Source organism: Streptomyces sp. NBC_00448, assembly GCF_036014115.1.
Lineage (GTDB): Bacteria > Actinomycetota > Actinomycetes > Streptomycetales > Streptomycetaceae > Actinacidiphila.
This window is the reverse complement of sequence record NZ_CP107913.1, coordinates 9,511,488-9,569,158: the sequence shown is the minus strand read 5'-3', so window position 1 is coordinate 9,569,158 and position 57,671 is coordinate 9,511,488. Positions and strand designations below refer to the sequence as shown.

The 57,671-nt window shown below is 73.6% G+C and carries 44 protein-coding genes (2 of these 44 cut by a window edge); 22 read left to right on the top strand and 22 right to left on the bottom strand.

Annotation, left to right across the window (positions count from 1 at the left end; translation table 11 throughout):
• Together OG370_RS41035 and OG370_RS41030 are read left to right on the top strand one after the other, a co-directional pair.
• Positions 1–1,741 carry the 3' portion of a thiamine pyrophosphate-dependent enzyme gene (locus OG370_RS41035; protein ID WP_328473604.1) on the top strand. Its footprint begins 17 nt before the window's first position, so 1,741 of the gene's 1,758 nt are visible here — the last part of the coding sequence; the start codon falls outside the window, past its left edge; its stop codon occupies positions 1,739–1,741.
• Positions 1,742–1,893: 152 nt separating this feature from the next.
• Positions 1,894–2,433 (top strand): type 1 glutamine amidotransferase domain-containing protein, encoded by a 540-nt coding sequence (locus OG370_RS41030; RefSeq protein WP_328473602.1) that lies wholly within the window; start codon positions 1,894–1,896, stop codon positions 2,431–2,433.
• Between the two features lie 119 nt (positions 2,434–2,552).
• On the opposite strand, the gene OG370_RS41025 is transcribed toward OG370_RS41030, so the two are convergent.
• Genes OG370_RS41025 through OG370_RS40995 form a run of 7 tightly spaced genes read right to left on the bottom strand, consistent with a single transcriptional unit; the run spans position 2,553 to position 6,948 of the window.
• Positions 2,553–4,370, bottom strand: a complete 1,818-nt coding sequence (locus tag OG370_RS41025) for a complex I subunit 5 family protein (protein ID WP_328473600.1) — start codon at positions 4,368–4,370, stop codon at positions 2,553–2,555.
• Between the two features lie 4 nt (positions 4,371–4,374).
• Positions 4,375–4,722 carry a sodium:proton antiporter gene (locus OG370_RS41020; protein ID WP_328473598.1) on the bottom strand — a complete coding sequence of 116 codons (348 nt, stop codon included), beginning with the start codon at positions 4,720–4,722 and terminating at the stop codon, positions 4,375–4,377.
• A complete protein-coding gene (locus OG370_RS41015; protein ID WP_443060832.1) occupies positions 4,722–5,471 on the bottom strand; it encodes an MnhB domain-containing protein in 750 nt (249 codons plus the stop codon). The genes OG370_RS41020 and OG370_RS41015 overlap by 1 nt, the downstream gene beginning before the upstream one ends.
• Positions 5,468–5,782, bottom strand: coding sequence for a Na(+)/H(+) antiporter subunit B (locus OG370_RS41010; RefSeq protein WP_328473596.1), 315 nt, complete (start codon positions 5,780–5,782; stop codon positions 5,468–5,470). The genes OG370_RS41015 and OG370_RS41010 overlap by 4 nt, the downstream gene beginning before the upstream one ends.
• Positions 5,779–6,075: a cation:proton antiporter gene (locus OG370_RS41005; RefSeq protein ID WP_328473593.1), complete on the bottom strand. Its 297-nt coding sequence runs from the start codon at positions 6,073–6,075 to the stop codon at positions 5,779–5,781. Before OG370_RS41005 ends, OG370_RS41010 begins: the two co-directional genes overlap by 4 nt.
• A gap of 55 nt (positions 6,076–6,130) precedes the next feature.
• Positions 6,131–6,424, bottom strand: a complete 294-nt coding sequence (locus OG370_RS41000; RefSeq protein WP_328473591.1) for a monovalent cation/H+ antiporter complex subunit F — start codon at positions 6,422–6,424, stop codon at positions 6,131–6,133.
• Entirely contained in the window at positions 6,421–6,948 is a 528-nt protein-coding gene (locus tag OG370_RS40995; RefSeq protein ID WP_328473589.1) for a hypothetical protein, read from the bottom strand. Before OG370_RS40995 ends, OG370_RS41000 begins: the two co-directional genes overlap by 4 nt.
• Positions 6,949–7,336: 388 nt before the next feature.
• Between OG370_RS40995 and OG370_RS40990 the strand changes: the two genes are divergently transcribed.
• The 3 genes from OG370_RS40990 to OG370_RS40980 are packed head-to-tail and all read left to right on the top strand — an operon-like array spanning position 7,337 to position 9,904.
• Positions 7,337–8,032 (top strand): TetR family transcriptional regulator, encoded by a 696-nt coding sequence (locus OG370_RS40990; RefSeq protein ID WP_328473587.1) that lies wholly within the window; start codon positions 7,337–7,339, stop codon positions 8,030–8,032.
• A complete protein-coding gene (locus OG370_RS40985) occupies positions 8,025–8,843 on the top strand; it encodes an SDR family NAD(P)-dependent oxidoreductase (RefSeq protein WP_443060831.1) in 819 nt (272 codons plus the stop codon). The genes OG370_RS40990 and OG370_RS40985 overlap by 8 nt, the downstream gene beginning before the upstream one ends.
• Before the next feature lie 20 nt (positions 8,844–8,863).
• Positions 8,864–9,904, top strand: coding sequence for an NAD(P)-dependent alcohol dehydrogenase (locus OG370_RS40980; RefSeq protein ID WP_328473585.1), 1,041 nt, complete (start codon positions 8,864–8,866; stop codon positions 9,902–9,904).
• A 338-nt stretch (positions 9,905–10,242) separates the two neighbouring features.
• Here OG370_RS40980 and OG370_RS40975 read toward each other — a convergent pair whose 3' ends face one another.
• Entirely contained in the window at positions 10,243–11,175 is a 933-nt protein-coding gene (locus OG370_RS40975; protein WP_328473583.1) for a hypothetical protein, read from the bottom strand.
• A gap of 73 nt (positions 11,176–11,248) precedes the next feature.
• Complete coding sequence (locus tag OG370_RS40970) at positions 11,249–11,428, bottom strand: hypothetical protein (RefSeq protein WP_328473581.1); 180 nt, start codon at positions 11,426–11,428, stop codon at positions 11,249–11,251.
• Positions 11,429–11,748: 320 nt separating this feature from the next.
• Here OG370_RS40970 and OG370_RS40965 point away from each other — a divergent pair, with 320 nt between their 5' ends.
• From OG370_RS40965 to OG370_RS40930, 8 genes are all read left to right on the top strand, one after another.
• Positions 11,749–13,041: an alpha/beta fold hydrolase gene (locus OG370_RS40965; protein ID WP_443060830.1), complete on the top strand. Its 1,293-nt coding sequence runs from the start codon at positions 11,749–11,751 to the stop codon at positions 13,039–13,041.
• Positions 13,038–13,943 (top strand): dihydrodipicolinate synthase family protein, encoded by a 906-nt coding sequence (locus OG370_RS40960; RefSeq protein ID WP_328473579.1) that lies wholly within the window; start codon positions 13,038–13,040, stop codon positions 13,941–13,943. The genes OG370_RS40965 and OG370_RS40960 overlap by 4 nt, the downstream gene beginning before the upstream one ends.
• Positions 13,940–14,941: a proline racemase family protein gene (locus OG370_RS40955; protein WP_328473577.1), complete on the top strand. Its 1,002-nt coding sequence runs from the start codon at positions 13,940–13,942 to the stop codon at positions 14,939–14,941. Before OG370_RS40960 ends, OG370_RS40955 begins: the two co-directional genes overlap by 4 nt.
• Positions 14,938–15,618, top strand: a complete 681-nt coding sequence (locus tag OG370_RS40950; RefSeq protein WP_328473575.1) for a GntR family transcriptional regulator — start codon at positions 14,938–14,940, stop codon at positions 15,616–15,618. Before OG370_RS40955 ends, OG370_RS40950 begins: the two co-directional genes overlap by 4 nt.
• An 86-nt stretch (positions 15,619–15,704) precedes the next feature.
• Entirely contained in the window at positions 15,705–16,859 is a 1,155-nt protein-coding gene (locus OG370_RS40945) for an NAD(P)/FAD-dependent oxidoreductase (RefSeq protein WP_328474874.1), read from the top strand.
• Positions 16,856–17,191 (top strand): (2Fe-2S)-binding protein, encoded by a 336-nt coding sequence (locus tag OG370_RS40940; protein WP_443060829.1) that lies wholly within the window; start codon positions 16,856–16,858, stop codon positions 17,189–17,191. Before OG370_RS40945 ends, OG370_RS40940 begins: the two co-directional genes overlap by 4 nt.
• Positions 17,175–18,734: an FAD/NAD(P)-dependent oxidoreductase gene (locus tag OG370_RS40935; protein WP_328473573.1), complete on the top strand. Its 1,560-nt coding sequence runs from the start codon at positions 17,175–17,177 to the stop codon at positions 18,732–18,734. The genes OG370_RS40940 and OG370_RS40935 overlap by 17 nt, the downstream gene beginning before the upstream one ends.
• A gap of 68 nt (positions 18,735–18,802) precedes the next feature.
• Complete coding sequence (locus tag OG370_RS40930; protein WP_328473571.1) at positions 18,803–19,210, top strand: DUF3224 domain-containing protein; 408 nt, start codon at positions 18,803–18,805, stop codon at positions 19,208–19,210.
• A gap of 268 nt (positions 19,211–19,478) precedes the next feature.
• On the opposite strand, the gene OG370_RS40925 is transcribed toward OG370_RS40930, so the two are convergent.
• Positions 19,479–20,378, bottom strand: a complete 900-nt coding sequence (locus OG370_RS40925; RefSeq protein ID WP_328473569.1) for a LysR family transcriptional regulator — start codon at positions 20,376–20,378, stop codon at positions 19,479–19,481.
• Between the two features lie 95 nt (positions 20,379–20,473).
• Here OG370_RS40925 and OG370_RS40920 point away from each other — a divergent pair, with 95 nt between their 5' ends.
• Together OG370_RS40920 and pip are read left to right on the top strand one after the other, a co-directional pair.
• Positions 20,474–21,211: an SDR family oxidoreductase gene (locus OG370_RS40920; RefSeq protein WP_328473567.1), complete on the top strand. Its 738-nt coding sequence runs from the start codon at positions 20,474–20,476 to the stop codon at positions 21,209–21,211.
• An 84-nt stretch (positions 21,212–21,295) separates the two neighbouring features.
• The gene (gene pip, locus OG370_RS40915) at positions 21,296–22,255 is read left to right on the top strand and encodes a prolyl aminopeptidase (RefSeq protein ID WP_328473565.1); all 960 of its coding nucleotides are present in this window, start codon (positions 21,296–21,298) and stop codon (positions 22,253–22,255) included.
• 110 nt (positions 22,256–22,365) lie between these two features.
• Here the strand turns inward: pip and OG370_RS40910 are convergent, their stop codons facing one another.
• From OG370_RS40910 to OG370_RS40885, 6 genes are all read right to left on the bottom strand, one after another.
• Positions 22,366–25,344, bottom strand: coding sequence for a polysaccharide lyase family 8 super-sandwich domain-containing protein (locus tag OG370_RS40910; RefSeq protein WP_328473563.1), 2,979 nt, complete (start codon positions 25,342–25,344; stop codon positions 22,366–22,368).
• Between the two features lie 185 nt (positions 25,345–25,529).
• The gene (locus OG370_RS40905; protein ID WP_328473561.1) at positions 25,530–26,546 is read right to left on the bottom strand and encodes a Gfo/Idh/MocA family protein; all 1,017 of its coding nucleotides are present in this window, start codon (positions 26,544–26,546) and stop codon (positions 25,530–25,532) included.
• Complete coding sequence (locus tag OG370_RS40900) at positions 26,543–27,664, bottom strand: LacI family DNA-binding transcriptional regulator (protein ID WP_328473559.1); 1,122 nt, start codon at positions 27,662–27,664, stop codon at positions 26,543–26,545. The genes OG370_RS40905 and OG370_RS40900 overlap by 4 nt, the downstream gene beginning before the upstream one ends.
• Before the next feature lie 29 nt (positions 27,665–27,693).
• Positions 27,694–28,575, bottom strand: a complete 882-nt coding sequence (locus OG370_RS40895) for a carbohydrate ABC transporter permease (protein ID WP_328473557.1) — start codon at positions 28,573–28,575, stop codon at positions 27,694–27,696.
• A gap of 146 nt (positions 28,576–28,721) precedes the next feature.
• Positions 28,722–29,720, bottom strand: a complete 999-nt coding sequence (locus tag OG370_RS40890) for a carbohydrate ABC transporter permease (protein ID WP_328473555.1) — start codon at positions 29,718–29,720, stop codon at positions 28,722–28,724.
• Positions 29,717–31,069: an ABC transporter substrate-binding protein gene (locus tag OG370_RS40885; RefSeq protein WP_328473553.1), complete on the bottom strand. Its 1,353-nt coding sequence runs from the start codon at positions 31,067–31,069 to the stop codon at positions 29,717–29,719. The genes OG370_RS40890 and OG370_RS40885 overlap by 4 nt, the downstream gene beginning before the upstream one ends.
• Before the next feature lie 321 nt (positions 31,070–31,390).
• Here OG370_RS40885 and OG370_RS40880 point away from each other — a divergent pair, with 321 nt between their 5' ends.
• A complete protein-coding gene (locus tag OG370_RS40880; protein WP_328473551.1) occupies positions 31,391–32,815 on the top strand; it encodes a sulfatase-like hydrolase/transferase in 1,425 nt (474 codons plus the stop codon).
• A 28-nt stretch (positions 32,816–32,843) separates the two neighbouring features.
• On the opposite strand, the gene OG370_RS40875 is transcribed toward OG370_RS40880, so the two are convergent.
• Entirely contained in the window at positions 32,844–34,151 is a 1,308-nt protein-coding gene (locus tag OG370_RS40875; RefSeq protein WP_328473549.1) for a CynX/NimT family MFS transporter, read from the bottom strand.
• Between the two features lie 140 nt (positions 34,152–34,291).
• Between OG370_RS40875 and OG370_RS40870 the strand changes: the two genes are divergently transcribed.
• The gene (locus tag OG370_RS40870; RefSeq protein WP_328473547.1) at positions 34,292–35,110 is read left to right on the top strand and encodes an AraC family transcriptional regulator; all 819 of its coding nucleotides are present in this window, start codon (positions 34,292–34,294) and stop codon (positions 35,108–35,110) included.
• Between the two features lie 156 nt (positions 35,111–35,266).
• Complete coding sequence (locus OG370_RS40865; protein WP_328473545.1) at positions 35,267–36,532, top strand: outer membrane protein assembly factor BamB family protein; 1,266 nt, start codon at positions 35,267–35,269, stop codon at positions 36,530–36,532.
• A 103-nt stretch (positions 36,533–36,635) separates the two neighbouring features.
• Here OG370_RS40865 and OG370_RS40860 read toward each other — a convergent pair whose 3' ends face one another.
• Together OG370_RS40860 and OG370_RS40855 are read right to left on the bottom strand one after the other, a co-directional pair.
• Positions 36,636–36,983, bottom strand: coding sequence for a hypothetical protein (locus tag OG370_RS40860; RefSeq protein WP_328473543.1), 348 nt, complete (start codon positions 36,981–36,983; stop codon positions 36,636–36,638).
• Between the two features lie 40 nt (positions 36,984–37,023).
• Entirely contained in the window at positions 37,024–38,601 is a 1,578-nt protein-coding gene (locus OG370_RS40855) for a DUF5010 domain-containing protein (RefSeq protein WP_328473541.1), read from the bottom strand.
• Positions 38,602–39,343: 742 nt separating this feature from the next.
• Here OG370_RS40855 and OG370_RS40850 point away from each other — a divergent pair.
• Positions 39,344–40,549, top strand: coding sequence for an ROK family transcriptional regulator (locus OG370_RS40850; protein ID WP_328473539.1), 1,206 nt, complete (start codon positions 39,344–39,346; stop codon positions 40,547–40,549).
• Positions 40,550–40,658: 109 nt separating this feature from the next.
• Here the strand turns inward: OG370_RS40850 and OG370_RS40845 are convergent, their stop codons facing one another.
• Complete coding sequence (locus OG370_RS40845) at positions 40,659–41,924, bottom strand: MFS transporter (RefSeq protein ID WP_328473537.1); 1,266 nt, start codon at positions 41,922–41,924, stop codon at positions 40,659–40,661.
• A 228-nt stretch (positions 41,925–42,152) separates the two neighbouring features.
• On the opposite strand from OG370_RS40845, the gene OG370_RS40840 reads away from it, so the two are divergent.
• Positions 42,153–42,791 carry an HAD family hydrolase gene (locus OG370_RS40840; RefSeq protein ID WP_328473535.1) on the top strand — a complete coding sequence of 213 codons (639 nt, stop codon included), beginning with the start codon at positions 42,153–42,155 and terminating at the stop codon, positions 42,789–42,791.
• A gap of 272 nt (positions 42,792–43,063) precedes the next feature.
• Positions 43,064–43,405: a hypothetical protein gene (locus tag OG370_RS40835; protein ID WP_328473533.1), complete on the top strand. Its 342-nt coding sequence runs from the start codon at positions 43,064–43,066 to the stop codon at positions 43,403–43,405.
• 138 nt (positions 43,406–43,543) lie between these two features.
• On the opposite strand, the gene OG370_RS40830 is transcribed toward OG370_RS40835, so the two are convergent.
• Complete coding sequence (locus tag OG370_RS40830) at positions 43,544–46,639, bottom strand: S53 family peptidase (protein WP_328473531.1); 3,096 nt, start codon at positions 46,637–46,639, stop codon at positions 43,544–43,546.
• A gap of 450 nt (positions 46,640–47,089) precedes the next feature.
• Between OG370_RS40830 and OG370_RS40825 the strand changes: the two genes are divergently transcribed.
• On the top strand, positions 47,090–47,542 hold the full coding sequence (locus tag OG370_RS40825) for a protein kilB (RefSeq protein WP_328473529.1): 453 nt from the start codon (positions 47,090–47,092) through the stop codon (positions 47,540–47,542).
• Positions 47,543–47,582: 40 nt separating this feature from the next.
• Here OG370_RS40825 and OG370_RS40820 read toward each other — a convergent pair whose 3' ends face one another.
• Positions 47,583–57,671: the 3' portion of a WXG100-like domain-containing protein gene (locus OG370_RS40820; RefSeq protein WP_328473527.1), read on the bottom strand. It continues 930 nt past the right edge of the window; the window shows 10,089 of its 11,019 coding nt (coding positions 931–11,019); its start codon lies beyond the right edge, outside the window; it ends in the stop codon at positions 47,583–47,585.

Here is a 57,671-nt window from a genome sequence, read left to right as displayed (position 1 = left end):
CCGCGTCATCGTGGACGCTCTCGCCGAACTCGACGTGCGCCAGGTCTTCGGCGTCGTAGGCGACGCCCTGAACCCGTTGACCGACGCCATCCGCACCACCGACGGCGTGGAGTGGGTGGGCTGCCGGCACGAGGAGGCCGCGGCCTTCGCCGCGAGCGCCCAGTCCCAGCTCACCGGGCGGCTCGGGGTGTGCATGGGCACGGTCGGCCCCGGCTCGGTGCACCTGCTCAACGGCCTCTACGACGCGGCCAAGAGCCACACCCCGGTGCTGGTCATCGCCGGGCAGGTGCCGCTTGCGGAGCTGGGCAGCGACTACTTCCAGGAGGTCGACAACGACGCGCTCTTCAGCGACGTGGCCGTCTTCCGCGCCACGATCACCTCCCCCGGGCAACTGCCGCTGCTGCTGGAGACCGCCGTGCGCAACGCCCTCGGGCGCAAGGGCGTCGCGGTGCTGACGGTGCCCGGGGACATCGGCGAGCAGGAACTCCCCGACGACCGGCCCTCCCGCTTCTCGGTCACCACGCCGACCACCCGCCCGGACGAGGACGCCGTGCGCGCGGCCGCCGGCCTGCTGGAGGAGGCCGAGCGGGTCACCCTGCTGGTCGGGCGCGGCGCGCGTGAGGCCCGCGACCAGGTCCTCGCGCTCGCCGACCGGCTGGCCGCGCCGATGGTGCTCACCTTGAAGGCCAAGGAGGGCTTCGAGGGCGACAACCCCTTCCAGGTCGGCCAGACCGGCCTGATCGGCAACCCCGCCGCGGCCGCCGCGCTCCAGGACGCCGACACGCTCCTGCTGCTGGGCACCGACTTCCCGTACCGCGACTGGTACCCCGAGGGCCGCACCGTCGTCCAGGTCGACACCGAGCCGACCCACATCGGGCGCCGGGTGCCGGTCGAGATCGGCCTGGTCGGCGATGTCGGCGCGACGGTGCGCGACCTGCTCGCCCACCTGTCCGCTCCAGCCCCCGCCGGCGGCCGTGACCGAGGGCACCTGGAGAAGTCCGTGCGGCACTTCGCGTCCTGGCGCGAGGGCCAGGACCGGCTGGCCGCGCCCGGCCACGACAAGGGCCTGATCGGACGGGTCCGTTCGGCGCTGGACAACCGCGCCCACGACATCCGCCCCGAGGCGCTGGCCGCCGCCGTCGACCGGTACGCCGACGACGACGCCGTCTTCACCTCCGACACCGGCATGGCGACGGTCTGGCTCTCCCGGTTCGTGGAGATGCGCGGCACGCGCCGCCTGCTGGGCTCCTACAACCTCGGCTCGATGGCCAACGCCATGCCGCACGCGCTCGGCGCGCAACTCCTGGACCGCGACCGGCAGGTCGTCGCGTTCTGCGGCGACGGCGGCCTGAGCATGCTGCTCGGCGACCTGATGACGCTCAGGACCTACGACCTTCCGGTGACCCTCGTCGTCTTCGACAACCGCCGCCTGGGCATGGTGAAACTCGAACAGGAGCAGTCCGGCCTGCCCGAGTTCGGCACCGTCCTGGACAACCCCGACTTCGCCGCGGTCGCGACCGCCCTGGGACTCACCGGCATCCGCGTCACCGACCCCGCCGAACTGGACGAGGCGGTGCGCACCGCGCTGGACGTGCGCGGACCCGTGCTGCTCGATGTCGTCACCAACCCCGACGAGATCGCCGTCCCCGCCAAGCCCACCGTCGAGCAGGGCTGGGGCTTCGCGGTCGCCAAGATGAAGGAGATCGTCCGCAGCCACGGCGACGACTCCCCGGAGGGCTGAGCCACGAGCGCCCCGGCGGGCGGAACCGAGTACGCCTCGCGGTGGGGAGGCGACGGGACTCCGCGGCGCGGATGCCGTTTTCGGTGCATGGCGACGGGTAGCCGCAGCGTGAACGCTTCGAACAGGCTCCGGCAACGAGAGGACGTGATGTCGTGCGAGCCGCATTCCTGACCGCGACCGAGGGCGTCGAGCAGGTGGAGCTGACCTCCCCCTGGCAGGCGCTGTCCGACGCGGGAGTGACGCCGTCGCTGATCACCCCCGAGGCGGGCGAGGTCCAGGGCTTCCACCACCTGGACAAGGCCGACACCTTCCCGGCCGACCTCGCCGTGGACGAGGCTTCCGCGGCGGACTTCGACGTGCTGGTCCTGCCCGGCGGCGTCGCCAACCCGGACGAGCTGCGCCAGGACGCCAAGGCGCTCGACCTCGTACGCGGCTTCTTCGCCGCCGGCAAGCCGGTCGCGGCGATCTGCCACGCCCCGTGGACCCTGGTCGAGGCGGACACGGTCCGTGGCCGGACGCTCACCTCGTGGCCGAGCCTGCGGACGGACCTGCGCAACGCGGGCGCGACCTGGGTGGACGAGGAGGTGAAGGTGTGCACGGCGGGCCCCAACGCCCTCATCACCAGTCGTAAGCCCGACGACCTGCCGGCCTTCAACCGCACCGTCCTGCAAGCGGTGACCCGCCCGGCCTGAGCCTGCCCGGCCTGGGGCCTGCTCGGTCGGGTCCGGCCCGCCGTGCACCGCGCGGTGATCCGCGAACGTGATGACGCGGTGACGCCGGTGCCACCGCCCCCTCAGGTCTGCGCGCCGGATCAGGTCTGCGCGCCGAACGCGGCGCACAGGGCGGCGACACCGAGGGCGAGCCAGGCGACGTAGTCGCCCAGGTGCCCGGAGTGCAGCCGCCGCAGCCCGGTCACCAAGGCGCGCACCCCCCGGTGCAAGGGAAGCCGGACGGGGCGCAGCACCGCGAGGACCGCGAACGCGGCCGCGGCGGCGGCCGACCCGCCGCCCAGCAGCAGCCCCTCGGCGGTCCACGCCGACGCGACGTGCGGCAGCACCGCCCGGTGCGCGACGGCGGGACCGAGGACGGCGGCACGGTAGACGGCGGGGTCGGTGAAGACGGCGGCTCCGCGGGCGAGCGAGCGCGCCACGGCAGGCAGGCAGCCGACCAACGCGCACAGGGCGAGCAGGAGGGCGGGCACCGCGACCATCATCGGCGGCAGCGCCCGCCCCGGCTCCCTGACTTCGGGTTCCTCGCCCTCTCCGCTGGTCTCGGCCTCGCCGGGCCGGCTGTGCGGAACCGGTCCGGCGCCCCAGAAGATCCGCAGGGCCGCCCGGAGCAGCGCTCCCCCGGTCAGCGCGGACGTGAGGACGTACACGGTCGGGAGCCACGCCTGACTGTGGCCGGCCGCGGCCTCGCCGAGGGCCTTGCCCAGCCCGGTGCCGAACGGCGGCAGCCCGGCCAGCGCGAGCGCGCCCAGGACGAACAGCACGCCCAGCAGCCGCAGATCCCGCGCCCGACCGTACAGGCCGTGCTCGTCGACGGAGCCGTAGCGGTCCAGGAGCACACCGGTCAGGCCGAACAGCGCCGCCTTCGCGCAGCCGTGCGCGGCCACGTAGACGGCGGCGCCGGCCACGCCGCCGGGGGTGAGCAACGCGATGCCCACCACGAACAGGCCGACATGGCCCACGGTCGAGTACGCGAGCATGCGCTTGAGGTGCCGCTGCTGCCAGCACATCACGGCGCCGACGAGCGCGGTGAGCACGCCCAGCGCGGTGAAGGTGTGGCGGAACGCGTCGTGCGGGATGCCGCCCGGACCGGAGAAGACCGTCCAGTACACGCGCCCGATCCCGTAGGCGCCCAGCTCGACCATCGCGCCGGACAGCAGCATGCACACCGGGGTCGGGGCGACGGCGTGCGCGTCGGGCAGCCAGAAGTGGAACGGCACCACCGCGGCCTTGACCAGCATGGCGGTGACCACGAGCACGAAGGAGACCACGACCAGCAGGTCGGTCCGGTGCTCCCCCATCGCCCGGCCCATCGCGGCGAGGTTCAGCTGCCCGGTGCGGGCGTAGAGCAGCCCGATGCCCAGCAGCGAGCAGTACGCGGCAAGGGAGTTGACGATCCCGAAGGTGAGGGCGCCCTGGAGCGGGCGCGGGTCCTCGATGCGGTAGCCGGTCAGGGCGTATCCGGCGGCGCCCATCAACTCGAAGAACACGAAGGCGTTGAACAGGTCGCCGGTCAGGGCGAAGCCGACCATGCCGGCCTGGAAGGTCAGCACCATCGCGGGGAACAGGCCCGCGCGTTCACCGCGCGGCTCGTCGAAGTACCGCCAGGAGTAGGCCAGGACCGCCAGCACCAGACACGACGCGAGGAGCGCGAGGCCCGCGCCGACCCGGTCCGCGGCGAGCACGATGCCGATCTGCGCCGGCCAGCCGCCGACCGGTGTGACGGCGACGCCCTGGATGTGCGACCACAGCAGCGCCAGGCACACCACGTCGGCCGCGGCGGCGCCGGTGGCCAGGACGTCGCAGCCGGTGCGCGGCAGTACCCGGCCCGCGACGGCCAGCAGGGGCGCGCCGAGCAGCGGGATCGCCACTGCCAGCGGCAGCAGGGTCGCGTCTGTCACACCGTCAGCCCCTCAGCGCGGTCAGCGACTCGGGATCGACGGTTCCGTGCCGTTTGCGCAGCTGGATCGTGAGAGCGAGCAGCAGGGCGGTGACCGTCGCGCCGACGACGATGTCGGTGAGGGCGAGGGCCTGGACGATCGGGTCCACCACCGGGCGCGAGCCTGGTCGGAGGTCGGAGAACACCGGGGCGGTGGAGTGGTCGCGGTAGCCGACGGCGAGCAGCAGCACGTACGTCGAGGACTGCGCGACGGCCAGGCAGCCGATCGCGTGGATCAGGTTCCGGCTGGTCACCAGTCCGTAGAGAGCCACGAGCAGAATCCAGCCCGCGGCCAGGTAGGGCCACACGCCCATCAGGCTTCCTCCTCCTGTGTACCGGTCCCGGTGACCTCGACGGCCTGGTCGAGGAAGTGCGCGAGCAGCACGATCACCCCGGAGGCCACCTCGACGCCGACCGCCGCGTTGAACAGCGGCACCATGCCTCCCGAGGTGATCTTGTTGAAGGTGCCCAGCGGCAGGACGTTCTTCAGGAACGCGCCGCCCGCGGCCAGCCCGGCCACGCCCATCGCGGTGAAGGACGCCGCCGCGAGCGAGTCGGCGATGTCCAGGACGACCAGCGGCCGCAGCCGCTCCAACACGCGGTAGTCGGCGGCGACATAGCCCAGGTGGAGCGCGGTGGCCAGCACCACCCCGCCCTGGAACCCGCCTCCGGGGCTGAGCTGGCCGTGGGCGACGATGTACACCCCGACCACCACGGTCACCGGCAGCAGCACGGCCCCCAGCAGCCGGGTGGTGGGCAGGACGGCCTCCGACGCGGCGGCGTGCTGGCGTTCGTCGCGGGCGAGGCGCAGGAGCAAGGTCGCCCCGAGCACCGTGCAGAAGAGGATCGACTCCTCGCCGAGGGTGTCGAAGGCGCGCAGGTCGAAGTTGACCGACGAGACGACGTTGGCGGTGCGGTGGGCGAGCGCCGCGGCCACCGCGCGCTCGCCGTAGGGGTGCGAGGCTCCGCCGAACGACGGGAGTTCCCGGCAGGACAGGGTGAAGTAGACGCCGATCACCGCGGCGGAGACCAGGAACAGCAGCAGACGTGCCCGGGGACTCACGACCCGGTCCCGCCCCGCGGTCCCGCGTCGGAGGGTCCGGACCCGCCGCCGGCGGGCTTCGCGGCGTCGGCCACCGAGCGGCGTCTGACCTTGCGGACCGTCAGCAGGATGAGCAGCGGTGTGAGCACGGTGCCGACCGCCAGTTGCGACAGCGCCACGTCGGGTGCCTGCAGCACGGCGAACAGCACGGCCAGGCCGAGTCCGAGGACGCCCAGCAGCACCGCCTGCCGCACGGGCTCGCGGCACAGCACCGCCAGCGTGGCGGCCACCACCACGAAGCCGAGCGCGACGCCGATGAGGGCGGTGTTCACCGCTGCTCCCCCTCGCCGCACTCCCACGCGGCCTTCCCGACGGCGATCGTGCCGGCCGTGCCGCCGGCCGCGAACAGCAGCCCGATCAGCAGGGTCTTGACCGCCGCGCGTCCCGGGCCCTGCTGGACGGCGACGGCGAGCGCGATCAGCGGAACGCCCAGGCAGGACGAGACGGCCAGCGCGTGCAGGCGCATCAAAGTCCCCTTCAGCCGTACCAGGGCCAGCGCCGACAGGAGCACACAGGCCACGCCCGCCCACAGCAGCGCCAGGGCCACCATGTGACCGGCGGTCATCCGCGGTTCACCGCGGTCGTGTCGTACCGAAGTCCCACCATGTCCTGTTGTCCTCTCAGTCGCTGGATCGGTGCCGCTCCTCCTCGGGGGCGTCGCTCCCCTCCCCCACCACGAAACGGGCGAAGACGAGCGTCCCGGCCGGTGACAGCACCGCCAGCACCAGCGCCAGGTCCTGGTACGACGACCGGTCGTAGCCCTGCGGCAGGACGAGGAACACCGCGCCCACCACAGTGGAGAGCGACGACAGCGCGACGAGCCGCCGCACCGGGGAGCCGGACGCGGCGACCCACAGGCACGCGGGGCCGGCGCCGGCGAGCAGCACGAGGGCCGCGGCCGCCCACGCGTTCACCGCGGACCATCCGGACCACCGAACGCGCGTTCCACCGCGCCGGGTTCGCGGCGCAGGGCGTGCACCCGCACGCCGGGGGCGGGGCCGTCGCCACCTCCGTCCCCACCTCCGTGCCCGCCGTTCTCTCCGCTCTCCTCGTCGCCGTCCTCGTCGGTCCCCAGGACGCACGTGTCCGCGGAAGCGGCCAGCAGCAGCCCCGCCCAACCGGCTCCGGTGCCCGGACGCAGCACGACCCGGCGCACCGCGCCCGACCGCCTCCCACCGGCACACGTGTCGCGGGCCAGCACGGCGGCACCGCGGACGAGCGACCAGGGCAGTACCGCCACCGCGCGGGGAACTCCGCGGCCGCGCGGCCGCCCGAGCCGTACCGCCCGCCTGATCCGCCGGGCCGCGAACGCGGCGCCGAGCCCGGCCACGGCGGCGACCGCCAGCTCGACAGGTCCGACCGAGCTGATCAGCACCACCGTGAGCGCGACCATGACGACCCACCACGCCGCGACCTCGGTCACCGCTGTGCGCACCATGCCCGCCGCCTCCCGCCGTTGACGCCCGTACCCGCCGTGCCGTCCATTCTCGAAGCCCGGCCGGACCGGTCTCCGGCGCGGACCGCCGCCGCGCCGCACACCACCCGAACAGCGGCACCCGGCGGACCTCGGCAGCCGCGCGACGACCCGTCTTCCCGGCAGCGCGGCGGACACACCTGGGCCGCGCCACCGGAGCGGGGACGCGCGCTCTGGTGTGCGGGCGGGGCGACGGACGGGCAGCGGAGGCCGTTCACGGCGCCTGCCGTCCAGGCGGTATCGGCTTCCCGGGCGCCCCGCGCGACCGCGACAGCTCTCCGATGTCCCGGTGGGACATATGTCTCATCGGGAAATATGTCCCACCGGGACATCCGGACGTACGGTCGAAGGCATGGACGCCGAGGAAGCAGTACCGAGTGGCACCGCCGTGGCGGACCGGCGGCTGCTGCGGGCGCGCCGCACCCGCAAGGCGCTCGCCACCGCCGCCGTCGAGCTGATCCTGGAACGGGGTCTGGCCGCCACCACGGTGGAGGCGATAGCCGAACGCGCGGACGTCACGCGGCGCACCTTCAGCCGGTACTTCACCGGCAAGGAGGACGCTGCCCTCGGCTTCGTCCGCGACGACGGCGAGCGGATCAACGCGGCGCTGCGCGCCCGGCCGGCCGGCGAACCGCCGCTGCTGGCCTACCGCCGGGCCGTCCGCGCCTGGCTGGCCGACCCGCACACGCCCGCGGCGCACCTGCGCCCGCAGATGCGCCGGATCATCGGGCTCCTCGACCGGGAACCCACCTTGTTCGCCGCGTACGAGCGCATCCGGGTCGACGCCCAGGACGAGTCGACCCGGATCATCGCACAACGCCTCGGCACCGGCGACCTCCGGGACCTGCGCCCGGCCGTCGTCGTGGAGGCCGCGGCGGGCGTGCTGACCGCCGGGCTGCGCGCCTGGGCGCGCGGTCCTGACCACCAGGACGGGGCCGGCACCGATCTCGCCGACCTCGTGGAACGGGCGTACGACGCCCTGTCCTGGGAAGTCGCCTCCGCGGCCTCCCACCACGCCACCGAAGAGCCACGCACTACCGATGAGTGAGACCACCATGAGCACCACCTCCCGCACCACCACCCCCTCCCCCGCTCCCGCCGCCGACGCGGCCGAGTTCGCGGGCCGCACCGCCCTGGTCACCGGGGCCGCGTCCGGCATCGGCCTGGCCACCGCCCGGCGGCTGTCCGCCGGCGGCGCACGGGTCGTCATCGCGGACTTCGACGTCCCGGGCGCGGAGAAGGCCGCCGCCGAACTGACCGCCGAGGGGCGGCAGGCCGCGGCGACCGCGCTGGACGTCACCCGGCCGGACTCGGCCGAGGCGGCCGTCCGCTTCGCCGTCGAGACCTTCGGCGGCCTCGACCTCGCCGTGAACAACGCCGGGATCGGCGGCCCGAGCGCACCCACCGGGGCGTACGACATCGCGGAGTACGACCGGGTCATCCGCACCAACCTCGACGGCGTCTTCTACTGCCTGCGCCACGAGCTGCCCGCCATCGAGGCCGCCGGCCGCGGCGGCGCCGTCGTCAACGTGGCCTCCATCCTCGGTTCCGTCGGCTTCGCCGGCTCGCCCGCGTACGTGGCCGCCAAGCACGGCGTGGTCGGGCTGACCAAGACCGCCGCCGCCGAGTACTCCGCCCGCGGCATCCGGGTCAACGCGGTCGGCCCCGGCTTCATCGAGACCCCGCTGCTGAACCGGATGGACGAGCAGGCCCGCGCCGCGCTGGTCGCGCTGCACCCGGCAGGGCGGCTGGGCCGGCCCGAGGAGGTCGCCGAGCTGATCGCGTTCCTGCTCTCGGACCGCGCCTCGTTCGTCACCGGCAGCTACCACCTGGTCGACGGCGCCTACACCGCCGTCTGACCCTCGGAGAGGAGATCACCGTGAAGGCACTGCAATACCGCACCATCGGCGCCGCCCCCGAGGTGGTGACCGTGCCGGACCCCGAGCCCGGTCCCGGCCAGGTGCTGCTGAAGGTCACCGCCGCCGGCGTGTGCCACAGCGACATCGCCGTCATGAGCTGGCCCGCCGACAGCTTCCCGTACGCGCTGCCGCTCACCCTCGGCCACGAGGGCGTCGGCACGGTCGCCGCGCTCGGCGCCGGCACGACCGGGGTCCGCGAGGGCGACGCCGTCGCCGTCTACGGCCCGTGGGGCTGCGGCCGGTGCGCCAAGTGCGCCGAGGGCAAGGAGAACTACTGCCTGCGCGCCGACGAGCTGGGCATCCGCCCGCCGGGCCTGGGCGCGCCCGGCGCGATCGCCGAGTACCTTCTCGTCGACGACCCGCGCCACCTCGTCCCGCTGGACGGGCTCGACCCGGTGGCCGCGGTGCCGCTGACCGACGCCGGCCTGACGCCGTATCACGCCATCAAGCGGGCGCTGCCGAAGCTGGTTCCGGGCTCCACCGCGGTCGTCATCGGCACCGGCGGCCTCGGGCACACCGCGATCCAGCTGCTGCGGGCGCTGAGCCCGGCCCGGATCGTCGCTCTGGACGTCAGCGAGGACAAGCTGCGGCTGGCCCGCCAGGTCGGCGCCCACGAGGCGGTGCTCTCCGACGACGACGCGCCCGCCACCGTCCGCGAGTTGACCGGCGGTCTGGGCGCGCAGGCGGTCTTCGACTTCGTCGGAGCCCCGCCCACCGTCCGCATCGCCGGGGCCGTGGCCGGGGTCGAGGCCGAGGTGTCCCTCGTGGGCATCGGCGGTGGCACGCTGCCGGTCGGGTTCGGCGCGATGCCGTTCGAGGTCTCGGTCAGCGCTCCGTACTGGGGCAGCCGCTCGGAGCTCCAGGAGGTGCTGGCCCTGGCCCGCGCCGGCGCGGTCTCCGTCCACACGGAGACCTTCTCCCTGGACGAGGCGCCGCGCGCGTACGAGCGGTTGCACGCGGGCACGGTCAACGGCCGCGCGGTCATCCTCCCCAACGGCTGACCGCCCCGCCCCGACGGCCCCCGGCCCACCCGGGTGCCGCCGGGGCCCGGCGGGTACGGCGCCAGGCCCACGTCACCGGCCGGCGGCGGGCAAGGCACCCGCTCAGGCGCCGAAGCGGTCGGGGTACGGGCAGATCTCCAACGCCTCGTCGGGGCGATCGCTCCAACCCCCACCAAAGGTGCCGGTCGCCGCACTGCCACACACCTCGGCAGGCGCGCGTGCCGTCCTGCTCCCGCCGCGCGAGGACCATCGCGGTGCGGGTCGTCGACCGGCCGCAGGTCGGGCAACGCGGTGCCGTGCTCTTCGGCTCCCCGTCATGGCGCCGGTGCGTCCGCTCCTCAGGCAACGGGCCACTCCCGCCCCGCGGTTGCCTCGCGTGCGAGGCGACGCCACCGCGTCTCCCCGCCGGGCAGGGGCCACGCCCAGGTCGGCTGGTGCGCGGTGTGCAGCTCGTGCAGGAGGCGGGCGAGCCGCGGGCCGGCGGTGGCGGCGCCGTCCGGGACCGCGGGGCCGTGGACGGCGCGCAGTTCGGCGAAGCGGGCCAGTTCGGACGCGTAGGAGTCCACGGCCTCGTCGGTGCGCGCGGCCAGGTCGTCGCGGGGCACCGTGCGGTGCACGTGCAGCAGCGCGGGCTCGACGGACTCGGCGACGGCCGCGGCCAGCCGCGCGTGACCGTCCAGGATCAGGTGGCAGTCCAGGCCGCTGACCCACCACAGCAGGACGGGTGGCAGCGTCCCTTCACGGGCCTGCTTGCGGTACGCCTTGACCCGGCTGTCCGCGGCGTCGGGCATCGGCCGCAGCGGGAGGACCTCCCACGAGCCGGAGTGGACGAACCAGTCGATGTACCCGTCGGGATGGCCGTCGACGAGCATCGAATCCCAGTACCGGGCGTGCGAGGCTCCCGGATGGCGCCACCGCAGCAGCGGACTCTCGCTCGACAGCAGCCATCTGCCCTCGTGCAGCGGGCTGTCCGCCGCGTCGGCGAGGTACTGCGCGAAGCGGTGGGCCCACCGTTCGGGACGGCCCGCCAGGGCGCGCCCCGTATCGGCGCGCAGCGGCGGGACGAAGGAGCGGTACGCGTCGGTGCGCCAGAAGTCCACGCCCTGGAACCGCTCCTGGACGACGGCGAGCAGCACGGGCCGCGAACGCCGGCAGACCAGCAGCCGCGTCCCGGCGGTGAACACCCGCAGCCCCGGCAGGTCGCGGTCCCGCACATCCAGGGACAGCCCCACCCAGGTGCCGTCGGCCCGCCTGACGTCGCTGCGCTGCATGGCGCGAGCGTAGACGGCCGCTGCGGGAAGGCCCGCGGCGGCCGGGTGCGCGGGGCGCCGCCGGTGGAGGACCTCAGCCGCCGTACGGACCCATCGGCGGCACCGACGTCCTCGTGTGGTTGACCGGCAACGACGCGTCCCGGCCCGGGGCGCCCCTCATGTGCGCTCCCGGGTCGGTGTACTTCGCCATCCTCCGCCGCTGCGAGAACACGTCCAGCAGCCGGCCGCCCTTCCGGGAAAGCCAGTCCTTCATCGCCCCACCCCATTTCGTTCGATGTACACCCGCGTTCGATGTACACCCGCGTTCGATGTACACCCGCGTTCGATGTACACCCGGGCCTTACCCGCCGCGTGGGCCCGGGAACCGCGCACCGGCAACCGCGCACCGTGGACCGAGGGGTACCGCCCGTCGTGGCATCCGCGTTCACCTCGCCGCCGCCCTGACCGTTGCCACGAGCCGGGTCGAGGCTCTATGGTCAGTGCAATACCACATACTACTTGTGCATCGTATGACGTATGCGCAGGTCAGAGCCGTCGTCCCGGACGGGAAGGCCGAAGGAGGGCTGCCACCGCATGAGCGGCGCCATCACGTACACCATTCCCGGCATGCGGGTGCGCGAGCAGTTCGTCGACGCGCCGCTGGACTGGTCCGACCCCGGGCGCGGAACGATCCAGCTGTTCGTCCGCGAGCTCGTCGATCCGGCTCGGGCCGGCGAGGACCTGCCCTGCCTCGTCTACCTCCAGGGCGGCCCGGGCGGGAAGGCACCGCGCCCGCTGGACCGGAGCGGCTGGCTCGGCGTGGCGCTGGGGACGCACCGGGTGGTGCTGGCCGACCAGCGCGGCACCGGCCGCAGCACCCGGATCGACGGCCGCCGGATGAGCGCGTTCGCGACCGCCCGCGAGGGCGCGGACTTCCTCGCCTGCTTCCGGGCCGACGCCATCGTGGCCGACCACGAACACCTGCGCCGGACCCTCTACGGCGGCCGCCGCTGGTCCACGCTCGGCCAGTCCTACGGCGGCTTCCTCACCATGACGTACCTGTCGCGGGCCCCCGAGGGGCTGAGCAGTTGCTACGTCACCGGCGGGCTGCCGGGACTCGACCCGTCGGCGGCCGAGGTCTACCGGCGCACCTATCCGCGGGTGGAGGCCAAGAACGCGATCCTCCACCGGCGTTACCCGCACGCGGCCGAGCGGGTCGCCCGGATCGCCGACCGGCTGGCCGAGGGCGGGGTGCGGCTGCCCGACGGCGACGTGCTGACCGTCCGGCGGCTGCAGTCGCTGGGCGTCGACCTCGGGATGAAGCCCGGCCACGAACGTCTGCACTGGCTGCTCGACGAGGCATGGAGCGGCGACGAGTTGTCGGCGACCTTCCTGCACCAGGTGCTGGCCAGGACCTCCTACAGCGACAACCCGCTCTACGCGGCCCTGCAGGAGAGCATCTACGCCCACGGGCCCGGCCCGACCGGATGGGCGGCGCAGGCCGAGCTGCCGCGGCACCCGCGGTTCGCCGAGGACGCCAGGCCGCTACTGTTCACCGGCGAGATGATCTACCCCTGGATGTTCGAGGAGATCAGCGAACTGCGCCCGTTCCGCGCGGCGGTGGAGCTGCTGGCCGAGCGGGAGAGCTGGCCGCCGCTGTACGACCCGGAGCGGCTGGCCGCCAACGAGGTCCCGGTCGCCGCCGCCGTCTACCACGACGACATGTACGTGGACGCCGGACTGCAACTGGAGACCGCGGCCCGGGTCGGCAACCTCCAGACCTGGATCACCAACGAGTACGAACACGACGGCGTCCGCGAAGACGAGCGGGTGTTCACCCGGCTCGGCCAGATGGTGCGCGACGCAGGAGGAGGAGTCACCGCATGACCGGTTCCACGAAGCCCTGGCACGGAGTCCACGTCGCCACGGCCCTGCCGTTCCACGCCGACCTGTCGGTGGACTACGACGCCTACGCCGAGCACGTCCGCTTCCTGGCGGCCGGCGGCTGCGACGGGGTGACGCCCAACGGTTCGCTGGGCGAGTACCAGACCCTGACCCCGGAGGAGCGGGCCCGCGTCGTCGAGACCGCGGTCGCGGCCTCGCCCGACGGGTTCGGGGTCATGCCGGGGGTGGCGGCCTACGGCGCGCTGGAGGCGCGCCGCTGGGCCGAGCAGGCCGCCGCCGCCGGGGCCACCTCCCTGCTGCTGTTGCCGCCCAACGCCTACCGGGCGGAGCGGGAGGCGGTGGTGCAGCACTACCGCGAGGTCGCCAAGGTCGGTCTGCCGGTGGTGGCGTACAACAACCCGATCGACACCAAGGTCGACCTCACCCCCGAACTGCTCGCCGAGTTGCACGCCGAGGGCACGATCGTCGGGGTCAAGGAGTTCACCGGTGACGTCCGCCGCGCCTACCGGATCAGCGAGCTGGCGCCGGGCCTGGACATCCTCGTCGGCGCCGACGACGTGCTGCTCGAACTGGGCATGGCCGGCGCGGTCGGCTGGATCGCCGGCTACCCCAACCTGATCCCGCAGGACACCGTCGAGCTCTACCGGCTCGCCACCTCCGGCGACCCCGCCGACCTCGCCCGGGCGCTGCCGGTCTACCGCGACCTGCATCCGCTGCTGCGCTGGGACTCCAAGATCGAGTTCGTGCAGTCGATCAAGCTGTCGATGGACATCGCCGGTCTCAAGGGCGGCGCCTGCCGGCCACCGCGGCTGCCGCTGGCGCCCGAGCTGATCGCCCGGATCACCGCCGACACCGAGGCCGTCCTCGCCAAGGGCTACAAGTGAGGTCCCGCCGCACCTTCCACGCCGTCGACTCGCACACCGAGGGCATGCCCACGCGGGTCGTCGTCGGCGGCGTCGGCACGATCCCCGGGGCCACCATGGCCGAACGGCGGCGCTGGTTCATGGCCAACAGCGACGACGTCCGCACGCTGCTGATGTACGAGCCGCGCGGGCACGGCGCGATGAGCGGGGCGATCCTGCAGCCGCCGACCCGCCCGGACGCGGACTACGGTGTGCTGTTCATCGAGGTCTCCGGCCTGCTGCCGATGTGCGGCCACGGCACCATCGGCGTGGCCACCGTCCTGGTCGAGACCGGGATGGTGCCGGTCACCGAGCCGGTGACCACGATCCGGCTGGACACCCCCGCCGGCCTCGTCATCGCCTCCGTGGCGGTCGAGGACGGCGCGGCCACGGCGGTCACCATCGAGAACGTCCCGTCGTACGCCCACGCGCTGGACGCCACCGTGCAGGTGCCCGGCTACGGCGAGGTGCGCTACGACCTCGCCTTCGGCGGCAACTTCTACGCGATCGTCGAACTCGCCGACCTCGGGCTGCCGTTCGACCGGGCCAGGGCCGGCGACCTGCTCGATGCCGGGCTGGCGGTCATGGCCGCCGTGAACGACACCGACCGGCCGGTGCACCCGGAACGCGACGACATCTCCGGCTGCCACCACGTCTACCTCAAGGCCCCCGGCTCGACCGCCGAGCTGTCGCGGCACGCCATGGCCATCCACCCGGGCTGGTTCGACCGCTCGCCGTGCGGCACCGGCACCAGCGCGCGGATGGCGCAGCTGCACGCCCGCGGCGAACTCGGCGTCGGGCAGGAGTTCGTGAACGAGTCCTTCATCGGCACCCGCTTCACCGGGCGCCTGCTCGGCGAGACCACCGTCGGGCCGCATCCCGCGGTGCTGCCCGCCATCACCGGACGCGCCTGGGTCACCGGCACCTCGCAGTTCCACCTCGACCCGAGCGACCCCTTCCCCGCGGGGTTCCTGCTGTGAACGTGCCGTCCACCCCGAACCTGCAGAGCCTCGGCCAGCGCGAGACGCTGCGCGAACGCGTCCGCGACGCGCTGCGCGCCGCGGTCATCTCCGGCGAGCTGGAACCGGGCGCGGTCTACTCCGCGCCCACCCTCGGCGCACGCTTCGGCGTGTCGTCCACGCCCGTCCGGGAGGCGATGCTCGACCTGGCCAAGGAGGGTCTGGTCGTCGCCCAGCCGAACAAGGGCTTCCGGATCACCGAGGTGTCCGAGCAGGACCTCGACAACCTGGCGGCGGTGCGGCTGCTCATCGAGCCGCCGACGGTACGCGCCTGCGTGCCGGTGATCCCCGAGGCGGACTTCCCCGCGCTGCGGGAGCTGGCCCAGGCCATCGTGGACGCGGTCGGCCGCGGCGACCTGGTCGGCTACGTCCGGGCGGACCATGTCTTCCACCTGGCCCTGCTCGGCTACAGCGGCAACCGGCACCTGGTGGACGTGGTGTCCGACCTGCGGACCCGCACCCGGCTGCTGGGCCTGGCCCCGCTGCTGCGCAGCGGTCGGCTGAGCGCGTCGGCGGCGGAGCACCACGCGTTGATGGACCTCGTGGAGGCGCGCGACGCGCCGGCCGCCGAGGAGCTGATGCTCCGTCACATCGGCCATGTCCGGGGGCTCTGGGCGAGCGGAGCGGAGGAGTCGTGAGCGCCGCCCCCCGGGGAACCGTCCCCGCCACGGCCGTCCGCGCGAAGGCCGTCCACGCTGCGGCGGGCTCCGGAAGCCCGGACCTGGTGATCGTCGGGGCCGGGGTGGTCGGAGCGGCGGCCGCGTACTTCGCGGCGCTCGCCGGGCTGCGGGTCGTCGTCGTGGAGCGCGGCGCCCTCGCGGGCGGCACCTCCAGCGCGGGCGAAGGCAACCTGCTGGTCTCCGACAAGGAGGCCGGGCCCGAACTCGACCTGGCGCTGCACTCGCAGCGCGTCTGGCGGGAGGACCTGGCCGAGCACGCCGGCCGCTGGGAGTTCGAGGCCAAGGGAGGTCTCGTCGTGGCCGCGACCGGCCAGGGCCTCGCCTCGCTGCGGGAACTCGGCGCCCACCAGCGCGCCTGCGGGGTCGAGGTCCGGGACGTCGGCCGCGCCCACCTGCACGACTACGAGCCGCACCTGTCCGACGGCCTCGCCGGCGCCGCGTTCTACCCGCAGGACGCCCAGGTGCAGCCGATGCTGGTGGTCGCGCACCTGCTGCGGCTGGCCCGCGACCTGGGCGCCCGGGTGCGCGCCGGCACCGAGGTGACCGGGTTCCTGCGCGCGGGCGACCGGGTCACCGGGGTGCGTACCACCGCGGGCGACCTCAGCGCGGGCGCCGTCCTCAACGCGGCGGGCACCTGGGCGGGCGAGGTCGCTGCGCTGGCCCGCGTGTCGGTGCCGGTCCGCCCCCGGCGCGGGTTCGTGCTCGTCACCGAGCCCATGCCGCCGCGGACGATCCGGCACAAGGTCTACGCGGCGGAGTACGTCGGCGACGTCGCCAGTTCCGACGCCGCCCTGCAGACCTCGCCGGTGGTGGAGGGCACCGGCAGCGGCACCATCCTGATCGGCGCGTCGCGCGAGCGGGTCGGCTTCGACCGCACGGTGTCCCTGCCCGCGATCAGCACGCTCGCGGCCAAGGCCGTCGCGCTGTTCCCGATGCTGCGCGAGGTCCGGCTGATGCGGACGTACCACGGCTTCCGCCCGTACTGCCCCGACCACCTCCCGGTGATCGGCGCCGACCCGCGGGCGCCCGGACTGTGGCACGCCTGCGGCCACGAAGGCGCCGGCATCGGCCTCGCGGCCGGCACCGGCAAGCTGATCGCGCAGGCCCTCACGGGCGCGCGACCGGACCTGGACCTGGCGCCGTTCGCCCCCGACCGCTTCCCCGAGCAACCCCAGCACACCGAGGGGGTTTCCCCGTGACCTACCGGATGACCTTCCGCGGCACCTCCGTTCCGGCCGAGCCGGGCCAGAGCGTCGCCGCCGCACTGGTCGCCGCCGGCATCCTCGACTGGCGCACCACCCGCGGGGCGGGCCGTCCGCGCGGCCTGTTCTGCGGCATCGGCGTCTGCTTCGACTGCCTGATCACCATCGACGGTGCCCGCGCCGAACGCGCCTGCCTGATCCCGGCGGCCGACGGCATGCGGCTGGGCGACGCCCTGGAGCCCGGCGAGGACGACCCTCCCGGCCGGGACGGCGACGGCGAACGCGACGACGAGGACGGGGAGGAGAACGGCGATGCCGCACACCCATGACGTGGCCGTGGTCGGCGCCGGCCCCGCCGGTCTCGCCGCCGCCGTGCAGGCGGCGGAAGCGGGGCTGGACGTGGCCCTGGTCGACGCGGCGGGACAGCCGGGCGGCCAGTACTGGCGGCACTTCGACGAGCGGTGGGCCCGCCCGGAGGACCGCGAAGGGCACCACGGCTGGCCGGTCTTCACCGACCTGCGCGACCGCCTGCACGCGCTGAGGGACACCGGGCGCGTGCGCTACCTGCCGGGCCGTCAGGTGTGGCTCGCCACCCGCGCCGGCGATGGCACCGGCGACGGCGGGGCGTTCACCCTGCACCTGTCCCCCACGGTGCCGACCGAGGCGAGGGCCGCGGATACGGCTGCCGGGCGGGAGAGCGTCGTCGCCCGCGCGTTGATCCTGTGCCCCGGCGGCTACGACCGCCAACTGCCCCTTCCCGGCTGGGATCTGCCCGGTGTGATGGCGGCCGGCGGGGTCCAGGCGCTGCTCAAGGGCCACCGCACCCTCGCCGGCAGGCGCGCTGTCGTGGCCGGCACCGGGCCGTTCCTCCTGCCGGTGGCCACCGGCCTCGCGCACGCCGGCGCGCGGGTCGCGGCCGTCGTGGAGGCCAACGCCACGCTCGGCTGGCTGCGCGACCCGCTCGGCGCGGTGTCCGCGCCGGGCAAGGGAGTCGAGGCCGCGCAGTACGCCGCGACCCTGGCGCGGCACCGTATCCCCTACCGGAGCAGGACCGTCGTCCAGGAGGTCCTCGGCGATGGCAGGGTCGAGGCGGTGCGGACCGTGCGGGTGGACCGCCACGGCCGGCCGGCCGGACCCGGACGGGAGATCGCCGCGGATCTGGTGGCGTTCGGCTGGGGCTTCACGCCCTCGCTCGAGCTGCCGCTCATGCTCGGCGCGTCGACCCGTCAGGACGTCGACGGCTCGCTGGTCGTGGAGGTCGACGCCCTGCAGCGCAGCAGCGTCGGGAACGTGTACGTGGCCGGCGAGGCCACCGGAGTGGGCGGGGCCGCGCTGTCGGTCTGCGAGGGCCGGCTGGGCGCGCTCGCGCTGGCCGCCTCGCTCGGCCGCCCGCCGAGCGGCACCCTCGGTACGGCCGCGATCCGGCGCCTGCAGGCCCGGGTCCGGCGGGGCCGGCGGTTCGCCGACGCCATGCACCGCACCTACCCGGTGCCGGCCTCCTGGCCGCAGTGGCTGGCGGACTCGACCGTGGTGTGCCGCTGCGAGGAGGTCACCTACGGCGAGTTGCGGCAGGCCCACGACGACCTCGGCGCGACGGACGCGCGCACCCTGAAGATGCTGGCCAGGCCGGGGATGGGCTGGTGCCAGGGCCGGGTCTGCGGCTTCGCGACCGCGGGCATCGCGGCCTGCCTCGACGGGCGCCGGACCACCGCGCAGGACCTGCGCCCGCTCTCCGGCCGCACCCCCGCAGTCCCGGTGCCCCTCGGCGAACTCGCCGCCGCGGCCGAGGACATGGCCGAGGACACGGCCGAGGACCGGACCGGTAAGGACCCGTGGGCCGGCGACGGTCCTGCCGGGCGGGACGGTCCATGACGGCGGCGGCCGACGACGCTGCCTCGGGTCCGGCCCGGATTGTCGGACCGCCCCGGTACGGTCGGCGCATGAGAGCCAAGGGAACCTTCACCGTCAAAGCGTTCGTCCCGACCGGGCTGACGCCCGACCCGGCCGTGTCCACGGGGCTTCCGGTCAGTGTCGCGACGATGGAGAAGCAGTTCGAAGGAGAGGTCGCCGGCCGCTCGGCGACTTTGTTCACTGCCGCGTTCGACCAGGCGGCGGGCGTCGGCACCTACGTGGCCATGGAGTCGTTCGAAGGCTCGCTGCACGGCAAGGAGGGCTCTTTCAACTTCGTGCACTCGGCCTCGACGTCCGGCAGCGACCGCACGGCGGAGTTCTTCACTCTCGTGCCCGCCAGCGGTACGGGCGAGTTGGCCGGGATCGCCGGCGCCGGTGGGCTGGCCGTCGACGCCGACGGCACGCATCGCATCTGGTTCGACTACCAGCTCGACTGAACGGCGGCCGCCGGGGCCGGGGCGCGGCGAGCCCGCCGGCGAGGGCCCGCCATGCCCGCGGCAGGTGAGCGGGCGCTGTGCGGCGCCTTCGGGCGGCGGGACGGTCACGCGTGCCCGGTGCGCTGGTCCGGCACGGGCAGCAGCGTTCGAGCACCGGGCCGCCCAGCGGATCGCCGGGGCCCGGCTCGCCTCCGCCGCTGTGCGGCCGCGGGGCACCTGACGGGCGGCCGGCGCTGTTCGTCGGACGGGTCACCGGCCCCGGGACCGGTCAGAGCTGTGTGGCCGTGCGGACCAGCCCGGCGAGGGCGAGGGAGCGGCTGTGCGCGGGCCACGCGAGATGGGTGACGACGGGAGGCGCGTCGGACAGCGGGACGGCGGCGTGCTCGGCCCACAGCCAGGCGCGGGCGGAGTCGGGGAAGACGGCCGTCGTCCGCCCGAGGGCGATCAGTTGGGCCAGCTGCGTCTGGTCGTGGATCTCGGGGCCGGGCCCGGGCGGGTAGCTGCCGTGGCGGGGCCAGCGGGCGAGCGGGAGGTCGGGGATGTCGCTCACGTCGGCGAGGGTCAGCGTCGTGCGTGCGGCGAGGGGGTGTCTGGCCGGCAGGATGGCGATCTGCCCCTCGGTGAGCACTTCCTCGCTGTCGAACCCGGCGAGGGAGTTGAACGGCGTGTGCATGAGCGCCACGTCGGCGCGGCCGTCGCGCAGCAGCTCCGCCTGCTCGCACATCCCGCAGGGCAGCACCTCGATCTCGGCGGCGCCGGGCTCGGCCGCGTAGGCGTCGAGGAGTTTCTGCAGCAGTTCGTGGGACCCGGCGGCCTTCAGCGCCAGCACCAGGCGGGTGCGCGGGCCGCCGGGACGGTCGGCGCCGCCGGCGCGACGGGTGCGGCGGGTGGCGGCGCCGACCGCGTCGAGGGCGGCGCGGCTCTCGGCGAGCAGCACCTCGCCGGCGCCGGTCAGGCGGACGCCGCGGCGGTTGCGCTGCAGCAGGGTGACGCCGACGCGCCGCTCCAGTTGCTGGATCGCCCGGGACAGCGGCGGCTGGGCCATGCCGAGCCGCTCGGCGGCGCGGCCGAAGTGCAGTTCCTCGGCGACGGCCGTGAAGTACCTCAACTCGCGGGTCTCCAAGGTGTCCCCGGTCTCGAAGGTGTCCCGGGTCTCGGCAGTGTCCATGGCCCCCACCGTACCTCCGGTGATACCCGCCGGGTATGACAGGGCACCGTATCGGTGTTGGCCGCGCGCGATGTCCTGGAGCGAGCATCGGCGGCATGAGCGAATCGAGGATCGCGCTGGTGACCGGCGCGAACAAGGGAATCGGGTACGAGATCGCGGCCGGGCTCGGCGCCCTCGGGTACCGGGTGGGCGTGGGGGCGCGCGACGCGGCCCGGGGCGAGGCCGCCGTCGCGAAGCTGCGCGCCGCGGGGGTGGACGCGTTCGGGGTGCCGCTGGACGTGACCGTTGACCGGAGCGTCGGCGACGCCGTACGGCTGGTCGAAGGGCAGGCCGGGCACCTGGACGCCCTGGTCAACAACGCCGGGATCTCGGGAGAGACCGGACCGGGGTGGGTGCAGGACCCGACCACGCTCGACCTCGACACGGTCCGCGCGGTCGTGGAGACCAACGTCATCGGCGTCATCCGCGTGACCAACGCGATGCTGCCGCTGCTACGGCGCTCGACGTCGCCGCGCATCGTCAACGTCTCCAGCAGCGTCGGCTCCCTGACCTTGCAGGCGGACCCGGACATCGACGTCGGCCCGATCATGGCCGCCTACGCGCCGTCGAAGTCGTACCTCAACGCCGTCACCGTGCAGTACGCCCGGCACTTCGCCGGCACCGGCATCCTGGTCAACGCCACCTCCCCGGGCCTGGTCGCGACCGACTTCACCGGCTTCGCGGGCCCTCGCACCCCCGCGCAGGGCGCGGCCACGCCGATCCGGCTCGCCACCCTGCCCGACGGCGGACCGACCGGTTCCTTCTTCGAGGACGACGGCGTCATCCCCTGGTGACCGCCGCTCACCGCCGCTGACCGCCGGCCCGTATCGGGAAATGCCCGGGACGGGCCGGCGGTCGCGCGCCTAGGATCAGTGGCCATGGTTGATCTCTATCCTCCGACCGGTCCGTACGACCACGGCTTTCTCGACACCGGGGACGGCAACCGCTTCTACTACGAGCAGCTCGGCAACCCCGACGGCAAGCCCGCCCTCGTCGTCCACGGCGGCCCGGGGTCGGGCGCGATGCGGCGGCCGACCCGGGCCTGGGACCCGGAACGCTACCGCGTCATCCGCTTCGACCAGCGCAACTGCGGGCGCAGCACCCCGCACGCCAGCGACCCCGCGGCCGACATGAGCCTGAACACCACCCAGCACCTCATCGACGACATGGAGCGGCTGCGCGAACACCTCGGCATCGAGCGGTGGTTGCTGAACGGCGCCTCCTGGGGCGCGACCCTCGTCCTGGCCTACGCCCAGCAACATCCGCACCGGGTCACCGAGATGGTCGTCCCCGCGGTGACCACGACCCGCCACGCCGAGATCGACTGGCTCTACCGGGGAGCCGGCCGGTTCCGCCCCGAGGCGTGGGACCGGTTCCGCGACGGCGTCCCCGAGGACGAGCGCGACGGCGACCTGACGGCGGCCTACGCGCGGCTGATGGAGAACCCCGACCGGGCGGTGCGGGAGAAGGCCGCCGCCGGCTGGCTCGCCTGGGAGGACGCGATCGTCTCCGACGAGCCCAACGGCTTGCCCGGCATGTACAGCGACCGGGAGATCGACGCGCAGATCGCGTTCGTCCGTATCTGCGCCCACTTCTTCAGCCACGGCGCGTGGCTGGAGGAGGACCAGATCCTGCGCGACGCGCACAAGTTGGCCGGCATCCCGGCGGTGCTCGTGCACGGCCGGCACGACGCGGGCAGTCCGGTGCAGACGGCGTGGGAGCTGGCGAAGGTCTGGCCGGACGCGCGGCTGCACATCATCGAGGACTCCGGGCACGCCGGCAGCGACGCGTTGGGGGCGACGGTCCGCGCGGCCATCGAGGAGTTCAAGGACCGTTGATCCGAGGCCGCCGGTCCGCACGCCGTCGCGCCCGCCGCGCCCCGGGGTTCGGGGCGTGGCGGGCGCGGGCTGATCCTGGGGAGTGCCCCCGCGGACCGGCCGTCCGCCGATCAGTGCCGCCGTCGCGGCCTTCGGTGGGAGGGGTGGTGCGCGTGGGGTCCGGCGGCGGTCAGGTCGAGCAGCAGGACGGGCGGGTTCGCCGCGTTCTCACGGGAGTTGAGAATCACGGCCAGGCCCGCCTCCTGCTCGGCCAGGGCCAGTGACACCCGGCCGCCCGTGGCCGGCTTCACCTGGGCGGTCACCTCGAAACGCAGCGAGTCGGCGGTCGTCGTGGCGACGGCGGAGGACAGGACGTTGCCCAGGGCGGGCTTCGTGGCCCAGGTCAGGCCGGGCTCCGTCCAGGTCGTGTCGGCGACGCCGTAAGCGCTGACGGTCGTGGTGTCGCCGCCGCTGTCCGAGACGCGGCCGTAGGCGGCGAGGGTGGCGGAGCGGATCGGGCCGAGGACCGGCGAGGTGTCGAAGGTCAGGTACGACTGCCGCGTGAAGCCGCTGCCGGTCGCGTTCTTGACCACGAGCGTGCCGTCGCTCCCGTAGCCGGTCGTCGCGTAGGAGCCGTCCCGGACGTAGCCGTCGGCGACCGCGGTCAGGACCGCCGAGGTGACGGTGAAGGTGGCCTCCCGGGTGGCGCCGGCCGCGCCGGAGAGGTCGACGACGAGGGTCAGCCCCGGTGCCGACCGGGCGACGGTGACCGCGTCGTCGCCGCTCACCAGGGTTCCGCCCAGGGCGAGTTCGACCGTGACGGTGGAGGCCGTGCGGGAGGGGTCGGAGACTCCGACGAGCAGGTGACCGCCGGTCTGCCGGGTGAGGACGGAGCAGGGCGCGGAGACCGTGATGCCGCCGGCGGAGCCCGCGGCGAAGAAGTTCGCCGCGATCACGCCGCTCGCGCTGTCCCGGACCGCCTGGACGGAGGCGGTGTTGGACAGCACGGTGACCGTGGGCGCCGCGGCGCGCCTCGCCGTCGCCGCCGCGCCGGCGCCGGGCAGCAGGACGTAGGCGTACGAGGCCGAGGCCGGCGCGGTGCCGTGCGGCAGGCACAAGGAGACGTACTGGCGGGTCAGCGAATCGGGCGTGCCGGACACGGTGTTGATGTCGCTCCAGGCGCCGACGCGGGACGTGCGGGCCGCCTGCACGGTGGCGCCGCCCGGGAACAGGTAGCCGCCGACGTCCGCCAGATGGGCCCAGGACGTCACGGTGGGCGTGCTCGTCCAGCCGGCCGTGCTGGGCTGGGCGACGCCGTCCATCGTCAGGACGTTGGTGCCGTTCTCGTGCAGGTTACGGTTCTCCACGGTGGTGACCACCTCGGCGCCGCTTCCGCCGCTGATGCCGGCGCCGAGGCAGACGACGGAGTCGTCCAGGAAGAACCAGGACTTCTTGGCGGTCAGGGTGGAGCCGTACTGCTGGAAGTCCATCCCCGCGCAGCCGTACCCGCCCGCCGGGCTCGCTCCTCCGACCCAGGTGGCGGTGGGCCGGGTCCCGGTACCGGCCGCGTCGGCGAGGGTGAGGGTGTCGACGGTGGTGCCGGGCAGCCGGGTCGGGTCGACGGTCGGCCAGTAGGCGTCGGTGTAGTGGCTCGGGTCGGCGGCCAGGTAGAGGTAGCCCATGCCGTCGCCGGTGTGCCAGCCGTGCAGGTTCTCGCCGTTCATCGACTCGTACCGGGCCACCCGGGCCGAAGACATCGCGAGGGCGTGCGCCCAGCCGTCGCCGCGGTGCACGGCCCGGTCCATGGCGGGAAACTGGACGTGCCCGGGGAGTTCGGCGGCAGGGGCGAGGGAGGCGTCGTCGAGGACCGGCTGTGCCAGCGCGATGGCCGGGACGGTCGCGGTGTCGGCGAACGGCGCGTATGCCTCGCCTCGGGTGATCCAGCCCTTCGCCAGGCTCTTGAAGTGGTCGGCCTGCGCGGGGGTCGGGGCGGACGCGGCGGCTCGCAGGACGGACTGGATGACGAGGTTGCCGTCGGCAAAGTCCGTTTCGGCCGGGCGGCTGACGGCTCTGCCGCGGACGGCGTCCATGCACAGCCCGTTCCATATCCACGGCCGGAAGGCGCTGTCGACCGAGGTGTACACGTTCGCCGCCGACGGGTCGGTGATCGCCCAGCCGGAGCCGGTGAGGAGCTGGAAGAGGGCGGCGAGGTCGCGCAGCAGGACCATGCCGTAGGTGCCGGTGTAGGGGATGTAGCTGTGCTGGACGAACGAGCCGTCGGCGTACAGGCCGTCCCCGGAGGTGACGTACGGGAACACGTCGGAGAGGGCGGCGACCGCCGTGGTGAGGCGTTCGCCGCTGCCGCCGAGGATGCCGCGCACGGCGACGACCTGGCACAGGTCGACCCGGTTGGCCCCGGTGGAGGTCGACCGGGTGCTGCCGTACTTGTTGAACTTGGGGTCGGGGACGAAGTGGTCGACGGCGGCGAGGTGGTTCGCGAGCTGCGCCGGCGACAGCAGGGGGTACACCAGGATGGCCGCGCTGGTCAGGGCGGCGGGCACACCGATCTCCCACTCCCACCAGTTGCCGGACTCTTCGGTGTCGGCGTTGTACGCCTGCGTGTGGAGGAAGTCGAGACCGTCGACGATCGCCGCGCCGAGCGCGGGGTCGCCGTGCAGGGTGCGCCCGCTGCCGTCGGTGGCGGCGGTGCCGGGGGTGGCGTACGCGGTCGCCATGGTCGCCAACTGCTTGTGGCCGGCGGTGATGTTGGCCGGGACGGTGAGGGTCTGTCCCGGCCAGAGCGAGTTCGCGGAGGCGTCGGCGGACAGGGAGTTCCACAGGCCGGTGGCGGTGGTGGACAGGTCGGACAGGGCGGTGGCGTACGCGTCGTCGGTGGGGTCGATCGCGCCGCCGGTGAGGATCTCGGCCCACAGCGAGCGCAAGGTGGCGTACGCGTCGTCGGTTGTGGCGAACGTCGCCGTGGCGGACGCGGCCGTGGAAGACGCTGCGCCGGGGCCGAGTTGGAGCGCGCCGGTCAGACCGCCGAGCGCGACCGCGGCCGCGGTCAGGAAGCCGCGGCGGCTGACGGGTGGAGCGATGTTCTCGTGCATGGTGTTCCTCCGCTGTGTGAGGGGTGGCGAGGGACATGGCGAGGGACGCGCGGGACCGCCGCGCGCAGGGGGGAGCCGCGGGAGAACCACGGGGTGGGGAAGGTGGTCGGCGGCGGGCCGGCATCGGGGCTGCGCCGAGTAGCCGCCGCGGCGACCTCGGCGGCGGGCCGGCCCGCCGTGCGGGCTCAGCCGACGGGAGCCTGCGCGGGGGCCGTCCGGACGGCCCGGCCGCCGTCGGCGCAGGAGGCGTAGACGGCTTCGATGGTCTCGACGACCTGCCGGCCGTGGGCGGCCGGGACCGCGGGGGGCCGTTCCCCGCGGACCGCCGCGGCGAACGCGGCCAGTTGGTCGAGGAAGGCGGTGGGCACGTCGTCGGCGCGGTCCTCGGCCAGGAGCACCGGGCCGGTGCCGTCGTCGGGATGGAGCACCGCGCCGGTGCCGCGGGCCACCCGGATCGTGCCGCGTTCGCCGATGACGGTCAGTTCGTCGCGGGCGGGCAGCAGGGTGCTGGTGACGGTGATGTGGCCGACCACCCCGTCCCCGAGGTCGAGCCGGGCCAGGACGTCGGTCTCCACCGGCAGGTCTCCCCGGTGGGCGGCGCTCGCCGCCACCGCCACCGGGCGCCGGCCGGTGAGCCACAGCAGCCGGTCCACGCAGTGGGTGCCGATGTTGATGAACACGCCGCCGCCGGAGATCGCCGGGTCGAAGAACCACGACGGCCGGCTGCCGCGGCGGTAGTCGGTGCTGCGCCAGTCGTGGACGGCGAGCACGTCTCCGACGGTGCCCGCGTCGAGGGCGGCCTTGGCCGCGGCGACCGGGGGCAGGAAGTGCTGGATGTGCCCGACGAACAGCACGACACCGTTGTCCGCGCAGGCGGCTTCCATGACGGCGCAGTCCTCGGAGCGCGTGGCCATGGGCTTTTCGACCAGCACGTGCAGGCCGGCCGCCGCGCTGCCGGTGACGATGTCGGTGTGCAGGGCGTGCGGGGTGTTGACGACGACGGCGTCCACCGCGCCGGAGGCGATGAGGTCGCGGTGGTCGGTGAAGACCGCGGCGCCCAGCGGCCCGGCGACGCGGTGCGCGGTCTCGGCGAGGAGGTCGCAGACGGCCGTCACCCGTACGCCCGGGGTGGCGGTGGCGGCCTCGGCGTGCAGCACTCCCACGGCGCCGGCGCCGATCAGGCCGAGCCTTGTGTCGGTCACGTGGTGCTCTCCTCAGGTGTCATGGTCTCGGTGGTCGTGGTCACGGTGTCCTGCGCGGCTCCGCAGGACTGCCGGACGATGATGGTGGGGCGCAGCAGGACCCGGCTGCGGGGCAGCTCCGGGTCGTCGAGCCGGCGCAGCAGCGTGGCCGCCGCTGCCTTGCCGAGCTGTCGTTTGGGAGGCGCGACCGCGGTCAGCGGGATGTCGGCCATGTCGGCGATCTCGTCGTCGTAGGCGACCAGGGCGAGATCGCCGGGCACGGTGAGGCCGGCGCGGCGGGCGGCGCCGAGCAGCAGTGCGGCCTGCCGGTCGCCGAAGCAGACGGCGGCGGTCACCTCGGCGTCGCGCAACGCGGCGAGGCACCGGTCGGCTGCCGCCGGGCTCCACTCCTGGCGGGCGGCGCGGAACTCGACGGTGGCCAGGCCCCGTTCGCCGGCCGCCTGGTGGAAGCCCTCGGCCACCGGGCCGGAGGTGGGGCTGGGGTCGCGCAGGACGAGGCCGATCGCCCGGTGGCCGAGGCCGGCGAGGTGGCGGACGGCGTCGTAGGCGCCGGCTTCGTGATGGGTGCAGACGTACTCGTTGGTGCCCTCCAGGGCGGCGTCGCGCCGTTCGACCAGGACGGTCGGCACGGGCAGCGCCGCCAGCCGCGCGAGGTACTCCCGGGCCGGTTCGGGTCCGCCCAGGGTGGGGACGAGCAGCAGGCCGTCGACTCCGGCCTCCAGCATGTCCGCCACGTCCTTGGCCTCGCGTTGCTGGTCGTAGCCGGAGCAGGCGAACAGCAGCCGGGCGCCGGCGGCGGAGAGGGTCTCCTCGATGCCCCGCAGCACCTTCGGGTAGTAGAAGGCCGTGTCGGGGACGCTGACGCCGACCAGCGCCCGGCCGGGTCCCGGGGCGCTCGGCGGTACGACGAAGGTGCCCGAGCCCTGCCGCCGTACGACGAGCCCTTCGGCGACGAGCTCGTCCACGGCGCGGCGCACCGTGCTCACCGAGGTGCCGCTGCTGTGCGCGAGTTCCTTCTCGGTGGGCAGCCGGCCGTCGGGCGGCCAGACGCCCTGGCGTACGCGCTGCCGCAGTTCGGTGGCGAGTTGACGGAACTTCAGGTCGCGGGCTCCGGTCATGGTGGTCCTCAATCCCCCTGCGGTTCGGCTCACTTGACTGAGCCGACGGTCATTCCTTCGATGATCCGGCGGCCCAGCCATACGTAGCAGGCGAGCACGGGAAGGACGACCAGGGCCACGCCGGCGAACAGGCCGCCCCAGTCGGCACCGTTGTACTGCATCTGCTGGAGGAAGCCGAGCAGGGCCAGGGACAGGGTCTGGTGGTCGGTGGTCTGGACGAAGACGAGGGCGAAGACCGTCTCTCCCCAGTGCTGGATGATGTTGAGGATCAGCACGGTGATCAGCCCGCCGCGCGCCATCGGCAGCATGATCTGCCAGAAGGTGCGCAGCGGCGTGGCTCCGTCGAGTGCGGCCGCCTCCTCCAACTCCACCGGAAGAGTGCCGAAGAAGCCGGTGAGGAAGAACACGGCGAACGGCAGCGAGGTCGCCACGTACACCACGATCAGGCCGAACAGGCTGTTCACCAGCTGGAGTTGGTTCATGAACACGAACAGCGGCAGCATCACCATCTGGGCGGGGATGCCGAGTCCCAGGGCGAAGAACAGGGTGAGTCCGGAATTGAGCCGGGTGGTGATCCGGCTGAGGGCGTAGGCGGCGGGCGCGGCCAGCAGCACCGTGACCACCGCGGTGCCGCCCACGACGACGACCGTGTTGAGGGCGGCCTGCCCGAACTGCCCCTCGTTCCAGGCCCGGGCGTAGTTCCCCCAGTTCGGGGTGTGCGGGAACCGCCAGGGCGAGCTGAAGATCGCGTCGGAGGTCTTCAGGGACGACAGCAGCAGCCACAGTGCGACGAAGATGTTGAAGGCGGCGAACAGCCAGACCAGGGGTACGCCGAGCACCCGGCCGGCGGTGAGCCGGCGCAGCCGGCGGGCGATCGGGCCGGGTGAGCGGCCGGGACTGGCGACAGCCATCGGGGATGACCTCCGTGACGGGGGTGTGGAACGGTCGGGGCCGGGTGGTGTCCGGTGGAGCCGGCGGGTGTTGCGGTGCGGCCGGGTGGTGTCCGGTGGAGCCGGACCAGCGCTGCTCGGCACCGTTCGGTACCGGCCGGCGCTGCTCAGTACTGCACGGAGTCGCGGCGCATGAAGCGGCGGATCAGGACGACGAGCACCCCGACGAGGGCGAGCATGACCACGGCGCTCGCGGCGGCGGAGCCGTAGCGGGGCACGCCGCCGGACGCGAACGCCTCGCCGTAGGTGTACAGCGCGGTGTTCCACACACCGGTGTCGGGCATCTGCCCGGCGGCACCGGCGAAGGCGTAGATGAACTCGAAGACCTTCACCGCCGAGATGGTCCACAGCACCGCGCACATGCCGACCACGTCCCACATCAGCGGGAGGGTGACGTGCCGGAACTTCTGCAGGGTGTTGGCGCCGGCCAGATCGCAGTCCTCGTACAGCTCCGGCGGGATCTGGTCGACGGCGGCCATCAGGATGGTGGTGTAGAAGCCGGTGGAGGTCCACACCAGGCCGATCATGATGACCTTGAACAGGTTCCCCTGGCCGAGCCAGTTGGGCGAGGGCAGGCCGGTGGCCTTCGTGACGGAGTCGACGAGTCCGCCCTGCTGGAAGAGGAAGCCCCACAGGATCGCGATGACCACGCTGGGCACGATGTTGGGGAAGAAGAGGATGGAGCGGGCGGCCTTGCGGCCCTGCATCTCGCGCAGCACCATCGTCAGCCCGAAGGAGACCAGGAAGGTCAGCCCGCCCGCGCCGAAGATGATCCAGAGGGTGTTGGTGAAGGAGTGCCGGAACGTCGGGTCCTGGAAGAGCCGGCGGTAGTTGTCCAGGCCGGTGAAGCTCATCGGGCCCGCGCCGGCCCACTTGTTGAGGCTCAGCCAGAGGGTGAACAGCGACGGGCCGGCGAAGAAGACGACGTAGACCAGCGCGGCGGGCAGCAGCAGCGGCCAGAACAGCTTCTTGCGGCGGGCGGTGAGCGGGCTGTGCCGGGTCTCCCCCGGCCCCGGGGCGGCGGGCCGCCGCCGGGCGGTGGTGGACCGGCGCCGCGCGGAGGTGCTTCCGGCCGGCTCGGGGCGGAGCGTGTCGGCGGCCGTCACGAGGCCGTCTTCCAGTAGGAGGCGGAGTTCGAGGCCAGCTTGGAGGCGAAGGACGTCGCGGTGAGGTGGCCGGTGAGGAAGCTGGTGTTCAGCGGCAGGAACACCTTGGTGTACCACTCGGCGGCGGGCTCCTTCACTCCGTCCAGGGTCTTGACGGCGTTGCCCGCGGTGAGCGCCTTCTGCGCGTCGGCCAGCTCGGCGGGGGCGTCGATGTCGGCGCGGGGGGTGATGTTCTTGGCCTGCGTGGCGATGCCCTGGAGGTGCTCCTTGGCAAGGAAGTAGGCGATGAACTTCTGCGCGGCGGCGGCGTGCCTGGCCTTCTTCGGTATGGAGAAGCCGATGAGGGAGATGTCCTGGGAGGTGTCGCCGCCCTGGGCGAAGGCCGGGAAGGGGAAGGAGCGGTAGCGGAAGTCGGAGGAGGCGAAGGTCGACGTCTCGCTGGGCGCGAAGGTGCCCAGGAGCAGGAAGTCGGACTTGCCCTTGGCCCACTTCTGCTGCACGGCGGGCCACTTGGAGCCGTCGTACCCCTTGGTGAAGTCGTCCGCGGAGACGAGGTCCTCGACGTGGCGCAGCGCGTCCACGAAACCGTCCGCCTTCAGCAGCGCGCCGCTCTTGTCGGCGGCGGCCTTGCCGAAGGCGCCGGGGCCCAGGCCGCGCAGGACGGCGTAGTACGTCCAGTAGGCGGCGTAGTCGGGGACGTCGGCGTCGAGGGCGAGGGGGCCGCCGCCGCGCGCGGACTTGCGGGTGGCCAGCAGTTCGCTGAACTCCGCCCAGGTGGCGGGAGGCCGAGCGGCGACGTCGGGGAGGGCATGGCCGTCGTACCAGATCTGGGTGGTGATGATCTCGTAGGGGATCTGCCACAGGGTGCCGGCGGTGGTGCTGAGGCCGTGGTACTTGGCGGGGACGACGCTGCCGACGGTGTTGCCGCTCTCGCCGGGGATCGGCAGGTCCAGGACCGGTGTGAGGTCGAGGGCCTGGCCGGTGGCCTGGAGCTGGGCGTAGGCGAAGCGGTCGGCGGAGTCGACGAGGTCGGCGGGGACGTTCCCGGTGTTGAGCGTGGGCGCCAGTTGCTGGACGACCTGGCGGCCCTTCCACTGGACGCTCACCTTGATCCCGGTGTCCTTGGTGAACTGCGCGATCGCGGCCTGGAGCACCTTGGCCTGGGGTTCGTTCTGCTTCCACATCGACCAGTAGGTGAACGAGGACGCGCCGCCCCCGCCCGACGACGAGTTCGACCCGCAGGCGGCGGTCAGTCCGGCCGCCGCGGCGAGCGCCGCGCCGAGAACGGCACGGCGGGAGAGTGGACGGCCGGACTCTGCGGCGGCCGTGGACTGTCGGACAGCGGACATACCTGCACTCCTCGGGTGGCGGTGACCCTGGGTCGGGGAAGGCGTGGCCATATGATTGCCGCAAGTCATCGGACGGATCAAGCGGTCTTTGAGGGTATGAATTACGGATGACTCGGCGGATCACCGGAAATGTTGCAGCAATGTGTCGATCCGCCGAGTGAACCCCCGGGAAAGTCATCGGTGATTCATACCCTCAGAGCGATTGACTCGTCAGGACGTCGGCACCGAGCATGTGAGGCACCCGCGGGCCGGTTCCACCTCGCAGCCTCAGCCGCGGCCACACCCGCACCCACGTATCACGCATCACGCCCAGGGAGACCCATGGCAAGCCACGATCCGGACCGTCCCAACGTGCTGCTGATCCTCTCCGACGATCAGGGCCCCTGGGCCATGGGCTGCGCCGGCAACCACGAGATCCACACCCCGCGGCTGGACGCCCTGGCGGCGAGCGGCGTTCTGCTCGACCGCTTCTTCTGCACCTCGCCGGTCTGCTCACCGGCCCGCGCCTCCCTGTTCACCGGCCAACTGCCCTCCCAGCACGGCGTCCACGACTGGCTCTCCTACCACCACGCCGGCCGCACGGGCGTCGACTTCCTGGCCGGCCGGACCCTCTTCACCGACCTGCTCGCCGACGCCGGCTACCGGCTCGGCCTCAGCGGCAAATGGCACCTCGGCGCCAACGACAAGCCCCGCCCCGGCTTCGTCCACTGGTACGCCCACGAGAGCGGCGGCGGCCCGTACCGCGGGGCGCCGATGTACCGCGACGGGGTCCGCACCGAGGAGCCCGACTACCTCACCGACGCCCTCGCCGCGGACGCCGAACGGTTCCTCGTCGCCGAGGCGGAGCGCCCCGAGCCCTTCCACCTCTCGCTGCACTTCACCGCGCCGCACAAGCCCTGGAAGGGTCAACACCCCAGCCAGTACACCGAGTTGTACGAGGACTGCGCCTTCGAGACCTGCCCCCAGGGCCCGCCGCACCCCTGGCAGCCGCTCGACGAGGACGGCGCCCCGGTCGGCGGCGAGAGCGACACCCGGCAGGCGCTCATCGGCTACTTCGCGGCGACCACCGCGATGGACGCCGCCATCGGCCGGGTCCTGGACCGGCTCGACGCGCTCGGCCTCACCGGTTCGACGCTGGTGGTCTTCACCAGCGACAACGGCTTCAACGCCGGCCACCACGGCATCTGGGGGAAGGGCAACGGCACCTTCCCCCAGAACATGTACGACAGCTCGGTGCTGGTGCCCTTCATCGCGGCGCAGCCGGGCCGCATCCCCGGCGGGCGCGTCTGCGACGCCCTGCTGTCGCAGTACGACGTCCTGCCCACCCTCGTCGACCACCTCGGCCTGGACCACACCCCCGACCCCCAGCTGCCGGGCCGTTCCTTCGCCCGCCTGCTCGGTGACGCCGACCACGTCTCCGGCCATGACCGCGTGGTCGTCTACGACGAGTACGGTCCGGTCCGCATGATCCGCACCAGGGACCGGAAGTACGTGCACCGCTACCCGCACGGCCCGCACGAGTTGTACGACCTCACCGCCGACCCCGGCGAGGAGCACAACCTCGCCGACTCGCCCGAGCACGCGCAGACCCGCGCGGAGTTGGCGGCCCGCCTGGACGAGTGGTTCGCCCGCTACGTCGACCCCGCCCTCGACGGCGCCCGCCTCCCCGTGACCGGCAGCGGCCAGCGCACTCCGGTGACCCCGGGGTCGCTCGCGACCGCATTCGAGCCGCCGCCGGGCACCTGAACGCGGGCCGCCCCGGCGGGTCTTCCGGTCAGCCGCGACCGCCGGGCGAGTGACCGCCCGGCGCGTGGCCGCCCGGCACGGAGCCGTCCAGCACGTGGCGTTCGCGGCTCGCGAGCACTCCGGCCCCCAGTTGCAGGACGAGCAGGCCGACGAGCGCCATGAGCGGCATGCTCCACCCCCCGGTCGCGGAGTGCAGGGCGCCGAGGCCGATGGGGCCGAGGCCGGCCAGGAGGTAGCCGAGCCCCTGGGCCATCATCGAGACGTGGCCGGTGTGCCGGGCATCGGGCGAGCGCCGGACGATGTAGGTGAGGGCGAGGCTGAGGGAAGCCCCCTGGCCGAGCCCGAGCATGGTCATCCACAGGTACGCCGCCGGCAGGGGGGCCACGGCGAGCCCGCCGAAGGCGGCACCGGTCAGCACGGCGGCGACCGCGACCGGAAGCCACGTCGGACGTGCCCACCGGGCGATCGAGGGCGCCACGAGCGAGACGGCGATGGCGGGGAAGGCCGAGTACGACAGCATCCAGCCGGCCGCGTGCGCGTCCATGCCCGCGTCCTGGAACAGGGTGGGGACCCAGGTCAGGGCCGCGTAGTAGCTCATGCTCTGCAGACCCATGAGCGCGGTCACGGCGAGGGCGACCGGATCGCGGAGCAGGACGCGGACGGAGGGCTCGCCGGCGGCCGACGGGGCATCGGCGACGTCGCGGGTCCGGCGGTCGCGGACGGGGGCGTGCCGCAACTGCGGGACGAGGACGAGGAAGGCGAGCACGGCGGGGATCGCCCACAGCCCCAGCGTGGGGCGCCAACCGCCGCCGACCAGGGAGAGCAGCGGCACCGTGACGCCCGAGGCGAGGGCGGCGCCGGCGGACAGCGCGGTCGAGTACAGGCCCATCATCAGGCCGAGGCGGTGCGAGAAGTCCCGCTTGATCACGGCCGGCATGATCACGTTGGCGATCGCGATCGCCGCACCGATGACGACGGTGCCGGCGAAGAGCCCGGCGAGGCTGGGCTGGAGCCGCAGCGCGATACCGGCGGCCAGCGCGACCATCGTCGCTCCGAGCAGCCGGTGCAGGCCGAGGCGGCGGCTCAGCGCCGGGGTGACGAAGGCGAAGGCGCCGAAGGCGACGACGGGGATGGTGGTGAGGAGGCTGACGACGACCTCGGACAGGCCGAGGTCCGCCTTGATGTCCGACAGCACCGGGCTGACCGAGGCGACACCGATGCGCAGGTTGAACGCGGCCGTCAGCAGGCCCACGGCCGACAGGACGGCGCCGAGCCTGCCGCGGGCGCTGGTGCCGGGCCGGGTCCGGGGCGGCGGTTCTTGGAGGAGACGGGTCATCTGGGCTGTCCTTTCGGCCCCCGGTCGGCCGGGGCGTTCCTGGGCGTAGCCCGAGGTCGGCCGCCACGTGGGTGGCGCTGGGCTACGGCTCCAGTCCATCCGAGCGCCCCCGGGGCGACCAACTGATAACCTGACGAAAGATGCCCAAAACCCGCCACGCGCCGATGCCGCTCGACCAGGTCCTGCGCGAACACGTCCTCCTGCTCGGGCACGACGAGCGCACCCCCGAGCACACCCACACCCGCGGGCACCTGGTGTACCCCGCGACGGGCGTGCTCTCGCTCGTCACCTCGGTGGGTTCGTGGATCGCCCCGTCGAACCGGGTGGTGTGGATTCCCGCGGGCTTCGCGCACCAGCACCGCGCGCACGGCCAGACCGACATGCGGATCGTCTTCCTGGCGCCGAGCCTGGCCGCCCTGCTGCCGGCGCATCCCGCGGTGCTGGTCATGACGCCGCTGGCGCGTGAGGCCGCCCTGGCGCTGACCGGCTCCGAGCAGCGTTCCGCGGGGGCGCGCTCGCGGCTGCGCCGGGTCGTCATCGACGACGTCGCCACCGCGCCCGAACAACCGCTGCACCTTCCGGAGCCGCACGACGACCGGCTCCGCGCCGTCGTCGCCCTCGTGGAGGAGGGCATGTCGAGCCCTCTGACGCTCGGCGAGCTCGGGCACCGGGTCGGCGCCAGCGAACGCACGCTCAGCCGGCTCTTCCAGCAGGAGACCGGAATGAGCTTCCCCCAGTGGCGCACCCAGCTTCGCGTGCACCACGCGCTTCTGCTGCTCGCCGCCGACGTCTCGGTCATCCACACCGCCACCGCCTGCGGATGGGCGAACCCGAGCGCCTTCATCACCGCGTTCACCGCGCTCGTCGGGCAGACACCCGGCCAGTACCAGCGGGTGCTCCGGGACGACGCGAAGACGGTCCGGCAGGGCGGCGACCGCCGCTCCGGGCACGTGCGTTAGCGGCCGGTGCGGCGGCGTCCTGGGCAAGGCCGATCGCCCGGCGGCGCATTCACGGCGGAGCCGAACCGCGCGGGCTGCCGCGGATGGCGACGCCGGGGCCCGGGCGCGGGGCCGGTCTCGTAGGCTGGCCGGATTCGTCGGGACGAGGGGGGCAGGATGGACAGGAGAGCTCTGGGCACGGTCGTGGCCGCGGTGGTGGCCGCGCTGGCCGTGGGCGGCTGGCTGGTGCTGCGTGCGGGGAACCCGTATCACGAGCATGTCGGCGGCGCGCAGGGGGCGTTCCCGACGGCGCTGGGCAGTGGGGCGCCGGCCGCGCCGGACCGGGTGCTGCGGCGGACCTCGCAGTCGTACGGCGTCGACGGCGGGCTGTCCGTCGACGAGACGGACGACGGCATCGCCGCGCACGACCTGCGCACCGGCAAGGAGTACTGGCACTACGGCCGTTCCGGCACCGAGTTGGGCACGGTCGGCTTCACCGGCAGCGGTGACACCGTCGCCACCTGGTGGAAGGACGGGACGGTCGTCGGGACCGACGTCAGGACCGGGAAGCCGCGCTGGCACGCGAAGGCGGTCTACGGCGAGCCCGCCGGGTCCTCCGGCACGTTCGCCGCGCTCGATGTGGTGAGCGGGCTGGTGGTCGTGGAGAGCAGGGACGCGATCACGGCGTTCGCCGAGGACAGCGGGAAGAGGGTGTGGCGCGGCGCCGTCCCGAAGGGCTGCCGGCTCAGCTCGGGCGGGGTGTTCGCGATGCGCGGCGCGGTGGTGGCTCGGGCGGAGTGCGCCGGGACGGGCAAGGCCGACGACGAGCTGCCGCTGATCGCGTTCGACACCCGCGGCGGCACGGTCCGCTGGAAGGTGGACAGCGGGCTGAACCGGCTGCGACCGGTCGACGACCACACCCTGGTGACGTCGCTGTGGACCGGGGACGGGATCGGCGCGGTGGTGGACGTCTCGGGCCGCACGCCGCGGGTCACCACCTGGCCGGTCCCCGCGCTCCACCCCACGGAGGCGGCCGGCGACGGGATCATGCTGTGCGCCGACAACACCGCCGGGTCCTCCGACGGCACGCTGGTGGCCTACGACGTCGCCGACCGTACGAAGCACTGGACGCGCCGCCCGGCGAAGGACACCCGGCTCGGGCCGCCGCTGATCGAGGACGGCCGCGTGTACGTCGTCCAGCAGCCCCTGCTGCCGAGGAGCGGGACACCCGAGGCCGCGGCCTCGGACCTGCTGGTCCTCGACGCCCGGACCGGGCGGCAGCTCCACTCCACGCGGCTGCCTCCGGTCCGGCCCGCGTCGGGCGAGACCGGTGACACCTTCGCCGCGCTGACGCCCTGGCAGGCCGTCGACGGCGTGGTGGCCGTCCAGTGGACCGGGATGTTCGCCGGCACCAACGACGATCTGCTCGTTCTGGCGCAGTGACCCCACTGGGGGTGCGGATGCGGGGGCGCGTGCGGCGCCGGTCGTGGCGCGCTCCCGCGGCCGGGGGCCGGTTCGGCCGGTGGCCGCGGGAACGCACGGGGCGTCAGAGGGCCGCGGTTCCCAGCGGGGTGCCGTTGCCGGTGGGTCCGTCGTAGCCGGGGCCGGCCGTGCACGGGTAGCCCCCGCCGCAGTCGGTGGAGGTGACGTTGCTGCCGGTGGTCACGTCGTTCGGACCGGTGGTGGCGATGTAGAACGAGGAGGCGTCGGGGAAGGCCGCGGGGTTCCCGGCCACGGCTGTCGCTCCGGCGAGGAACGGCGACGCGGCGCTGGTGCCCCCGGCCACGACCCGGCCGCCGGTCTTGTTGTCGGTGTCGTGGACGGCCGCCCCGGGGTTCATCCGCACGTTCGCGACGCGTTTCCGGATGGTCCCGCGCGCGCCGGAGCGGGGCATGGCGTCCGGCTCATGCCCCACTCCCTTCCCTGCGCCGGGTCTACGAGTGGACTGCTTGCCACCAGTTCACGTTGAGGCCGCCGTTGACGTATTCGAGCTTGACCGTGTGGGAGGTGCCCGCGTCGAACTGGAACGTGCCGGCGTCGATGGTCTGCCAGGTCTGCCAGCCGCCGGTGGTGGGCACGTTGATCGTCGGTCCGGCCACGCCGTCGACCACGAAGCGCAGTTGCGCTCCGGTCAACGGGCTGGCGACCCGCACCTTCAGGTCCTCGGTGCCCTGCATCGGGACCTCGTTCCACTGCTCCCATTCACCGGTGGCGATGGCGCCCGCGTCCCAACCGCCGCCCGAGTCGCTGGTCTTCTCGACGTCGAGGGCGTCGTCCCGGTACGTGCCGAGGGTGTTGGTGGGCGTGGTGTCGCTGACGCTGTCGGCGCTCTCGGCCTGCACGGTCAGCGTGGCCGGGAACGGCGCCCTGGAGTAGCGCCGCAGGATGTTGATGTCCTGGTTGGGGTAGTCGCGCTGGGTGGTGGCGTAGGGAGCGTCTTCGGTGCGCCATATCGCGGCGTTCTCGGACCAGTCGGTGAAGCCCTCGACCAGGGTGACGAGGTCGTTGTTGCCGACGGTCCTGGCCAGGTCGTCGACGAACGTCCGCCCGTGGTCGGGGTCGATGACCATGTTGCTCGACCCGCTGACGAAGTGGAAGCTCGGCACGGTGGCGCCGAAGGTCGCTCCGTTCAGCGTCATGTTGGTGTAGGTCGGGCTCGGGACACCGAACCAGCCGTCCTGCCCGCCTGCGACCGAGGAGACGGCCGAGTCGTTGGTGATCCAGGACTGGTCGACGACGAAGTAGGGGTTCTCGTTGAACTGCGACTGGGCCTGCGAGCGCACGTACGTGAGCAGGTTGGCGGAGTTGCCGTTGCCCTGGTCGGTGAAGGCGAAGTCGTTGTCCGACCACAGGTAGACCAGCGGCTGGCCGTTCACCTTGTAGAGCAGGTTGTCGGGGACGGCCTGGTAGAACGCCTTGAGGTCGTTGTCCCACAGGTACTGGTAACCGCCCTCCCCCGCACCGGTCTTGTCGCCCATGTCGAACGGCGGCGAGTAGCCGCCGGCGTTGTGCTTGACCTGGTTCTTCTTGTCCGTCATCGACGCCGGGGTGTCGTCGAACGCGGCGATCTTGAGCTTGCTCGCGGCACCCGCCTGGTTGATCGCGCTCACCAGCCCGGTCAGCGCGCGCGGGTCCCCGCCCTCGTTGGGCACGGAACTGCCGGGCACGTACCCGCGGGTGTCTACCGCGACGAAGTCGACGCCGGCGGAGACCAGTTCCTCGACGTAGTCCAGCCAGAAGTCGCCGGACGAGCCCGTCGTGGCGTCGTACATCGGGAGGTTGTAGATCTGGTTGCTCTGGTTGGTGTAGGGGCCGCCCGCGATCGTCCGGTCCTCGAAGCCGAAGGTGACGCCGACGGCGCCGGTGTCGGCGGAGTCGCGGTGCGACAGGACCGAACCGCCGGTGTCCACGACGGACGCGGCGGGCGCGGCGGACACGGCCGGCGTGGCGGCCGTGGCGCCGGCGCCCCAGCCGTTGGTGGGAACCGACCACCACAGGGCCGCGGCCGCCACGGCCGCACCGATCGGCAGCCAACACCTGCCCCGGGAACCTCTTCTCGCGTGTGGCATGTCGTCGCAGTCCTTCCTCGCCGGCACGGACCTTCCCGGCCGCCGCCGGCTGTGGGGGGTGGGTGAGCCGGCGGCGAGCCGCGATGGGGGCGGCACGCCACCGGACGGACGCTCCGGCACTCCGCTCTGCCTGACCAGGACGGAGCGCCGAAGCGGGCCTACGGCGCCGCTCCGGCACGTCGCCGCGTACGTGAGGAGAAGTCCCGGGCCGGTGGACGACTTTGGCTCTAACTCGGATGAACTTCGGCCCAGCGTGCGCCTCGTGAGGGATTTTGTTGCGAACTCCTAGGCCGGTCAAGCCTTTTGGCAGGGAAGTCCGCAGGAGTTCCGACCAACTTCGGACAAAGACGCGTTGACCAGCCGACCAGCGCACGCGGCCCCCTCGGAGCGGTGGTCGTGGGCGCCGCCGCACGGTGGAGCCGGTGGGCCGAGTTACGGACCCGCCGGATCGCCGGCCCATCCCGCGAGGCGCGGCCGGCACGTTTCGTCGGATACGATCAAAATGGCGCCCCGAAGGCCCGCCCGCGGCTTGGCCATGCCACAATGCTGGCAACAAGCCGCCGAACGGGCCGATGTTTCGCCGGAGTTCTATCAACCTTTGCACAAAATGGCATGTCGCCGACGCGGCCTGCGGAAGCTCGAAGGACCTGCCTCGGCGCCGACCACGCAATCACCCCTGGGGGTCATGATCGAAACTCCAGTCAACCTGCGCGAGGTAGGAAGGCTACGGGTCCTGGAGGCCCTGCACACCTCCGTGCGCAGCAGTCGTCCGGAACTGGTGCGGGTCACCGGGTTGTCCAGGGCCACGGTTTCGTCGTTGATCGCGGATCTGATCGCGGTGGGTCTGGTGACGGAGGACGAGGGTCCGGAGGAGCCGGAGCCGCGGCGTACCGGGCGTCCTGCGCAGTCGTTGTCGTTGGTGCCGACCGCGGGGTATGCGATCGGTGCGGACATCGGGCATCAGCATGTCCGGGTGATCCTGTGCGACTTGTTCGGGGCGGTGTTGTGGGAGCACTGGGTGGCCAAGGAGGTGGACCGGGCTCCTGAGGAGACGCTGGACCTGGTGGCGGTGCTGGTCGGGCGGGCGTTGCAGGAGACCGGGGTGGGCCGGGAGCGGGTGCTGGGGATCGGTGCGGGGATCGCGTCGCCGGTGGAGAAGGGCAGTGGGGCGCTGGGGGCGGAGGGCATCATGCCCGGGTGGGTGGGGATGCGGTTGACGGACGAGTTGCGGCGGCGGACGTCGTTGCCGGTGCGGGTGACCAATGACGCCAACGCGGGCGCGCTGGCGGAGCGGATGTACGGCGCGGGGCGGCACGCGAGCGACATGGTCTACGTCCGGCTCTCCGCGGGGATCGGGGCGGGCATCGTCAGCAACGGGAAGCTGCTGCTCGGTGCGCGGGGCCTGGCCGGCGAGATCGGGCACCTGCCGCTCACCGCGGACGGCCTGATCTGCCGCTGCGGCAACCGCGGCTGCCTGGAGACCGTCGCCAGCCCCGTCGCCATCGCCCGCCTCCTCTCCGACAGCTGGGGCCAACACGTCGCCGCCCAGGACCTGCCCGGCCTCATCGAACAGCGCAACGCGGGCGCCCTGCGCTCCGTGCGCGACGCGGGCGACGCGGTCGGCCGCGCGCTGTCCAACCTGGTCACCCTCCTCAACCCCCGCCTCATCGTGGTCGGCGGGGATCTCGCGGCCGCCGGCGAAGACCTCCTCGAACCGCTGCGGGCAGGCGTCCACCGCCACGCGCTGCCCTCCGCCGTCAGGAGCGTCGACATCGTCACCGGGCACCTGGGCGACGGCGCGGAGGTCCGCGGCGCCGCGGGTCTGATCCTGGCCGACGCGCCCCAACTGCTGTCCGCCACCGCCCCCGCCGCGCAGGCCGAACCGGTGTAACGCGCCCGAGGCGGCGCGCGGGCGGTGGCACACGGGCCGTGCCGCGCGGGCGGTGTCCCGCGAGCCGTGCCCGCGGACGGGCGGACAGGGCGGATGAGCGGTCCGGCGGTCAGCCCGCGGCGTGCCGGGACCGGCTCATGACGGCGATGCCGAAGGTCGCCACCGTGCCGTACAGGGCCGGTGCGAGGAACACGTGCGGAAGTCCCAGCAGGCCCACGCCGAGGCTGCCGGTCAGCCCGCCGAGGGCGCTGGCGATCGCGGTCGAGCTCATGAAGACGGCCGAGGCGGTCGCGACCGCCTGGGGCAGCAGGCGCTGGGCGACGATGATGCCGAGGCCCGCGAACACCCCCCAGACCCCGCCCATGAGGATCTGGCCGGCGAACATGCCGGCCGCGCCCGCGGTGAGGGCGAAGCACAGGTTCGCGCCGACGCCGAAGGCGGCGCCGAGGACCATCAGGCGCATCATCCCGGTCCGGCGGGCCACGACGACCGCCACCGGCATCAGGGCCAGCTCGATCAGGGGCTGGATGGCGATGACCGCGCCACTGACCGTCGTCGGCAGGCGCAGGTCGTCGTGCATGTAGATCGTCAGATAGCCGTACTTGATCGGCTCGCCCGCGTAGACGAGCACGTACAACCCGGCGAAGGCCAGCAGGGGCAGCATCGTCCGTATGCCGATGTGCGGTCCGGCCGGCGCCTGGGACCCGGACACCTCTGCGTCCGCCTCTACGCCGGCGGCCCGATCGGCGTGTGGGGCCGAGCGGGCGCGCGCGAAGCCCATCGGGAGGATCTGCGCCAGGGTGCACACCCCGGTGGCCATCAGCATCACGCGCGGGCCGGACGTCATGGCCAGCAGCGAGCCCGCGACCGGGCCCACGATCCACCCGGCCGTCAGCGCCATGCGCACGACCGAGACCACCCCGTCCCCGATCGGGCTGGCCGTGGCCTGCAGGTCGTCGTGGACCGCGGCGAACAACTGCGACCCGGCGCCCCCGGCGAACGCCAGGACCACGGCACTGATCACGAACGGCATCCACACCTGGTGCGCGAAGGCCATGGCGCACCAGCCGAGAGCCCCGAGGACGGCGCACAGCCGGAACAGCCCGAGCCGCCTTCCGGTGCGGTCCGAGCGGGCGCCGACGAGGTAGCCGGCGACCGGGGCGGTGATGCTCGTCAGGTAGTAGAGCCCCGCCGTGGTCAGCGAGACGTGCAGGTCGTCGACGAGGAACAAGGTGATCTGCGGGGCCGCGGCCGAGGTTCCGAGCCCGGACAGGAACAGCGCGACGGTCGCCCCCCGGTACAGGGGCGAGTCCCACACCGAGCGCACCGCGGAAGGGGCGGGCGCGACATCGGCCGCGGCCAGTACAGGTGACAAGACGGTCCCCCCCGGGGATCAGACACAAGAGATCACACACCGTATCTTCGAACGAAAGGAACATCAAACCTGTTTGATTGATTCCTGTACGCTCATGATCAATGTTCGTTGTGTGCATGGGACACCGCTCCCGCGCACCGGAGCCGAGCGCCCGCCCGGACCCGAGGCCGAGCGCGGGCCTGGGTAGCGCCCTTGGACACGTTCGTCGCCGCGACCGGAAGGAGTGCCGTGCCCGCCGACCAGCGGATCGTGCTGTTCGACCTCTACGGGGTCATCGCCCTGCACCAGCGCCCCGGTGCCCTCGCGCGGATGGCCGCCTCCTGCGACGCGCCCGCCGACGCCTTCGCCGAGGCTTACTGGGACCTGCGCCCGCCGTACGACGCCGGACGGCAGACCGCGCCGGAGTACTGGGCCGCGGTGCTCCGGCGGCTGTCCCGTCCTGGTGATCCCCGTGCGCTGGAGGAGTTGCGGCTCACCGACATCGACAGCTGGTCGCGCGTCGACGCGCGCATGGTCGCCTTCACGCAGTCCCTGCGCGGCCGGGCCGGGGTCGCCGTGCTCTCCAACATTCCCGCGGACCACGCGGATGCCTTCCTCGCGGCCCAGCCCTGGCTGCGGAACCTGGACCATCTCGCCCTCTCCGGGAAGATCCACGCGGCCAAGCCGGACCCGGCCGCGTTCCACCACTGCGTCAGCGCCCTGCACACCCCGCCCGCCGGCTTCCTCTTCGTCGACGACCGCGAGGAGAACGTCCGCGCCGCGCAGGCCCTCGGCATGACCGGCCACGTGTTCACCGGGCTCGACGAGCTGGTCGAGGTCATCGACGCCTGGCTGCCGGCCGGCACGGAGCCGTCGGCCGCTCCTTAGCTGTACGGAGCACGAGCGCTGTCGACACGTGCCGGTGCCGGGCGAGTTGACGAGGCGGTGCGACCGTATCCGGGCGCGTGGCCGCCGTGCCGGTGGAAGATGGGGTCCATGAGCGGACGGGGTGGGCTGGGGCGCGGCGTCAGGGTCGGCCTCGTGATGGCGGGCGTGCCCGGGGGGCTTTGGGCCACGTTCGCGTTGGGGGCCGGGCTTCCTCCCTCGCACGGGGCAGCACGCAGGACGCGCTGAGCGCCTTGTCCCGTTGCGGGGAACTCGTGGCCGGCAGTTCGGCGGCGGGCGTGCTGATGGGGATCTCCGTCGGTGGCGGGCTGACCCTCGCCTCACGACGGAAGGCCGGTACGAGCGCACGGCGCCTGGCCTTCGTGGGCGCGCTGTCGGCGGCCGTGACGTTCCCGGCGGAGCTGCTGGTCGTGGCGCCGGCCACCGGGGTGGGCCCGGTGGAGATGGTCGTGACGGTGCTCGCGTGGCCGGTGATGACGGTCGTGGCCGCCCGGCACAGCACGGACATCGCGGGGCTCACCCGCGCTCACCCGTGGCTGTGGACCGCCGGGCCGTCCGCGCGCCGCCCGAGGCGGCGGCAGCCTTCGCAGCCGTAGCCGCGGTGCGTACGAAGCCGCCGCAGGACGGGGTGCGCCTCCCGGCCGGGTGGGCCGGGAGGCGCGGGGTGGGCCGGCGCCCGGGGCCGGTGTGGCCCGGGCGGTCAGCCGCGGGTCGAGACGCGGGTCAGCCGGGGGTCAGGCGTAGTAGCCGAACAGGTCGGCGACGACGTCGACGGAGCCGGCGCTGGCGTGGAAGTCGACCTTGCCGTCGATCACCGGGACGGTCACGAGGTTCGCGATCGTCTGCCCCGCCGACCAGTTGAGGTTGGACGAGGTCGGCTGGGCCTGCCCGTCGGGCCATACGGTGAGCACGCCGCCCTTGGTGCCGTTGACGACGGTCACGTTGAGCACGACGGCCTTGGCGGTGGCCAGGGAGCCGTTGTCGGCCAGGCTCAGCGAGAGCGACCCGGTGGAGCTGAGCTGCCCGGCGCTGGGCGCGCCGGTGCCGTTGCGGGTGTCGAGCAGCCGGACCGGGCCGGCCGGGTGGAACAGCGCGCCGCCGGCGTCGGCCTGGTAGTAGCCGAAGACGTCGGCCACGAAGTGGGTCGTGCCGGAACTGGCGTTGTACAGGTCCACCGTGCCGTCGGCGCCGACCGGCACGATCACCAGGTTCGGCACCGACTTGCCCGCGATCCAGTTGAGGTTCGAGGAGTCGGGCCGGGTGGTGCCGCCCGGGTAGGCGATGAGGTGCCCGGAGGACTGCTCGGCGGTGGCGGTCACGTTGAGCACCACGGCGGTGGCCCCGGTGGCGGGCACCCCGCCGGCCCCGGCGACGGTGAGCGCCACGGTGCCGTCGGCCTTGACCGGGGTGGTCGTGGTGACGCCGATCTTCGCCCGGGTGTCGAGCACCCGGGCCGGGCCCACGGGGTAGTACGTGGCGCCGGAGGCGGAGGCGGAGAAGTAGCCGAAGACGTCGGCCACGAAGTGCACCGTGCCCGACGAGGCGTTGAGCAGGTCGACCTTGCCGTTCGCGCCGACGGGCACGATCACCAGGTTGGGGATGTTGCGGCCGGGCGTCCAGTTGAGGTTGGACGAGGTGGGCTGGGTGCCGCCGTCGGGGTAGGCGATCAGGTGGCCGCCGGTGGTCTCCGCGGTCGCGGTGACGTTGAGCACGACGGAGGTCACGCCGGAGGACGGGACCGCGCCGCCGGCGCTGCCGGCGACCTTGAGGACGACCTTGCCGTTGGCCTTGACCGGGGTCGTCGTGGTGACGCCGATCTTCGCCCGGGTGTCGAGCACCCGGGCCGGGTTGACCGGGGTGAAGGCGCCGCCCGGGGAGGCCGGAACGGCCTTGCACAGCGCGGTGATCGCGTTGCGCGCGTTCTGCGGGGTGCCCAGGCCGGTCGTCATGTCGTAGCCGGACCCGGCGGTGAAGAGGCCGGACGGCTGGACGTTCTGGCCGGGTACGACGTTGTCACCGCTGGTGATGTCGTGGAAGGCGCTCGACGGGAGCTGGTAGAGCGCGGGGTTGGCGAAGCCGATCGGCCCGTCCGCGGCGCAGCCGAGGTCGAGGTCGGCCTGCGCGGCGATGGCCGCCCAGGTCGGGGAGGCGCCGCTGGTGCCGCCGACGAGGTACCAGCCCGCGTACTCCTGGTTCTTGGAGGCTTCCCCCCACTCGACCAGGTAGCCCTGGTCGGGGTCGGCCAGCGCGGCGACGTCCGGGACCTGCCGGCAGGTCCGGCCTGCGGCGGCCGCGCAGGCGTCGAAGTAGCCGGGGCCCTGCCGGCCGGCCTGGTAGCCGGTGGCGGAGTCGAGGCCGAAGTACGAGGAGACACCGCCGCCGGTGGCGTCGCCCTCGCTGTTCCAGGCGCTCTGCGTGGCGTTCGAGCCCGTCATGGAGGTGCCGCCGACGCCCAGGACGTAGGGCTGCCCGGCCGGGTCGTCGACGGAGACCTGCCCGCCGTTCGGGTCGTCGTTGACGCCGTCGCCGTCCGCGTCGTACCAGCAGTCGCCGGAACCGTCGTCACCGGAGGCGGCGGTCACGGTCTGGCCCTGGGCGGCGGCCTCGGCGAAGATGCTGTTCTCGGCGTCGAGGAACGCGCCGCTCTGGTCAGCCGTGCAGGCTCCCCAACTGGTCGATATGACCTTGACCTTGTTGTCCGTGACCATCTTCTGGTAGACGTCCAGGACGTCCTGGTCGCTCGCGTCCGCCGCGTCGGGGCCCTGGTAGACGACCAGGGACGCTTGCGGGACGAGGCCGATCAGGTCCTCGATGTCGAGCGCCGACTCCACGCCCACCTGGGAGCCGGAGGCGTCGAGCGTGTCGGCGGCGAGCTTCGGGCCGCCGTCCACCTTGACGGCGCTGACGGAGACCTTCGTGCCGTAGCAGGACTGGTAGGCGGCGATGTCCTTCGTGCCGTAGTTCTCCAGCTCGAAGATCCCGACGGACACGCCGGTGCCGACGTCCGGCTGGTCGGCCATGCCGTAGGCGGTCGCCAGCGAACGGGCACTCCAGTACTGCTGGGTGTCGATGTTGCCGCCCGAGGCCAGGCCCGACTTCACCGACGCGCACAGGCTCGGGGTGTGGCCGGTCACGTTCGGGGTGACCGCGCGGGCACCAGTGGTGGACGCGGCGGCCTTCAGCACCTTCGGCGACAGGTGCGGGCTGAGGTGCGCGAGCGTGTCCAGGCCGGTGATGCCGGCCACGGCGGGCGCCGCGCCGGCGGGCAGCGCGGGCGCGGCCGTGTTGAGGATGCCGCGGCGGCCGTCGGGGGCGCGGAAGCCGGTGAAGCCGGTGTGCAGCGACTTGGCGGCCGCGGCCGTGGTGGTGCGCACCGGCAGCGTCATGCCGTCGGCGGACAGCTTCCCGGCGGTCAGACCCTGGGCCTTCAGGGCCGCGCGCACCCGGTCCACGGTCGCGCCGGTCGGCCCGAACGCCGTCTTGAACTGGCCGGTCCTCAGGTAATGGTGGTACAGCGGCGAGCCGAGCGTGGACACGTCCGTGATGAACGTGCGCAGGCCGGCCGGGTCCCGCGGCGCCAGCTCGACGCCCAACTCGATCGGGGTGTCCCCGGCGGGCGCCGCCATCTTCACCGCCCCCCGCGGCAGGTGCGGCGCCGTGCCGACCCGCTTCGGCGCAGCGGATGCCCCGCCGCTTCCGCTGTCCGCGACGGCCGCGGGCGCTCCCGCCGCCACCACCGCCAGAGCCGCGACGGCCACCACCGGGCCGAGCACCCCCCGGCGCCAACTACCCTGCCGTGCCCGGATGTCCGGGCCCGTGCCAATCCCCATGAACGAGCACTCCTCCTGTGCGCCGCAGCCGGCCGTGCGGGCACGTTGGTTCCCCACCACAGGCGGCAGCGCCGGACGTCGTCGGACGTCCGGGACCGTGCGATCGGTATCCCCCCCGGTCGCGACCCGGCGCGGGACCTGACAGGTCCCGGGCCGGGGTTGCGGAAAGCCCCCGCTGTGACGGTGTCGCGGCGGCACGGACGGGTCGCCCGCGCGCGCGAGAAGCCGGAGTTGCTTTGTATCAGCTATGCCCGGGCGACCGCTCGTTCAGGTGTGCGGTTTTTACCTGCTCTTGGGACTCGGGCGGCGGGCGGTCCCCCCAGGTCACGGGGTGTTGCGGGGCGCCACACCCAACTGGTGGCGGTCCGGCGGGCGTTGCCGGGGCCGCGCAACCGGCTCCGCCCGGGAGAATCCTCGGGTGATGCGGCGTCGTAGCGAAGGAGAGTCCTGATGTGGTCCAGCGTCATAGCCGTGGCCGGCACCCTGCTCGGCGGGGCGCTCACCGGGCTGCTGCAAAGCCGCGGCGACCGGCGGGCCCGGCAGTCCGCCCGCGCCGACGAGAAGGCGCAGGCGCTCCGTGCGGCACTCGGCGAGCTGGTCGCCGCGCTCGGCGACCACCGGCGCGCCATGTGGCACCGCGAGGTGCTGCGGCTGGACGGCACGGACCCCGAGGCGTTCGAGGCGGCCCGTAACGCCTCGCGCGCCACCCGCTCGGCGGTCACCGCCCCGCTGGTCTCGGTCTCCGTCATCGAGCCCGCCCTCGCGCAGACCGCACGGCAGGCCGCGGAGGCCGCGTTCGACCTGCGCGACGCCCCCGACCGCGCCACCCTGGCCGCGCGACGGGAGAACGCGATCACCGCGACCGACACCCTCGTGGCCGCGGCGGGCCGCGCCATGGCCTGACCGCTGCCTTCTCCTTCCGGTCCGGCCACGGGCGCCCGCGTCAGACGGTCGCGGTGCGCGGCGGGCCGAGGAGCACGGTCACGGAGCCGGTCGCCGGGTCCGCGCCGACGGCCGGCGGCCACGGGACGGAGGGGCCGAAGGTGATCAGGACGTCCTCCGCCGGGGGCAACGCCCGGCCCGAGGCACGCAGGTCGTCCATCGCGGCTCGCAGCGCGGCCCCGTACGCGGCGGCGACGTTCCGCGCGCGGGCGTCGGCGAGTTGGAGGGACCGGCCGAAGTGCGGCACGCCGTCGACCGACACCACCGCACTGCCCTCGATCCGGATCACCGGCACCGGCCCTCCCCCGGCCACCGTGGCGGCGATCCGGGCCGCCGCCTCCTGCGCCCTGCGATCCACCCAGGCCCGCTGCACCTCGGTCAACTGCCCATGCCCAGCGCCCTCGTTCGGGTCGTGCGGCACCTCCCACGCCGACGGCGAACGGGTCGAGGCGGGCGCGGGTACGGGGGCGGGCGCGTCGACGGGCGCCGGGGTGTGTACGGGGGCGGGTGCGTGTACGGGAGCAGGCGTCTGTACGGGGGCAGGCATCTGTACGGGGGCGGGGATGTGTGGCGGCACCTGCAACGACGACGATGCGTGCGGGGACGAAGGCGGGGGCGTGAAGGTGGCGACGGGGTGTGCCGGGGCCGTGACGAGGGGGGTGTCCGGTGCGGTGATCTCGATCGTCGGGACGGTCACCGCCGGCGGCGGGACTGCCTCGACCTCGTCCGCCCCCGCGCCCGTGGTCGTAGCCGCGGACGTAGACGCAACCGTGGACGTCGGCGCGGCCGTGGACCAGTAGTAGGCGTGGTGGGTGGTGGTGACGGGGTCACCGTAGGCACCGTTCTCGTCGTACTTCTGCAGGGTGATGCGGACGGGCTGGCGCAGGAGGTGCTGGGTGCCCTCGGTCGTGCCCTGGCCTGGCTTGTCGCCGGTGAGGCCGTGCGGGACCGTCGCAGGGGTCGACTGGCGGCCGGGGGTGCCGGGCGGGAGGGTGACCGCGGAGTCGGACGCGAGCGACTGGTCGCGGCTGATCTGTACGGAGTTGAGGCCGGGCAGCGGCACCGAGAGCCCGGGGTCGCGGGTGAGGAAGACGACGTCCGCGGGGGCGACGCTGTAGGACACGCCGCGCGCGGCGGACGTGGACAGGTCGTCCTCGGTCGAGACGGTGACCTCGTCCTTCGCGTCGTCGCGGCGCCCGACCTCGTGGGCCTGGCCGGTCGGTTCCATGGAGACCTTCAGGCCGGTCCGGCCGTCCTGACCGAGCGGCACCGTGTGGTAGCCGCCGGCCGGGTCCTTCAGCTGCGGGAAGACCGTGGACAGCGCCTGGCCCGACAGCGCCTGCCGGGTGGAGATCTGCTGCGGCAGCGGCGTGGTCTGCTCGGTGTGGAGCTGATGGTCCGGCCCCACCCGCGGGTCATGCACGAACGACTCGACGACACGACGGGCGGCGTCGGGTGTCATCGACCACGCGGCGCTGCCGAGCGCACCGGTCGTCGCGCTCCACGCCTGGGACGCGACCGACCCGGTGCGGCCGAGGATGCCGTCCCCCCACGGGCGCGGCGTGTTCAACGCGGTGTGCGCCGCATTGATCAGCTGCTCGGGGTGGTCCAGGCCGACCAGGTCGTGGCCGGAGTCGAAGTCGGTACGCCACTGCAGGCGTTGCTCGGGTGTGCCGTTCACCGGCCGCATCTCGATACCGCCGCCGCCCGGATCGCCGGGCATGTGCTGTTCGCCGGGCGGGTGTTGGCCGCCCGGCGCGAGCTCGTCAGCCGGCGCGTGCTGGTCGGCCGGCGCGTGCTGGTCGGTCAACTCCTGCCCGGTGCCGGGCTGATGCGTGGTCGTCGTGCCGCCCGCGGTGTCGGCGACCGGACCGGTGGTCGTCATCGACTCGGGCACCCAGGCGGTCGCCCGCCAGTCCGGCCGCACGGGTTCGGGCGCGGGCAGGTGGACGAACCGCTGCGTGGCGTGGCGCCGGGTGACCGTCACGTCGAACCGCATCGGCGTGCTGAACTTGTGCAGGTTGCCGGCCGCGGTGGTCTTGTGCTCGACCTTGGTGGTCTGGCTGGACGCGTGCGACGTGTTGCCCTTCGTCTCCGCTCCGGCCGTGCCCGAGTACGTCACGTTGTTGAGGTGGTTCTCGGCGGTCGGGGCGCGGTACGACGCGCGGATGTTGCCGTCGCCGCCGGCCGACCAGGTCCGGCCGCGGTCCCCCGTCACGGCCTCGCTGACGGTGACCTTGCGGGTCGAACCGCCGTCCGTCTGCCGTCCGTCGTGCTGCCACCCGTCAGGGGTCGCCTTGATCAGCACCTGCGTCACCGTGCGGACACCATGGTGGTTGTCCACCGTGTGGACCAGCAGGCCCGGCCCGACCAGGTCGTCGTAGTGCGCCCCGAGATGGTCCGGCGTCACCAGATCCGCGAACGGCAGGGCCGACAGCGGGACTTCGCCCAGACCGTTGCCGGTCTCCAGGTCGCCCGGGGGAAGCGAGCCGCTGCGGATCTGCCGGTCGATCTCGCGCAGGATCTCGTCGGTCGACGGGATCTCGATCCGGCTCCCGCCGCTCACGCCGCTCTCCAACGGCACGGAGCGGCGCGGCGGTTGCTGCGTGGTGTCCGAATCGGTGCCCGCGTGGGGGCCGGAGTGGGTGTCGGTGGCCGTACTCGTGGCCTGATCGGGGTGCGTGCCCTGGGTCAGCGCGCGGACGTCGGCGTCCGAGAGCAGGACGCGCACCCGGTGGTCGTGGGTCACGGGTTCGCCGTACGTGACGTCGCCCGTGGAGCTGGTGACCTTGCCCTGCAAGGTGATGCGCGCGTCGCCCTCGTACACGTGCCAGGGGCCGCCCTGGGAGGTCTTGCGGCTCGTCGTGAAGGAGTGCTTGACGGCGTCGGTGCTGCTGCCGCCGTACGACCCCTTTCCCCTTACACCGCCGCGCAGTTGGTAGGTCGAGGCGTGCGGGTCCTCCGGTGTGCCCGGGAAGCGGCCGAAGTCGCCGCCGAGGCCGCCCTTGCCCGTCGTGGCCGCCTTGTCCTGCACCTTCACGGAGGTCTCGGTCTTGGTCTCGACGTCCAGCTTCCCGTCGCCGGCCAGCGTCTCGCGGTACGTGAGGTGGTGCAGGTGGGTGCGTTGGGAGAGCCCCGCGGTGTCCCGGTTGCGGCCCGAACCCACGTGCTGGTCAGCGGTGTTGGTCCACCCGCCGTGCGACGCCGAGACACTCGCGCGCAGTTGGGACTGCGTGGCGAGCGGGTCGAGCAGGTCGTCGAGCGCCGGGACGTGCGCCGGCAGCGGCGAGTGCCCGTTGTCGTGGCGGGTGGTGACGGCGCTCTCGACGGCCTGGCGGGCGTGGTCGCGGTAGGCGTCCTCGTCGCCGACGTGGTCCACGAGGTGGTGGTCCGGCAGGTGGTCGACCGTCACCTGCCGCGGGGGCGCGCCGGTGGGTGTCTCGGTCCGCCCCACGTCGACGGTGACGTGCCCGCCGCCGGTCTCCACGTGCCGCACCGACTGGTGGTGCGGCTCGATCGGGAGCGTGGGCACCCGCACCACCGGATGATCCGCGTCCTGACGTGTCGTCAGGACGTCGAAGGAGACCGGATACGAGAATCGGTCGCGGTCGCCGGAGACGGTCAGGGTCCGCTTCACCTCGGTGGTGTCGCCGACCGTGGTGCCGTGGGTGGGCGCGTACCCGCCGTCGGCGTTCACGTTGAGGAAGCCGCGCTGGTAGTCCGTGTGGTCCAGCGAGCTGCGCAGGTTGCCGCTGCCCGCCACCGTGTGCGAACTGCCCTGCGTGACCGACCGTTCCGTGCCGGCGGTCTGCGTCAGCGTGTTCTTCGCCGTCGCGGTGTGCGCGCCCTCATGGGTGCCGGGGCCGAGGTTCGCCTTCACCAGGACGTCGTAGGTCTTCGCGTTCAGCAACGGCAGGTGCGAGCTGTCCAGGCTGACCCGGAACGTGCCGTCCAGCAACCGGTGTCCACTGCCACCGAGTTGGGATGGCGCGATCTGCCGGCGCAGGTCGGCCAGGTTGGTGAACGCCTTGGGCGAGACGCGGACCGGCGGATGGTCCCCCACGACCGCCCCCTGCGGGGGGTGGACGACCTCCGGGGGCGGCAGCACACCGGGGGCCGTCTCCCACATCGTCTGCACGATGTGGCGCTCCAACTGCTCCGAGCCCGGGAAGTCGGAGTAGGTCGTGCGCTGGACGAGCCCGGGACCGCTCAACTGCTGCCCGGAAGGGGGCTGCCGCGCGGCGGGTGGCGGCGTGGTGGTGCTGTCGGAACCCGTCGCCTGCGCCGTCGCCGGCTCGTGGCCGGTCGGCTCCGTCTGTTCCGTCTGCGACGGTGGCCGTGGCACCACGCGTACGACGTCGCCGGTCGGCGCCCGCAGGGGCGGCTCGACCTGGACGACGTGCGTGCCCGGCGCGGGGGCCGGCGGCGGGGTGTGGTCGGTGATCTCCTCCGTCGTGGTGCCGTGCAGGCCGTCGGTGCCCGGCGACAGGTGCTGCCGGATCAGCCACACGCGGTACCGGGTGGGGGTGCTCACCACGTCGGCGGGGCCCTTGCGTTCGACGGTGATGCCCTCCTCGACCCCATGAGTGCCCTTGGACCCGTGGGCCGTTGACTGCCCGTAGGTGTAACTGGCCGTCCCGGTGAGCCACTTCGTCTCGCCGGTGGCCGGGTTGTGCCAGACCTCGCCCGAGGCGCCGCCGCCCGCGCCCAGCGCCCATCCGCTGCTCTGCGAGTGGTTGCGGGCCCGCTCGCCGCTGGTGCCGGCCCCCGAACTGGTGGTGGTGTCCGTCGTGTGCAGCACGGTGGACGTCCCCGGCTCCGCGGTCAGCCGCAGGAAGCCGGTGCCGCCGTCGGACAGCGTCAGCGGCTTGGAGATCAGGCCGCCGCCCGACACCTGCTCGAACTGCTCGGTGACGTGGTCCGGATCGAGGAAGTCCACGATGTCCTGGTGGGCGGTGCCGCCCGGTCGCGCGTCCTTCGGCAGCGCGTCGAACACGGCGTCGCGGACCCCGTCCAGACCGGTGATCGTCAGCGGATGGCCGGTGGCGGTGGCGCTCTTGGGCGTGGGGGCCGTCGCCGTGTTGGGGGTCGGCGCGGGTGCCGTGTGGTCGCCGCCCGTCGTACGCGGCGGCGGGTTCCACCCCTGCCAGGTGTGCGGCTGCGACTCGGAGGGAGGGCTCGATCTCGGTACGTCCGCTCTGAGCTGTCCGGCGATCGGCGGGGCGGGCTGCGGCGGCGCGCCGCCCTCGCCGCCCACGGTGAGCGGCTCGCCGTGGTGGTCCACCACCTGGATGTCGAACGTGGCCTGCGAGGTGTAACTGTCCGTCTTTCCGGTCAGCTTGACCTCGCCGGCCGTCTTCGTCGATGTCGTGCTCGTCGTCTCCGTACCGTGGCCGGCGCCCCCGGCCTTGGCCGAACCGCTCACCAGGACGCTCACGTTGGGGTTCACCGGTTGCACGAACGACGGGTTGTAGTCGAGCCCGGACTGCGAACTCGACAACTCCGTCTTCACCTTGGGCGGCGTGTACTCGCCCCCCGACTTCACGTCCAGCCCATCGCCGTCGTTGTCCTTTCCCGCGTCGCGCGTCGGGTCCAGCTGCCAGGGCGTCGTGTCCGCCCCCACCCGCACCTCGTACGGGTGGCCGCCGACGTGGATCGGGAAGCGCCAGCCCCCGTTGATCATCCGCGGGTACTGCTTGCGGAAGTGGGCGGGGTCGAACCGGCCGTTCAACCGCTGAACCACCAGCGGGTCGTTCGCGTGGTCCCCGAGCAGCGCCTCGACCCGCTGCCGTACGGCCTCCGGTCCCGGCGCCTCCACGATGCGCTTGCCGGCGAGCGAGGAGTTGTGCCAGCCGTCCGTCAACTGCGGGGCCGGGTCCCCCTCGGGCCGCCCGGTGGTGTCCGTCCCCGGAACGGTACCGGAGTCGGTGCCCGTGCCGGTGTCGTCGGTCACCAGGGGCTCGTTGTCGGTCGCCGGTTCGGTGTGGTCCCCGGCGGGCTCGGTGTGCTCGGCCGTCGCCGGCTCGGTGTGGTCCCCGGTCACCGGCTCCGTGTGGTCGGTCGCCGTGTCCTGGTGCGTCGTCGACGTGCTCGCCGCGGTGTCGACCGGCGGGTCCACCGGGGTGGTGGCGGGGTGGGCGAAGGGGTCGGTGACCGGGTCCACGTGGACGTGGTCACGGGTGACCGGCGGGACCTGGGACCGGGCGGCCTGCCAGGCGGGATCGTTGCTCACGTCGGTGCGCGGTCCGGCCCCCGTGTCCGCAGCCGCGCCCGCGCCCGTGTCCGTACCCGGATGCGGGGTCTCGGCGGTGTCCCCGCCGGTGAGCGCGCCCAGCAGTGACAGGTGTCGTCCACCCAACCCGCCCTGCGGCAGTCCGTGTTCGGACGGCACGTGGTAGTTCCCCATCAACCCGCCCGTGACGCCTGTGTGTTCCGGGTCGCCGGTGTCGTGGTACTCGTCCCGCAGGCCGAGTTGGTGCCCGATCTCGTGGGCGTAGGTGATCGGGGGCGCTCCCGTCGGCCACGTCCGCTGGTCGGTGTGCCCGTTGCCGTCGCCGTGCGTCATGTCGACGTTCAGGTGGGCCTGTTCGCCCGGGGCCACGTGCTCGACCGTGACGTGCAGCAGGTCGCCGTTGGGCAGCCGGTAGCCGGGGGCGTTGAAGTACGTCTCGACGCCCTCCTGCACCCGGTTCCGCGTGTCGGCGACGCTCTGCGGGTCCGTGTCGCCGGGGTGCAGCGCGACCTTGACCGTCAGGTCGGTGTACGTCTGCCCGCCGACGCCGAACCGGCGCTGGTCGAACGACGAGCGCACGACGAACCGCGGCGCGTGGTTCAGCCGGGCCGGCGGCCGGACGGCAGGCGCGGAGGTGGCGGTGGACGTGGACGTGGATGTGGAGGTGGCCGCAGGCGTGGTCACCGCCGTGTCCGAGGACGGGTGGTCACCGGTGTGGCCGGTGGTGTCGCCGGCCGTCAGGTCGCCCTCCGTCCCCGGACCGTGCAGCAACTCGTCCAGGCCGTTGGTGTCCGGTACGGGACTCCGGGCCGGGTCGGGACTGGCGGCCGGGGCGGTCTGCTGCTCGGACGCCTGGGGGCGTTCCTGGAGCGGGAGTTGGTCCGTGCCGGGGTGGGCCGCGGTGTGCACGGTCGTGGGCGGGTCGGCGGTGTCCGTGGGCTGCTGCCGGAGCGGCGTGTCGTGCGCGGTGTCGCTCGTCCCGTGGCTCGTGTCGTGGCTCGTGTCGTGGTCCGCGCCCGACCCGGACGTGCGGGTGGTGTCCGACACGCTGGGGGAAGTGCCGAGCGGCTGGTTGGCCACGCGCTGGGGCTGCCGCGTGGGCGCGGTGTCGTCGGCCGGCGGGGACTCGTGGCCGCTGGCGGGCTGAGTGTCGGTGCCGATCCGGCCGAGGTGTCCGGGGTCCTGCTGCCCGCCCAGCCCCTGGCCGATCTCCCGCTGCAGGTCGGAGATCCGCTGGCCGTGCGGGAGCGCGTGGTCGAGCTGGTCGCGCAGATCCGCGACGGTACGGGCGGACCGGTAGGCGGCGTCCTGCCGCCCCGACAGCAGGTCCCGGGTGTGCTGTTCCTCGGCGCGGTCGAGTTCCCGGCGCAGCCGGTCCGCCTCGTCCTGGCGCTGCTGGTCCAGTTGCGCCTGCCGGGCCGCGCGCTCGTCCAGGGCGCGCTGCGCCTCCTCCGGGGAGTTCGCGTCGTGCGCCTGGTGCCGCAGGTTCCGGGCGGTGGGGTCGCCGTCGTCCAACGCGTCGAGGCGCTGCCGCAGTTCGTCGTCGGTCGGCGGATCGTTACGGCCGCTGGGGGTCGGGGTGTCCGTGCTGGGGCCGTCGGTTGCGGTGTGTGCCTCGGTGGCGACGCCGGTCGGCGGGACCGGGTCGGTGTGGAGCTGGTCGAGGCGCTGCTGGAGGTGTGCCAGGTCCTGCTGGTCGCGGTGGTCGTGCAGCGAGTCCAACGCGTCGGCGGCCTCGTCGGGGCCCGGCGCGTGGTCGAGTTGCCGGAGCAGTTCCTGCTCGTGGGGGTCGGTGTCGCCGCGCAGCGTGTCGAGGCGCTGCCGCAGGTCGTCGAGGCCGTCGTGTCCGCCGTGCCCCCCGGCGAGGTCGGCGTCGCCGTCGGGAACGTGGTCCGAGTCGAACTGGTCCAGACGCTGCTGGAGGGCCTGGTCGGCTCGGTGGTCGTGGAGTTGGGCGAGGGCCTGGGCCGCCGTGTCCGGGCCGCCGGCCTGGTCGACGGCCCGTTGGAGCGCCGCCTCCTGCGGATCGGGGCCGCCCTGGCGGCTGTTGAGCCGGTCGAGCCGGTCGCGCAGGTCGGCGGTCTGCCGCAGGTCCGCGAGTTGGGTACGCAGCCGGTCCGCGTCCGGCCCGGTGGCTGCCGCCAGTTGGCGCCGTACGTTCTCGACGTCCGGGTGGTACGGCTGCGGGGTGTCCGGGCCGGTGAGCGCCTCCGAGGGGGCGTGGTGCTCCACGAAGGCGGTGTACTCGCGCAGATGGCTGTCCAGCAGGTCCGGGTCTCCGCCGCGGCGGGCCTGTTCGACCGCGTTCACCAGGTGGTCCCAGGTGGACCGTTCGGACCGCGGCGCCCGGGTGTGGGCGAATCCCCCGTCCGCGTGCTGACGGAACGCGTCGTAGCGCTGGTTGAGCGCCCGCGTCTCCACGTGTTCGCGGAACGCCTGGAGTTGGCGGGTGGTCTCGCTCAGGTTCCCCGACCGGGCCGCCTGGTCGACGGCCTGGCGGTACGCCTGCCGGTCGGACGACGACATGCCCGCGTCCCGGCCGGCCCGGTCGAGCGCGTCGAACCGGGGACCGACGTGCGCGGTCGGCGAGCCCGGCGGGGTGACCGGCGCGTTCGGCGCGTCGTGGATCGGGTGCGTGGAGCCCCCGCTGTCCCCCACCGGGTGGGTGGGCACCGTGAGGTCGTTCAGGGAAGCCAGTGCCGGGTCACCGCCGTGGGGGCCGTCACCGTGGGTGCTGTCGCTCCCGCCCGGCAGCGGCTCCGTCGACGGCCCGCCGCCGGGGGTGTGGGCCGGGGACGCGCCCGCGCCCGGGGCGGGGGACGTCACGGCGCCGGGGGTGTGCGTGGGCACGTCGGGGAACGTGTGGACCTGACCGGCGCCCCCGCCCGCCGAGGAGGCGGGGTCCACCGGCGCGACCTGCTCGACCGGCGGCGCGCCCGGCGCATGCGTCGGCACTTCCGGGAACGTGTGGCTGCCGCCATCCCCCTCCCCCGGCCCACCCGACGTGAGCGACGTGGGCGACGTGGGCGACGTGCCCGGGGTCTGCGTGGGAGCGTCCGGAAGGACGGGGTGGGAGTCGCCGCTGCCGCCGGGTTCCGCGACCACGGCCGGGGGCTGGTGCGCCGGCGGGGTGGCGCCCGTGTGCTGCGCGCCGGCGCCGTTGCCGTTGCCCGCCCTGAGGCCACCGCCCGCCGTACTGACGGACGTTCGCGGCCGTGGCGCACGGGGCGCGACCTCGGAGGGCCCACCGGACGACGATCCGCCCTGCCCGCTGCCGGACCGGACCGGCGGGGCGGAACCCGTGCCGGCACCGCCCGACGCCCCACGGACCGGCGGCGGCGCGGCCGACTCCCGCGCCCCGGTGTCCCCCGCTCCGCCCGCCGCGTGGTCGTTGCCGGAGCGGAACGCCGTGGTGAAGCCGGGGAGTTCGGCGTTCCGCGGCGCGTTCTCGTGGACGACCGGCTCGCTGACGTGCCCGTCGCCCGTGGCCGCCGGGTGGTTCGTGGTCGTGATCGGCGGGGCGCTGTGCGAGGCGAACGTACTGCTGCTGGCGCCGGTGCCGGCCCCGCGACCGCCGGCTCCGGAAGGGGACCCGTTCGTACGGACCTCGGGCGCGGGCACGCTCACCGGCGAGGACACCGCCGCCTCGTGGGAGTCGGTCTCCGCCGGGGGAACGTGGCCCGTCCCCGACTCGACGGGCGGCCGTACGCCGGACGTACCGCCCGATGCCTGGTGGTCGCTGCCCGTGGTGCGCACGGGCGTACCGTGCGAACCGCCCGCGGGCGTACCCGTACTGCCGTGGCCGCCGGAGCCGAATCCGCCGCTGCCACCACTGCCGCCACCACTGCCCCTGCCACC

What these genes read in the sequence shown, in the direction of transcription:
- OG370_RS41020 (WP_328473598.1), bottom strand. Translation starts at nt 4,722, where the DNA reads ATGGGCGTGTGGCCCTACCTGGCCGCGGGCTGGATTCTGCTCGTGGCT.
- OG370_RS41005 (WP_328473593.1), bottom strand. Translation starts at nt 6,075, where the DNA reads ATGACCGCCGGTCACATGGTGGCCCTGGCGCTGCTGTGGGCGGGCGTG.
- OG370_RS40995 (WP_328473589.1), bottom strand. Translation starts at nt 6,948, where the DNA reads ATGGTGCGCACAGCGGTGACCGAGGTCGCGGCGTGGTGGGTCGTCATG.
- OG370_RS40990 (WP_328473587.1), top strand. Translation starts at nt 7,337, where the DNA reads ATGGACGCCGAGGAAGCAGTACCGAGTGGCACCGCCGTGGCGGACCGG.
- OG370_RS40985 (WP_443060831.1), top strand. Translation starts at nt 8,025, where the DNA reads ATGAGTGAGACCACCATGAGCACCACCTCCCGCACCACCACCCCCTCC.
- OG370_RS40975 (WP_328473583.1), bottom strand. Translation starts at nt 11,175, where the DNA reads ATGCAGCGCAGCGACGTCAGGCGGGCCGACGGCACCTGGGTGGGGCTG.
- OG370_RS40970 (WP_328473581.1), bottom strand. Translation starts at nt 11,428, where the DNA reads ATGAAGGACTGGCTTTCCCGGAAGGGCGGCCGGCTGCTGGACGTGTTC.
- OG370_RS40965 (WP_443060830.1), top strand. Translation starts at nt 11,749, where the DNA reads ATGAGCGGCGCCATCACGTACACCATTCCCGGCATGCGGGTGCGCGAG.
- OG370_RS40960 (WP_328473579.1), top strand. Translation starts at nt 13,038, where the DNA reads ATGACCGGTTCCACGAAGCCCTGGCACGGAGTCCACGTCGCCACGGCC.
- OG370_RS40935 (WP_328473573.1), top strand. Translation starts at nt 17,175, where the DNA reads ATGCCGCACACCCATGACGTGGCCGTGGTCGGCGCCGGCCCCGCCGGT.
- OG370_RS40930 (WP_328473571.1), top strand. Translation starts at nt 18,803, where the DNA reads ATGAGAGCCAAGGGAACCTTCACCGTCAAAGCGTTCGTCCCGACCGGG.
- OG370_RS40925 (WP_328473569.1), bottom strand. Translation starts at nt 20,378, where the DNA reads ATGGACACTGCCGAGACCCGGGACACCTTCGAGACCGGGGACACCTTG.
- OG370_RS40920 (WP_328473567.1), top strand. Translation starts at nt 20,474, where the DNA reads ATGAGCGAATCGAGGATCGCGCTGGTGACCGGCGCGAACAAGGGAATC.
- pip (WP_328473565.1), top strand. Translation starts at nt 21,296, where the DNA reads ATGGTTGATCTCTATCCTCCGACCGGTCCGTACGACCACGGCTTTCTC.
- OG370_RS40910 (WP_328473563.1), bottom strand. Translation starts at nt 25,344, where the DNA reads ATGCACGAGAACATCGCTCCACCCGTCAGCCGCCGCGGCTTCCTGACC.
- OG370_RS40900 (WP_328473559.1), bottom strand. Translation starts at nt 27,664, where the DNA reads ATGACCGGAGCCCGCGACCTGAAGTTCCGTCAACTCGCCACCGAACTG.
- OG370_RS40895 (WP_328473557.1), bottom strand. Translation starts at nt 28,575, where the DNA reads ATGGCTGTCGCCAGTCCCGGCCGCTCACCCGGCCCGATCGCCCGCCGG.
- OG370_RS40885 (WP_328473553.1), bottom strand. Translation starts at nt 31,069, where the DNA reads ATGTCCGCTGTCCGACAGTCCACGGCCGCCGCAGAGTCCGGCCGTCCA.
- OG370_RS40880 (WP_328473551.1), top strand. Translation starts at nt 31,391, where the DNA reads ATGGCAAGCCACGATCCGGACCGTCCCAACGTGCTGCTGATCCTCTCC.
- OG370_RS40875 (WP_328473549.1), bottom strand. Translation starts at nt 34,151, where the DNA reads ATGACCCGTCTCCTCCAAGAACCGCCGCCCCGGACCCGGCCCGGCACC.
- OG370_RS40870 (WP_328473547.1), top strand. Translation starts at nt 34,292, where the DNA reads ATGCCCAAAACCCGCCACGCGCCGATGCCGCTCGACCAGGTCCTGCGC.
- OG370_RS40865 (WP_328473545.1), top strand. Translation starts at nt 35,267, where the DNA reads ATGGACAGGAGAGCTCTGGGCACGGTCGTGGCCGCGGTGGTGGCCGCG.
- OG370_RS40860 (WP_328473543.1), bottom strand. Translation starts at nt 36,983, where the DNA reads ATGCCCCGCTCCGGCGCGCGCGGGACCATCCGGAAACGCGTCGCGAAC.
- OG370_RS40850 (WP_328473539.1), top strand. Translation starts at nt 39,344, where the DNA reads ATGATCGAAACTCCAGTCAACCTGCGCGAGGTAGGAAGGCTACGGGTC.
- OG370_RS40830 (WP_328473531.1), bottom strand. Translation starts at nt 46,639, where the DNA reads ATGGGGATTGGCACGGGCCCGGACATCCGGGCACGGCAGGGTAGTTGG.
- OG370_RS40825 (WP_328473529.1), top strand. Translation starts at nt 47,090, where the DNA reads ATGTGGTCCAGCGTCATAGCCGTGGCCGGCACCCTGCTCGGCGGGGCG.